The organism is Stutzerimonas sp. KH-1 (genome assembly GCF_054483855.1).
In genome coordinates, this window is the sequence record NZ_CM137011.1 from 4279941 (window position 1) to 4337292 (window position 57352).

The window sequence follows — 57352 nt, forward strand, 5'->3', positions numbered from 1 at the left end:
GTGAAGGTGGATTCGGCGCTCGACAAGGAAGCCGTGGTCCGCGGCAACTCGGTGTACTTCCCCGAGCGCGTGGTGCCGATGCTGCCCGAGGAGCTGTCCAACGGCCTCTGCTCGCTGAATCCCCATGTCGATCGTCTGGCCATGGTCTGCGAGATCACCCTGAGCAAGTCGGGGAAGATGACCGACTACCAGTTCTACGAAGCGGTGATCCACTCCCATGCACGGCTGACCTACAACAAGGTCAGCGCGATGCTGGAGCAGCCCAAGTCTGCCGAAGGCAAGCGGCTGAGCGCCGAGTACGCCGAAGTGCTACCGCACCTCAAGCAGCTCTATTCGCTTTATAAGGTGCTGCTCAAGGCGCGCCATACCCGCGGTGCGATCGATTTCGAGACTCAGGAAACCCGCATCGTCTTCGGTGCCGATCGCAAGATCGCCGAGATCAAGCCCACCGAGCGCAACGATGCGCACAAGCTGATCGAGGAGTGCATGCTCTGCGCCAACGTCGCCACCGCGGCGTTCCTGCAGAAGCATGAGATTCCGGCGCTGTATCGCGTGCACGACGCACCGCCGCTGGAGCGTCAGGAGAAGCTGCGCGCCTTCCTCGGTGAGCTGGGGCTTTCCCTGCACAAGGGCAAGGAGGGGCCGACGCCCAAGGATTACCAGGCGCTGCTGGAGAAGATCCAGGGGCGCCCGGATTTTCATGTGATCCAGACGGTAATGCTGCGCTCGCTGAGCCAGGCGGTCTACAGTGCCGAGAACCATGGTCACTTCGGTCTGAACTACGAAGCCTACGCACACTTCACTTCGCCGATCCGGCGCTATCCGGACCTGCTGGTGCATCGCGCCATTCGCAGCGTCATCCGGTCCCGGCGGGACACGCCGCACGTGCGGCGTGAAGGCGCCCCGAGCATGCCCAAGGCGCGCATCTACCCGTATGACGAGGCGGCGCTGGAGCAACTGGGCGAACAGTGTTCGATGACCGAGCGGCGCGCCGACGAGGCCACCCGCGACGTGGTCAACTGGCTCAAGTGCGAGTTCATGAAGGATCGCGTCGGCGAGACATTCCCTGGTGTGATCACCGCGGTGACCGGCTTCGGCCTGTTCGTCGAGCTGACCGACATCTACGTGGAAGGGCTGGTGCACGTCACGGCGATGCCGGGCGACTACTACCACTTCGACCCGCTGCATCATCGCCTCTCCGGCGAGCGCAGCGGGCGCAGTTTCCGCCTTGGCGACAGCGTCGAGGTGCGTGTCATGCGCGTCGACCTGGACGAACGCAAGATCGACTTCGAGCTGATCGCTGGCGGCACCAAGGCCGCCGGTCAGCGTGACGGCGCAGAGCGTGGTCGCGAACCGGGCAACGCCGACATTCGCAAGAGTCGCGAGCTGAAGAAGGCATTGATTGCCGAAGCCAAGGTTGGTGGCAGGAAGGGCAAGTCCGACAAGGCTGGCGGTAGCAAGTCCCGGTCCGGCACATCCAAGGCAAAATCCGCTGCGAAGTCGACGAGCAAGTCTTCAGCCTCCAGCAGTGGTCCCCGAAAGCGCAAGGCCAAGTCATGAGTCAGCTGGAAAAGATCTATGGCCTGCACGCCGTGGAGGCATTGCTGCGGCATCATCCCAAGCGCGTCAAGCAGGTCTGGCTGGCTGAAGGCCGGGGCGATCCGCGTGCGCAGGTGCTGATCGAGCTGGCCGCGCAGGCGCGCGTCAGTGTCGGCCAGTGCGAGCGTCGCGAGATGGATGCCTGGGTCGAGGGCGTGCACCAGGGGGTGGTGGCCGAGGTCAGCCCCAGCCAGGTGTGGGGTGAGGCGATGCTCGACGAGCTGCTCGATCGCGCCGAGGGTTCGCCCCTGCTGCTGGTGCTCGATGGGGTGACCGACCCGCACAACCTCGGCGCCTGCCTGCGTACGGCCGATGCGGCCGGTGCGCTGGCGGTGATCGTGCCGAAGGACAAGTCCGCTACTCTCAATGCCACGGTGCGCAAGGTCGCCTGCGGTGCTGCCGAGGTCATCCCGCTGGTGGCGGTGACCAATCTGGCGCGGACTCTGGAGAAGCTGCAGCAAAAGGGCCTTTGGATCGTGGGCACCGCCGGCGAAGCCGAGCAGTCACTCTACGAGCAGGATCTCACTGGTCCAATCGTCCTGGTCATGGGGGCGGAAGGTCGCGGCATGCGCCGGTTGACCCGCGAGCACTGCGACTATCTGGTGCGTCTGCCGATGGCGGGTAGCGTCAGCAGTCTGAATGTCTCGGTTGCCACCGGCGTCTGCCTGTTCGAGGCACTGCGTCAGCGCGGCCTTGGCCAACCGGCTCGTTAGCTCCAGGCGACGCATGTTCTGAAACCGATCGGTCTTTTTGTGGTCAATCGCTGTCCCAGGCCCGCCGGATAGCGGCTGTTCGATTTTTCGCTTGAGGGCCCCGGAGTGCTGCCGGGGTCTCGCTGAGTTCGTTACGCGGCGTCAGTCTCGTACCATGGAGGTTGTATGCAGCAGCGCCCGTCTTTCGAGAGTCTGTTCCGGCTGTCGCCGAACGCCTATGTTCTGCTCGATCGCGATCTGGTCATCCTCGATGCCAACGCGGCTTACCTGGCCCTGACCGGCCGCAGGCTGGAGGAGATCCAGGGGCAGCGCCTTCACGAAGCGTTCGCAGCAGACCCGCTCAGCCCCGAGACGACTCGTGTGCAGGAACTGCTCGACTCCTTTGCCCGCGTGCTCAGCCGCAAGGCCATCGATACGCTGCCGGTAATCCGTTATTCCATCTCCCGCCACACGCCGCTCGGGCCTGTCTACGAGGATCGCTACTGGAGCGCCACGCACACGCCGATCCTGGATGAGCAGGGTGAAGTCGTGGCCATCCTGCAGCACACCTCCGACATCACCGAGCTGCAGGCCATGAAGGATTCGCTGAAGCAGGCTGCCGGGCATCAGCCTGTGCAGCAGCTCGAGCAAGGCGTCATGTCCCGCGCCAGGCTGCTGCAATCCGAGGGCGAGCAGTTGCGGCGCCTCTTCGCTCAGGCGCCTGGATTCGTCTGTTTCCTGCGCGGGCCGAATCACGTCTACGAACTGGTTAACGATGCATACCGGAAGGTCATCGGGCAGCGCCAGCTGCTGGGCAAGACAGTCCGCGAAGGGCTGCCCGAGCTAGAAGGGCAGCCGCTGATCGGTCTGCTCGACGAGGTCTACCGCAGCGGCCGACCGTATATCGGCAAGCGCGTGTCACTGTTTCTGAGGCGGCAGCCGGAGCGGGAGCCCGAAGAGGTCATCCTCGATTTCGTCCTGCAGCCGATCGTCGAGAACGATGGGCAGGTGGTCGGCATCTTCGTTCAGGGCCAGGACGTTACCGAGCAGCAGCGCAACGAAACGGAATTGCAGCGCTATCGTGAACATCTCGAGGAGCTGGTACGCGAGCGGACCCAAGCGCTCGAGCAGAGCGAGGCGGAGCGGCAGGTCGCCGAACAGGCTCTGCAGCAGGCTCAGCGCCTTGAGGCGGTGGGCAAGCTGACAGGCGGTATCGCCCATGACTTCAATAACATGCTGCAGATCATCGGAGGCAACCTGCAGCTTTTGCGTCGCAGCCTCGGCAACGATGAAACGGCTGCAAGACGTCTGAACTCGGCGGTCAGTGGGGTCGAGAAGGGCGCGCGCCTTGCCTCGCAGCTGCTGGCATTCGCCAGCCGGCAGCCGCTGCTGCCCCGACAGGTGTATCTGCCCGATCTGCTGGAGCAGATGCATGAGTTGCTCGATGGCGCTCTCGGGTCTGCGGTGCAGGTTGAATTGGATGTCGTAGGTCGGCCCTGGCCGGTCTTTGTCGATGTCGGAAACCTGCAGAGCGTGGTGCTGAACCTGGCGGCCAACGCGCGTGACGCGATGGCCGGGCGCGGCCGGTTGGTGCTGCGTCTTGAGAATCGCTCGCTGAATGACGAAGCGTTGGAGCAGCCTGGGGATTATGTACTGCTCAGCGTCATCGACCAGGGCAGTGGTATGAGTGACGAGGTTCGAGCCCGGGCGTTCGAGCCCTTTTTTACCACCAAGCATGAGAGCAACGCGTCGGGTCTCGGCTTGAGCATGGTCTACGGATTCGTCAAGCAGAGTGGCGGTTTCGTGACGCTGGGCAGCGGTGACAACGGTGGTGCGGCGGTGCATGTTCATCTGCCGCGCAGTGCGGGCGAGAACGCAGAGTCCGACGCCGTCAGCGAGCGCGAGCCCGCGCAGCCGGAGTCGGACGGCTCGTTGACCGTCGACGATGCAGGACTGAGGATTCTGTTCGTCGAGGACGATCCCACGTTGCGCATGCTGACCGGGGAGGTCTTGACGGAGCTTGGCCATCGGGTCGAGGTCAGCGAGACGGCTGAGGAGGCGCTGGGATTCCTGGATCGGCAGCCGTTCGATGTGCTGCTTACCGATGTCGGTTTGGCAGGAATGAGTGGAATCGACCTCGCGCGCCAGGCTGGCGCCCGTCATCCTGAGCTTGCGCTGGTGATTGCCTCGGGGTATGCCGTCAGTCCTGCCGAGGTGGGGATCGATCGACTGCGCACGATGATCAAGCCCTACGATATCCATCAGGTTCGCGAGCTGCTCGACGCGATTCGTAGCGAAAGGGCTGCGGCAAGCCGCTAACCTGCTCCGGCTGGTCAAATAATCACCAGCTTGCCTTGCGCCACTGCCGGCCCTTCTCTAGAATGGCGCCCCTTGCCTGGATGGCAGGCGTTTGCGCGCCTTTCTACAGACAAGACAACAAGTCATTCACTCCTTGCCTGACCGCATCGTCGGCAGGCTGCAACCCGTAAGGAGCAGTTATGCGTCATTACGAAATCATCTTTCTGGTTCACCCGGACCAGAGCGAGCAGGTCGGCGGCATGGTGGAGCGTTACACCAAGCTGATCGAAGAAGACGGTGGCAAGATCCATCGCCTGGAAGACTGGGGCCGTCGTCAGCTGGCTTATGCCATCAACAACGTGCACAAGGCTCACTACGTGATGCTGAACGTCGAGTGCAGCGGCAAGGCTCTGGCCGAGCTGGAAGACAACTTCCGCTACAACGACGCTGTCATCCGCAACCTGATCATTCGTCGCGACGAGGCCGTGACCGAGCAGTCCGAAATGCTCAAGGCCGAGGAAAACCGTAGCGAGCGCCGCGAGCGTCGTGATCGCCCTGAAAACACTGACGGCTCCAACGAGAGCGACAGTGACAGCAGCGATAACAACGCTGACGAGTAATCCACGGATCTATTGAGGAGCCTATTTCATGGCACGTTTTTTCCGTCGTCGTAAGTTCTGCCGTTTCACCGCCGAGGGCGTGAAAGAGATCGATTACAAGGATCTCAACACCCTGAAGGCCTACATCTCCGAGACCGGCAAGATCGTTCCTAGCCGCATCACCGGAACCAAGGCACGTTATCAGCGTCAGCTGGCCACCGCTATCAAGCGCGCCCGCTACCTGGCCCTGCTGCCCTACACCGACAGCCACGGCCGTTGATCCGGCTGGTCGACAGAAGTAAAGGATAAATCGCATGCGCGCCCTGGCTGAGTTCATCATGCGCGGCCGCATGCAGGCCATCTTCGTGGTGGCCGGTGCTGCGGCACTGCCCATGTTGTTCTGGCTGAGCGCTGCCGCAGGCAGTCTCGTGCTGCTGCGACGCGGGCTGAACGATGCGTTGAGTGTGCTGGTTTGGGCCGTGATACCGGCCCTGGCCTGGTGGTACTTCGGCGATCCGCGGACCCTGCTGGTATTGCTGGGTACGCTGGGCTTGGCCCTGGTACTGCGCGGTCAGGCGTCATGGGTGCGGGTGATGTTAAGCAGCGTGGGCCTGGGACTGCTGTATGTCTGGGCGCTCGGTGCGGTATTCGGCGAGCCGATCGCGGCGTTGGCTGGTGAGCTGCAGAAGGTGTTGCCCGATGCGTTGTCGGGTGCCTACGAGCAGCTGTCGGTGGAAGAGCGTGGTCGGTTTGAGGCGCTGCTGATACCGGTGCTGACCGGCCTGCTGGCTGCGCTGCTGCAAATCGTCACCCTGCTGAGCCTGATGCTTGGGCGCTACTGGCAAGCCGCGCTTTACAACCCGGGCGGTTTCGGCAGCGAGTTTCGAGCGCTGCGGTTTCCGCCGCTACTGGCGACACTGCTGTTGCTGGGCATGCTGCTGGGGCCGAATCTCGGTGCGCAGTTGGCCGTACTGGCGCCCCTGTGCAGCGTGCCGCTGGTGTTTGCCGGTCTCGCACTGATGCACGGGTTGGTCGCTCAGGGGCGCTTGCCGCGGTTCTGGCTGGTGGGGCTGTACGTCACGCTGGTGCTGTTCATGCAGTTGGTTTATCCGCTACTGGCCGTTTTGGCCATTGTCGACAGTCTGTTTGATTTTCGTGGTCGCGCGGCCGGCAAGAACGGCGCGGGACCTGCGAACGGTGAAGGTTAAAAGTTAAGAGGTAAGACTCAAATGGAAGTCATCCTGCTGGAAAAGATCGCCAACCTGGGCAACCTGGGCGACAAGGTAAACGTCAAGGCCGGTTACGGCCGTAACTACCTGCTGCCGCAAGGCAAGGCTACCGCTGCGACCCCGGCCAACATCGCCGAGTTCGAAGCCCGCCGCGCCGAGCTGGAAAAAGCGGCTGCCGAGAAGAAGGCTTCTGCCGAAACTCGCGCTGCTCAGCTGGCCGAACTGGAAGTCACCATCACCGCTACCGCGGGCGATGAGGGCAAGCTGTTCGGTTCCATCGGTACTGCCGACATCGCCGACGCCCTGACCGCCTCCGGCGTCGAAGTGGCCAAGAGCGAAGTTCGTCTGCCGAACGGCACCATTCGCCAGACCGGCGAATACGACGTGGCTGTGCACCTGCACACCGACGTCGAAGCGACCGTCAAGCTGATCGTCGTAGCCGGCTAAGCCGTCGTCTGGCACCGCTGGTGCCTGACGAGTAACATCGGGCACGTTTCCGCGCGAGTGGAACGTGCCCTTTGTTTTTTCCGTAGTTTCGAATTTCGAGTGCCATGAACGACATCAGTGTCCCCCAACAATACGATCTGGAAACCGCCGCGCTCAAGGTGCCGCCACACTCCATCGAGGCTGAGCAGGCGGTGCTTGGCGGTCTGATGCTGGACAACAATGCCTGGGAGCGTGTGCTCGACCAGGTCTCCGACGGTGATTTCTATCGTCACGATCATCGCCTCATCTTCCGCGCCATCTTCGCCCTGGCCGAACGCAATTCGCCGTTCGACGTGGTCACCCTGTCCGAGCAGCTGGACAAGGAGGGGCACCTGTCCCAGGTCGGCGGTCTGGCCTATCTTGGCGAGCTGGCGAAGAACACGCCGTCGGTGGCGAACATCAAGGCCTACGCGCAGATCATTCGCGAGCGCGCCACGCTGCGCCAGCTAATCGGCATCAGCAACGAAATCGCTGACAGCGCCTATGCTCCGCAGGGCCGTACCGGCGAGGAAATCCTCGATGAAGCCGAGCGGCTGATCTTCCAGATCGCCGAAGCGCGGCCGAAGACCGGCGGCCCGGTCGGCATCAACGACATCCTGGTCAAGGCCATCGATCGCATCGACACGCTGTTCAACGCCGGCGAGGCGATCACCGGCCTGTCCACTGGCTTCACCGATCTGGATGAAGCCACCAGCGGCCTGCAGCCGGCCGACCTGATCATCGTTGCCGGCCGTCCGTCGATGGGCAAGACCACCTTCGCCATGAACCTGGTGGAGAATGCCGTGCTGCGTACCGACAAGGCGGTGCTGGTGTTCTCGCTGGAGATGCCCGCCGACTCCATCGTCATTCGTATGCTCGCTTCGCTCGGGCGCATCGACCAGACCAAGGTGCGGGCCGGTAAGCTCGATGATGACGACTGGCCGCGGCTGACCTCGGCGGTGAATCTGCTCAATGACCGCAAGCTGTTCATCGACGATACCGCCGGCATCAGCCCGTCGGAGATGCGTGCGCGCACACGGCGCCTGGCTCGCGAGCACGGTGAGATCGCCATGATCATGGTCGACTACCTGCAGCTGATGCAGATTCCTGGCTCCAGCGGTGACAGCCGGGTCAACGAGATTTCCGAGATCTCGCGCTCGCTGAAAGGCCTGGCGAAGGAGTTCAATTGCCCGGTGATCGCCCTGTCTCAGCTCAACCGCTCGCTGGAGCAGCGACCCAACAAGCGCCCGGTGAACTCCGACCTTCGTGAATCGGGGGCAATCGAGCAGGACGCGGACATCATCATGTTCGTCTACCGCGACGAGGTGTATCACCCGGAAACCGAGTACAAGGGCGTCGCCGAGATCATCATCGGCAAGCAACGGAACGGTCCGATCGGCACCACCCGGCTGGCGTTCCTCGGCAAGTACTCGCGCTTCGAGAACCTCGCGCCGGGCAGCTATCAGTTCGACGACGAGTAGTCGGCCGTCTCGCCAGGCGGCGGGGGAGGGCGTCGTCCATGCCCCTCACCGAGTTCCGGTCTGCACGGTCGTGCCGAGCGGAGTAAGATTCCAGCCTCACCCGCCGTTGTACAGGAACAGTCCCATGCGTCCGCTGGTTGCCACGGTCGACCTGACCGCGCTTCGTCACAACTACCTGCTCACCAAGCAATGCGCACCACAGCGCAAGGCCTTCGCCGTGGTCAAGGCCAACGCCTATGGGCATGGCGCACCGGAGGCGGTGGCGGCATTGCGCGAAATTGCCGATGGTTTCGCCGTGGCCTGCCTGGAAGAGGCAGAGGTGATCCGTGGCTGCGCACCCGACGCGCGCATCCTGCTGCTGGAGGGCTGCTTCGAGCCATCCGAGTACCAACGAGCGGCTGAGCTGGGGCTGGACATCGCTGTTCAGGACGAGCGCCAGGCCGACTGGCTGCTGGCTGCCGAGCTGGTGCGCCCGCTGAACGTCTGGCTCAAGCTGGATTCGGGCATGCACCGGCTGGGCTTCGGCGTGGACGGCCTGCGCGAGTGTCACGCGCGGCTCAAGGGCGCGGCCCAGGTCGGCGAACTCAATCTGATCAGTCACTTCGCCTGTGCCGACGAGCGTGGCCACGCCCTGACCGACACCCAGCTGGAGCGCTACGCAGAGCTGCTGGAGCTCTCGTTCGACAACTGCTCGCTGGCCAATTCCGCCGCCGTACTGACCCTGCCGCAGGCGCATATGGCCTGGATCCGGCCTGGCATCATGCTCTACGGTGCGACGCCGTTCGCCGAGCTGAGCGCCCGGGAGCTTGGACTGAAACCAGTGATGACGCTGACTGGCGCGCTGATCGCGGTGCGCGAGGTGCCGGTCGGCGACAGCGTCGGTTATGGCGCGAGCTGGGTGGCGCAGCGTCCTTCGCGTATCGGCACCGTCAGCTGTGGCTACGCCGATGGTTATCCGCGTACCGCGCCTTCCGGCACCTCGGTGGTGATCCATGGACGACGCGTGCCGCTGGCCGGGCGAGTGTCGATGGACATGCTCGCCGTGGACCTGACCGACTTGCCGCAGGCGCAGCTTGGCGACGCGGTGGAGCTGTGGGGGACGCAGATGCCCATTGACGAGCTCGCCCAGGCCTGCGGCACCATCGGCTACGAGCTGCTGACCAAGGTGACCGGGCGCGTGCCGCGCCGCTATATCGGCTGATCGGCCGGCGTGCGCCCGTCCTGCTGGACCCAGCTCGCCCGGCCCTGCTGCTTGGCGCGATAGAGCGCCTCGTCAGCGGCCTTGTAGAGTCGGGCGAATTCGTCGGCATGCTGCGGAAAGAACGCGGCACCGACGCTCACGGTCACCGCCAGGCTGGTACCCCGGTAGCGCACCGGTAGCGACAGCTCGTGCAGCAGCCGTTCGGCGACCTGGCCGGCGTCCTGCTCGACGTTCGGCCCGGTCAGCAGTATTGCGAACTCATCCCCACCCAGCCGGGCCGCCATGTCGCTGCTGCGCACCAGACCGCGCAGTCGCTGGCCCAGCGTGCGCAACAGCAGATCTCCGGCATCATGGCCGTGACCGTCGTTGATCGGCTTGAAGTGATCCAGATCGATCAGCAGCAGCGCGATCGACTCACCGCGCCGCGCGGCCTCGGCCATGGCCGCTTCGACCCGCTCGATGAGGTAGCGCCGGTTGGGCAGCTCGGTCAGCGGGTCGTGGAAGGCGGCCTGTTTGAGCTCGATTTCCCGTTCGCTGAGGTCGCGGTTGGCCTGCGCCAGCTCGGCGGTACGCGCCTCCACCGCCAGGCTGAGTTGTTCGGCGCTGGCCTGGACCTGCTTCAGTCGCGCGGACTTTTCCCGGTCGGCGTGTTCCAGTGCCGCCGCGCGCTCCTGCTTGAGTATCTGGATGCGCGAGGCCAGGGCGAAGGAGAACAGGATGGACTCGGCAGCCACCGCCAGCGGAAAGACGTAGCCGCTCCAGGCCGCCGGTTGGATCACGCCGGTGGCGCGCAGCAACAGCAGGTTGACGCTGCCCAGGATCACGCCGAAGCCGCAGAGGTAGAGCAGGGCGGGAAAGTAGCCCTGACGCCAGCGGCGGAACGAGGCCCACAGCGACGCCGGGATCGCGGTCAGGGCCAGCACGACGAAGACCCAGGCGCCGAACGCACGCAACCCGAAGATGTTGAGCAGTACGGCTGTGACATAGAGGCACAAGGCAAAGGTCAGCAGGCGGTGGGCCCAGGGCACGAAACGGCGGGTCTGCAGCAGGGTCTGGGTGAAGCGGCAGGCGCTGAAACCCCAGAGCGCCGGGATGCTGATGCGATCCAGCCAGAAGGGCACCGGTCCGTTCGGCCAGAGGTACTGAAAGCCATGTCCGGTCATGCCCAGAATCATCAGCAGCGCGCCGCTGGTGGTCATCACGTACCAGAAATAGGCGGTATCGCGCAGGCTGAGGAAGATGAACAGGTTGTACAGCAGCATGGCCAGGATCAGGCCATAGATCAGGCCGAGAAACAGGTTCTCGCCCACCGCCTGCTCCTGCAGGGCATCGAGCTGCCAAACCTTGAGCGGAAAGGAGTTGCCGGCCGGGTCGTAGCTGCGCAGGTAAAAGGTCAGCGGGCGCTGGTCGCTCAGCTCGGGAAGGCGGAGCAGCATGCGCCGGTAGGGATGGTCGCGCCCTTCATGGAAGCCGACCAGCTCGCCGGACTGGCGCTCGTGCCAGCCACCCTCACCGTCCGGCAAATAGAGGCGCAGGTCCTTCAGCGTTACCGAGCCGACCTCCAGCCACCAATGCGCCGGCGCGTCGCTGGTCCGCTGCAGCGTGACCTTGACCCACCAGGGGTGCGGGCTCTGGCCGACGCTGGCCTTGCCTTGCGCCGGCTGAAAGCGCGCCAGTACTTCGGCGCGCTGCAGATCGGTCACCTGCAGCTCGGCGCCGGGGTCCATCAGCAGTTCGACGTGGGCATTCAGATTACGGCCGCTGTCACGTGCGCCGATCACGGCTGTATCGGCATGGGCGGGCAAGAGCGTGCCAAGGCACAGCAGCAGGGCGAGGAGGACGGCGTGCACCAGGATCTCCCGGGCTCGATACGTGGGTCGGGTGGCGCGAGTATAGCGGGAGACGAAAGCGCAGCGCGCGCCTGTCGGCAAGGTCGATAAAGACCCTGCACGGTGGTCGGGCTTGGTTATTTTTTGTGCTATATTCCGCGCCCGTTTTCGTTGCCCCGGTTTTCCGCCATGCACGCCGCCAAGCCACTGTTCGACTATCCCAAGTACTGGGCCGAGTGTTTCGGTCCGGCGCCGTTCCTGCCGATGAGCAGGGAGGAGATGGATCAGCTCGGCTGGGACTCGTGCGACATCATCATCGTCACCGGTGATGCCTATGTTGATCATCCGTCCTTCGGCATGGCGATCATCGGCCGTTTGCTCGAGGCCCAGGGCTTTCGCGTCGGCATCATCAGCCAGCCGGACTGGCAGAGCAAAGACGACTTCATGAAGCTCGGCGAGCCGAATCTGTTCTTCGGCGTCGCTGCCGGCAACATGGACTCGATGATCAATCGCTACACCGCCGATCGCAAGGTCCGCTCCGACGATGCCTATACCGCGGGCGGCCTGGCCGGCAAGCGACCGGATCGTGCCAGCCTGGTCTATAGCCAGCGCTGCAAGGAAGCCTACAAGCATGTGCCGGTGGTGCTTGGCGGCATCGAGGCCTCGCTGCGCCGCATAGCCCATTATGACTACTGGTCGGACAAGGTGCGCCGCTCGATCCTGATGGACGCCACCGCGGACATGCTGCTCTACGGCAACGCCGAGCGTGCCATCGTCGAGGTGGCGCAGCGCCTGGCGCGTGGCGAGACGATCGAGGCCATCACCGATGTGCGCGGCACCGCCTTCATCCGCAAGGACACCCCCGAAGGCTGGTTCGAGATCGACTCCACTCGCATCGACCGCCCGGGCAAGATAGACAAGATCATCAACCCCTACGTCAACACGCAGGACCTATCCGCCTGCGCCATCGAAAAGGACAAGGGGCCGCAGGACGACCCGAACGAAGCCCGGCCGGTGGAGCTGCTGCCGCACCCGAAGCTGGAGCGTGACCGCACGGTGATCCGTCTGCCGTCCTTCGAAAAGGTGCGCAACGATCCGGCGCTGTACGCTCACGCCAACCGGGTGCTGCACCTGGAAACCAATCCAGGCAACGCCCGCGCGCTGGTGCAGCGTCACGACGACCGTGAGCTGTGGCTCAATCCGCCGCCGATTCCGCTGACCACCGAGGAAATGGACTACGTGTTCGCCGCGCCCTATGCGCGCGTGCCGCACCCGGCATACAACGGCGCGAAGATTCCCGCCTACGAAATGATCCGCTTCTCGGTGAACATCATGCGCGGCTGTTTCGGCGGCTGCACCTTCTGCTCGATCACCGAGCACGAGGGACGCATCATCCAGAGCCGCTCCCACGAGTCGATCCTCCACGAGATCGAGGAAATGAAGAACGTGCCGGGCTTCACCGGTGTGGTCTCCGATCTCGGCGGGCCGACTGCCAACATGTATCGCCTGGCCTGCAAGAGCCACGAAATCGAGAAGCACTGCCGCAAGCCGTCCTGCGTGTTCCCCGGCATCTGCGAGAACCTCAATACCGATCACAGCTCGCTGATCGAGCTGTACCGCAAGGCGCGTGCACTGCCGGGCGTGAAGAAGATACTGATCGCCTCCGGCCTGCGTTACGACCTCGCCGTCGAGTCGCCGGAGTATGTCAAGGAGCTGGTCACCCACCATGTCGGCGGTTACCTGAAGATTGCGCCGGAGCACACCGAGCGTGGTCCGCTGGACAAGATGATGAAGCCGGGCATCGGCACCTATGACCGCTTCAAGCGCATGTTCGAGAAGTACTCGAAAGAGGCGGGCAAGGAGCAGTACCTGATCCCGTACTTCATTGCCGCGCATCCGGGCACCACCGACGAGGACATGCTCAACCTGGCACTGTGGCTCAAGGCCAACGGCTTCCGCGCCGACCAGGTGCAGGCCTTCTATCCCTCGCCAATGGCCACCGCCACCGCGATGTACCACAGCGGCAAGAACCCGCTGCGCAAGGTGACCTACAAGAGCGAGGGTGTAACCATCGTCAAGAGCGAGGAGCAGCGTCGCCTGCACAAGGCCTTCCTGCGCTATCACGACCCCAAGGGCTGGCCGCTCTTGCGCGAGGCTCTGATTCGCATGGGTCGCGCCGACCTGATCGGCAGCGGCAAGCACCAGCTGATTCCGGCGCACCAGCCGGCGGTGGACGGCTACCAGAGCGCGCGACGCAAGAACTCCACGCCGGTCGGCAGCAAGAAGGCCGGGCAGGGTGGCAAGATCCTCACCCAGCACAACGGCTTGCCGCCGCGCAGCCACGACGGCAACGCCTGGGACAAGCGCGAGCAGGCCAAGGCCGCCGCCGAGGCCCGGCGCAAGGCGCAGAAGAGCGGCAAACCGGCTGGCAAGGGTGGCAAGCCGCAGCGCCCGGTTGCACCCCGTTAGCGGTAGCGGTTCTTCGGCATAGGAAAACGGAGCGCCAGGCTCCGTTTTCTTTTTTAGAACCTGAACGCCTGGGTCGCACGATCCAGTTCGCTGCCCAGCTGTAGCATCTGCGCACTCTGCTCACGGCCCCGGCTGATGTGGTTCAGGTTGGCGTCGCCCAGTTGGTGGATGCGTTCGCTGTGCCCGCGAATCTCGCCCACCGCCTCGCCCTGTTGCGCGGTCGCCTGGGCGATCTGTTCGGCCATGCGACTGATGGTGGCGATGGTCGAGACGATCTCGTCCAGCGCCTGATCGGCACTCTGGGCGAGACTCGCGGTGCTTTCGGCATGCTCGACCTGGCTGCGCATCGCCTCGACCGATTGCCGTGCGGCCTGCTGCAGGCGGCCGATCAGCTGTTGGATCTCCTCGGTGGCGCCGCTGGTGCGCTGCGCCAGCGAGCGAACCTCGTCGGCCACCACGGCGAATCCGCGGCCATGCCCGCCGGCGCGGGCGGCCTCGATAGCAGCGTTCAGCGCGAGCAGATTGGTCTGCTCGGCGATGGCGCGGATCACCGTCAGCACGTTGCCGATGGTGGTGGTCTCGTCGGCGAGGCGCTCGATGGCAGCGGCATTGTCCTGCACTTCGCTGACCAGACCATGCAGGCCGGTCAGGCTCTGGCCGATCACCTGCTGGCCGTGCTGCACCGCCCGGGCGGCGGCGCGACTCGCTTCAGCCGCTTCTCCAGCGCCATCGGCCACCTGTTGGATGGTCGCTTCCAGCTCGCCCAGCGAATCGCGAATCTGCGCCGTATCGCCGGTCTGGCGCTGGGCTCCGTCATGCAGATCGCTGCTCATCTCATCGAGGTTGCGGCTGCTGGCTGCAACCTGGGTCGCCTGCTGGCGCAGCGTTCCAACCAGCTCCAGCAGGTAGCTGCGCAGGCGGTTGAGCGAGGTCTCGATGTCGGTGATTTCAGTTATTTTCGTCTCGATGCGCACCGCGCTGGCGAAGTCGCCCTTCGCCCAGCTGGAGAGGGCCGGCACCAGTTGGCCAAGGGCGCGGGTCAGCTGGCGTTGCAGGCGGTCGATCGCCAGAGCGATAAGCAGTATCAGCGCGATGATGCCCATCTGTATCAGGCGCACCTCGCCCTGGATGCGGCTGTGCTCGGCGCGCACGGCGGGCTCCAATTCGGCCAGTGCCTGCTCGACGCTGGCGATCTTCTGCGTGCTGCTGTCGAGCAACGCACGGCGTTGGCGGATCAACTCGCGGGTGCGTTGCAGCTCGGCAGGGTAGCGCTTGATCAAGCTTGCGAGCTCGCGCTTGAGGGCGATGCCACGGTCTTCGCTGTGTTGGTCTGCGGCCTCGCCCAGCTCCAGCAGTGCGGCGAAACTGCTGGCGGCCGACTGCGTAGCGGCCTCGACGCCCAGCAAGGGCAGGGCCTCGAGCTTTGCGGCTTCCTGCTCCAGGTTGTGCAGCACCTGCTCCACCTCGCCAGCCAGATCATCGCGACCGCTGCTCACCAGCTTGCCCCGGGCGTGCCCCAGGCGCTGCAGCTGTTGGGCGGCTGCGAACAGCGGGCCCTGATACGCCTGTGCGCTCGGATGGCTGGCCTGGCTATGGTATTCATCCAGCTGCGAAAGGACGCCGCTCAGCTCCCGTTCCGCCTGCAATAGCAGGCCTTGCGGGTCACCTGCCAGCTTGCCGGCAGCAAGCAGGTCATCGGCACTGAAGCGGTTCAGTTCCTCTAGGCCGGGGCGAAGCTGATCTGCCAGTTCGCCGGGCAGTTGGCCGATGTCCTGCTCCAGCTCGACGAGGGCCTGCAGCGCCTGGGCATGGCGCAGGGCGTCGCCGCTGCCGAGGTAGGCGTGAATGTTCTCTGCGACCTGATGCTGGAACTGCTGGGACAGCCCCAGGTAGCGCGCCATCAGCAGGTAGGGACGCTCCAGCGCTCGCTCCGACCACCAGAGCGTGGCTCCGAGCGCTAGGCAGACCGCTACGAGCAACAGGGTATTGAGAGTGGTGAGCGACTTCAGGCGCATCCTCGCCTCGCATAATGGATCGAGAGGCCTGAAAGGTATGGCAATTTAATGTCAGCCTTGTGACAGCGTTACCCGGGCCACTCCCCCGGGTGTTGCCGGCGAGCCCTGTCTCAGTAGCGTTCGACGCGGTTGCGACCACCGTGCTTGGCTCGATAGAGCGCTTCGTCCGCCTGTTGAGTGAGCGTCTTGACCTCGGCATCCGCGGTCAGCTCGGTCACGCCGCAGCTGAAGGTGCAGCTCAGGTCCTCCGGTTGCGCGGGGAAGTGGATCTCGGCGAAGCGCTGGCGGATATCGTCGAGTACCTTGCAGGCTGCGCTGGCGGGTGTGTCGGGCAGCACAACGGCGAACTCCTCACCACCGTAACGGCCGATGTGATCGGTCTTGCGCAGGCGTTGCTTGAGAAACAGCGCGAGGCTCTTGATGACACGGTCGCCCATGGGGTGGCCGAAGGTGTCGTTGACGCGCTTGAAGTGATCGATGTCGAGCATCGCGAAACTGAGCGGACGGTCGTCGCGCCGGGCACGAAAACGCGCGTCCTCGAGCAATTGCAGACTGTGGGTGTGGTTGTACAGGCCGGTCAGGCTGTCGCGCACGATGCGCGCCTTCAGGCTTCGCGCGCGTGTGGCGCGGGTGCGCACGGTTGCGATCAAGTGGCTTGGCTTGATCGGCTTGGTGAGAAAGTCGTCGCCGCCTTCGCCCATGGCGTCGAGCTGCTTGTCCAGATCGTCCTCGGCGGACAGATAGATGATCGGGACGCTGACATAGCGCTCATGCTGGCGAATCACCTTGGCCAGTTCCGTACCCAGGCAGTCGGGCATGTACATGTCGAGAATGATCAGGTCGGGCTGGAACTCGGCGAGCGCGCCAATCGCCTGGATCGGCTCCAGCAGGGTGTGGGTGACGATGCCTGCGTTGTTCAGTACGCGCTCGGTATGCGTTGCCTGAGCTCGGGAATCGTCGACGATCAATACGCGGATCGGTTCGTAATGTGCCGTGCGGGTGAATATCTCGATCTTCTCCAGCAGACTGCTGGCATCCAGGGTGCCGGTGAAGAACTCCAGACCGCCGGCACGAACGGCGGCGAGCCGGGTCGGCGTATCCGTTTCGCAGTGGCTGAAGAACAGCAATGGCAGCTTCGCCTCGAGTCCCTGCTGGATTTGCTCGGCCAGCCGCAGGCCTTCGCCTGGGCCGTTGAAATCGACTTCCATGACGATGGCGGAAGGGTGGCGGCGATGCATGGCGGCGCGAAACGCCGCGACATTGCCGAACGCCTGCGCAGACATACTGAAGAAGTCCAGCTGACGCACCAGATGCTCAGCGCGCTCCTGATCCTGCAGTGCGATGTACACCGGTTTGCTCAACGGTGGGAGGAAGGACTGGTTGTGCGGGTCGTTATGGCGCAGGCCGGTCCGCGCCAGGCGGTAGATCAGCTGGCTGAGCGTAGAAATGGTGCTGCTGGACAGGCGGCCGCGGTTGTCCCTGATGTCGCCGAGGCAATCCTCGATGTTCAGCGCCAGCTCGGCATGCTCGGTCTGCTCGAAGCGGTCGGCAAATCGCCGAAGGCGGGAGGTCGCTTCGGTAAGGGCCGTATGGTAGCCATCGTTCCATTCGCTGCGCTGCAGTTGCTGCCAGACTTCGAGCACCTCGCGAGCCTGATGAATGACCCGTTGGGCAAAGTGCTGCTTGAGTTCTTCCTGATCCGACATGACGAAATTCCTGTGCACCCGGTGCGCTGCCTCGGTGCTTTGTAGTGGCGGCATGCTATCACCGCCCGTGCGCTTTGGAAGTGCGGCGCGCGGTAGTGGTTCTCAATTTGACACTGAGCACGGCGGGACGCTGCGTTATAGTAAGAAAACTCTCCGCAACGCCCCCGGCTACCTGCGGTCGAACTCCCGAATCCGCGAGAAGGACACATAACACATGTTGGACTGGAAGAATCGCTTCGCCCGTATCGGTCGCACGAACGGCTCGGCCGGGACCGCCCGTCAGGGTGGTAACCCGCTTCTACTGGTCCTCGCCGCTCTGGTGGGCCTCTACTTGCTGGTGACGTTGCTCGTGGGCTGGTACTGGAGCCGCGAGCCCGACCTGTTCCCTGTGCAGCAGCATGCGCGCCAGAGCGCCGAGGCGGCACAGCTGCAGCTGGTCAGCGGCTACACCACGGTCGAAACGCTCAAGCGGGTGGCCAGCACGTTGCTGGACAAGCCCGGCGGTTATCTGAGCAACGATATTGCGCCGCCTGGACTGTGGCTGGACAACATGCCGAGCTGGGAGTACGGCGTGCTGGTGCAGGTTCGCGACCTGGCGCGTGCGTTGCGCAAGGACTTCGCTCGCTCGCAATCGCAGTCGACCGAGGATCCGGACCTGGCCAAGGCCGAGCCGCTGTTCAATTTCGACAACCGCAGCTGGACGCTGCCGGCGTCGGAATCCGAGTATCGCAACGGCATTCGCGCGCTCGATCGCTATCTGGCACGGCTGAGCGATCCGGCGCCAAAGGCCTTGTTCTATACCCGCGCCGATAATCTGAACAACTGGCTGGGCGACGCGGCGACGCGACTGGGCTCGCTGTCCCAACGTCTCTCGGCTTCCGTCGGCCGCGTGCGGCTGGACACCGATATCGCACCGGAACAGGAGCGGGCCGGCATCGTGCCGCAGGTCAAGGAACAGGTGGTGGAGACCCCCTGGATGCAGATCGATAACGTCTTCTTCGAGGCGCGCGGCCAGGCCTGGGCGCTTTCGCATCTGCTGCGGGCGATCGAGGTGGATTTCGCCGACGTACTGGCCAAGAAGAACGCCACGATCAGCGTACGGCAGATCATTCGCGAGCTGGAGGCGGCGCAGGAGCCGCTGTGGAGTCCGATGGTGCTAAATGGCAGCGGCTACGGCGTGCTGGCCAATCACTCGCTGGTGATGGCCAACTACATCTCCCGCGCCAACGCGGCGATCATCGACCTGCGCAACCTGCTGTCGCAGGGGTAAGGTGAGCTACAAGCGGTAAGCGGCAAGCTTCAGGTGAGCGTCGTGTCTGACTGATTCGACGCTGACTTGGGCTTGGGTTCAATCCAGGCCGAGCTTTTTCAGCCGGTAGCGCATCGAGCGGAAGGTCAGGCCAAGCCGCTGGGCCGCCGCGGTGCGGTTCCAGCGGGTTTCCTCAAGGGCCTGCATGATCAGCTTGCGCTCGATCTCTTCCAGGTGGTCTTCAAGATTATCAATCTGCGCCAGACTGGCTTCGCCATTCTCCGACAGGCCCGGGCTGTCGGCTAGACGCAGGTCGCCGGCCTTGATCTCGTCGTCTTCGCAGAGCGTGTAGGCCCGCTCGAGCATGTTCTCCAGTTCGCGCACGTTGCCCGGGAAACGATAGTTTTCCAGCTTCGCCAAGGCATCAGGATGCAGCCGGGCACTGCTGTCGCCGCATTCCTGTGCCAGCCGGCGCAGCATGGCATCGGCGAGCAGGCCGATGTCTTCACGGCGCTCGCGTAGTGGCGGCACACGCAGTTCGATGACGTTCAGACGGTAATACAGGTCCTGGCGGAAGCGGCCTGCGGCCACTTCGCTGGCCAGATCCTTGTGGGTGGCGCAGAGGATGCGGACGTCGACCATCACTTCCTGCGCACCGCCGACCGCGCGTACGGCCTTTTCCTGGATGGCGCGCAGCAACTTGACCTGCATCGGCAGCGGCAGGTCCGCCACCTCGTCGAGAAACAGCGTGCCGCCATTGGCCGCCTGGAACAGTCCGGGTTTGTCCTCGATGGCGCCACTGAAGCTGCCCTTCTTGTGGCCGAAGAATTCGCTTTCCATCAGTTCCGAAGGGATCGCGCCGCAGTTGACCGGCACGAAGGGCTTGTCGCTGCGTGGGCCCTGTTCGTGAATCAGGCGAGCCACCAGTTCCTTGCCGCTGCCCGATTCGCCGCTGATATAGACCGGTGCCTGGCTGCGGGCGAGCTTGCCGATCTGCTTGCGCAGGACCTTCATCGGCGGCGAACTGCCGAGCAGGCGATTGTCCACTGACGATTCGGCCGCCGGTGCGCGCAGCCGCAAGGCGGTGCTGACGAGTTCGCGAAGGCGGTTGAGATCCACAGGTTTGGTCAGAAAATCGAAAGCGCCAGCCTTCAGGGCGCCGATGGCGGTGTCGAGACTGCCATAGGCGGTGATCATCGCCACCGGCAGTTGTGGATGCTGCTGCTGGATGTACTGCACCAGATCCAAGCCGCTGCCGTCGGGCAGGCGCATGTCGGTCAGGCACAGATCATAGTGCTCGCGTGCCAGGCACTCGCGCGCTTCCTTGAGGTTGCGGGCGCTGCGGGTATCGAGCTTCATGCGCCCGAGGGTGATCTCCAGCAACTCGCGGATATCGGGCTCGTCATCGATGATCAGTGCTTTCTGGCGCGCGGTCATGGTCTTGCTCTTGATTCGTGAAGCGGGTGTCCCCGGCTAAGGGGCAGGGCAGCATGTTAACCCCGCCGAGGGTCGCCGTGGCTGTCGCTTTGGTCGATGTGTGATGCGCTGCCGGCAAGCGGCGGGCTCAACTCAGCTTACGCGGGTGGGCGAAGACGATGCGGAAGCAGCTACCGCCTTCGGGCCGTTCGCGATAATCCAGTCGAGCCTGATTGCTTTCGCAAAGTTCTCGCGAGATGTAAAGCCCCAGGCCGGTGCCCTTGCTCTCGGTGGTGAAGAACGGCTCGAACACGTTGTGCAGTTGGTCGGCAGCAATGCCGGGGCCGTCATCGAGCACCTCGACGATCGGCAGATCGCTCTGCTCGTCGCGGAAAAGTCGCAGCCAGACCTGCGCCTGCGAATGCTGCTGCCCACTGTAGCGCAGGCCGTTCTGCACCAGGTTGGTCAGCACCTGGGTCAGCTGATTGGGGTCCATGCGGGTCTGCAGCGAACTGCCGATCGTTTCCACATGCACCGTCTGTTGTGGGGTCAGGCCTTGGCGGAACTCGCTCGCGAAGCGATGCAGCCAATACTTGAGGTCCAGCAACTGTGGCTCGGCCTGCCGGCGCCGCGAAAGCTGCAGGACGTTCTCGATGACCAGGTTCATGCGTCGAGAGTGGTCCTGAATGATCTGCGCCAGGCGGCGGTCCGGGCCGTCCAGCTCCTCGGACTCCTGAAGCAGCTGTGCGGCATGGCTGATGGCGCCCAGCGGGTTGCGTATCTCGTGGGCAATGCTGGCGGTGAGTCGTCCGAGAGATGCGAGCTTGAGCTGCTGCGCTTTCTGCGCGATCTGCGAGATGTCCTCGAGAAAGACCAGGGTGTCGAGCTTGTTGCCATGTTGCAGGGCGGCGAAGCTCGGCTGGAGCGTCGGGCCCCCCGGCGTTGCCTTGAGATTCTGCGGCCGCAGGGTGGGATTGCCGCGCCATTGTTGCAGGGCTTTGAGCAACTCCGGGCAGCGCGGGGCAAGACGCTCGCCGGTCAGCGACTCGTCCTGGCCCAGTAGCTGCAGCGCGCCCTGGTTGGCCAGCAGCACGCGTTCCTGGGGGCCCAGCACCATGATGCCGGTGCGCATGCGCTGCAGGATAAGCGCGTTGAGTGCTTCGAGGTTGGCGACGTCCTCGGCGCGCTGGCGTGCGAGATTTTCGCTCGCCTGCAGGCGCCGCGTGAGGCCTTGCACGAGAAACGCGGCAGCGAAACAGAGGGTGCCGAGCGCGGCGGCCTGGACATACTGGCTGCTGGCTTCAGGCCGGCTGATGCTGAGATAAAAGGTCAGGTAGATCAGGCCAATCGCTGCCACGGCGGCAACAAAGAACCCGATACGCCCGCGCAGCAGGATGTTGGCGATCGCGACGGCAATGATCAGCAGGTTGCCGATTCCACTCGGCGTGCCTCCACCGAAATAGAACAGGCCGGACAGCAGGATCACGTCCATCAGTGCCAGGCCGAGCACAGGCAGGTCACGCGCAGGGTTCTGCACCAGCACGGCGACCACGATGTTCAGGATCAGATAGAGCCAGGCACCGTACTGGAACAGCTGCGGATTGCTCATCTGCAACAGGTCATTGTGCAGATCACTGCTTATCAGCAGTACCAGTGCCAGGCCGATGGTCAGGCGATAGAGGTGATACAGGCGGAGGATGCGTCGCCCCTGATCGCCGAGAAAAGCGAGGTTTTCAGTGCCCACCAGGCGTGCTGTCCTGCTCCAGGTGGGCCTGGCTGCAGTACCAGCGTCCCTGGGACTGCAGCGCCTGATCCTGCGGTACGTGCACGCCGCACTGGGCGCAGCGGACCATTGGCAGGCTGCCCTGTTGCTGTGTGGTGGGTGCTTTCTTCTGGGTCAGGCGCCGCCAGAGCCAGAAGGCGGCGGCGATCAGTGCGATCCAGAACAGCAGTCGAAACAGCCCCATATCGTTTCCTTCCCCTTTAAGCGTGACGACCGGCGATCGTTTGAGCCAGGGCCGATCCAGGCCCTTTGCGCCGCCGGTGACGTGCGCGGGGCTCGTCGGGGCGGCGCCAGGTCAGTCCAGTCAGTCGAACAGGCCGAAAGTCAGGCGGCTCCACCAGGAGCGCTTCGGCTCCTGCTGCTCCACTTCCTTGAGCACGGGACGCAGCTCATCGGGCAGGTCACGTGCGGCGTTCTCGTACTGGCGCAACACGTCGCGGTTGGCGCGGGAAGTGTCGGGGCGCGGCGCTTCGCCTTCGATCAGGCCGAGTGTGGCCTTGCTCAGCCAGCTGCGAGTGTCTTCTTCGCGCTCGACGGGAGTGAACTTGCCGTCTTCCAGAGTGGCGTGATCGGGGTAATTAAGTTGCAGGGTTTTCAGGCTGGACTCGGCGAGGTCATCCAGGCCCAGGCGCTGGTACGCCTCGGTCATCACTGCCAGGCCGTCGGCTACCGCGGGCGTCCCCTGGAAGTTCTCCACTACGTAGCGGCCGCGGTTGGCCGCCGCTACATAAGCCTGACGCTTGAGGTAGTAATGCGCGACATGGATTTCATTGGCCGCCAGCAGGTTGCGCAGATAGACCATGCGCGCCTTAGCGTCGGGGGAGTAGCGACTGTTGGGGTAGCGGCTGGTGAGCTGGGCGAACTCGTTGAACGAATCACGCGCGGCGCCGGGGTCGCGTTTGGTCATGTCCAACGGCAGGAAGCGGGCTAGCAGGCCACGATCCTGATCGAACGAGGCCAGGCCCTTGAGGTAGTAGGCGTAATCCACATTCGGATGCTGCGGGTGCAGGCGGATGAAGCGCTCTGCTGCCGAGCGCGCGGCTTCCGGCTCGACGTTGCGGTAGTAGGCGTAGATAAGCTCGAGCTGTGCCTGCTCGGCGAAGCGGCCGAAGGGATAGCGCGACTCCAACGCCTTGAGCTTGCTGATTGCGCTGGTATAGCTCTTGTTGTCCAGGTCGGCCTGTGCTTGCTGGTACAGCTCGACCTCGCCCAGGTTTTCGTCGACGGTTTCGTTGGATGAACAGGCGGCGGTAAGGGCGAAAATGGCGATCAGCAGCAGGTGTTTCACTTGCATGGCGGCTTGCGTCCCTGTGACGGCTGGCTGTCTCGCGCGGAGCCGTCCTGTTATGATGGGCGCCCCGGTGCGCCGGGACAAAGACGCCGTATTTAAACACAAGCGTGTAGCCGAAACCAAAGGCCGCGCCGCCATCGGCGGTCCCCAGGCATCCATCAGCAGCGGATGCCGCTCGCCTCTCTCTGACGAATCTATCTCGCCGTATGTCCACGATCTCCAAACAGGCCATTCAACTCCGTGCCGAGGTGCCGTTTGACCTAGGCGGGCAACGTCTCGATCAGGTCGCGGCGCAGCTCTTTTCCGAACATTCGCGTTCACGCCTTGCGGCCTGGATCAAGGACGGCCTGCTGACGGTGGATGGCGCCGTGCTGCGCCCCCGCGACACCGTGCATGCCGGTGCGGTGCTCGAGCTGAGCGCCGAACAGCAGGCGCAGGGCGAATGGGTGGCGCAGGACATTCCGCTCGACATCGTCTATGAAGACGACCAAATTCTGGTGATCGACAAGCCGGCCGGGCTGGTGGTGCACCCCGCAGCCGGGCATGCCGACGGCACGCTGCTCAATGCGCTGCTGCATCACGTGCCAGATCTGATCAACGTGCCGCGCGCCGGCATCGTGCATCGTCTGGACAAGGACACCACCGGCCTGATGGTGGTGGCCAAGACGCTGCAGGCGCAGACCCGACTGGTCGAGCAGCTGCAGGCGCGCAGTGTCAGCCGCATCTACGAGGCCATCGTCATCGGCGTGATCATCACCGGCGGCACGGTCGATGCGCCGATAGGTCGTCACGGCCAGCAGCGCCAGCGCATGGCGGTGGTGGAGGGGGGCAAGCCGGCGATCAGTCACTATCGCGTACTCGAGCGCTTCCGTTCGCACACTCATGTGCGGGTCAAGCTGGAAACCGGACGCACCCACCAGATTCGTGTGCACATGACCCACCTCGGCTACCCGCTGGTTGGCGATCCGCTGTACGCCGGGCGTTTCCGTATTCCGCCGGCGGCCAATCCGACGCTGGTGCAGACGCTGCGCGAGTTCCCGCGGCAGGCGCTGCATGCCCGTTTCCTCGAACTGGATCATCCGGTGACCGGGCAGCGCATGAAGTGGGAGTCGCCATTGCCGGACGACTTCGTCTGGCTGCTGACGCTGCTGCAGCAGGATCGCGAGGCCTTCGTCGGGTGACCAGCTGGAACGCGGATTGGCTGCTGCCTGACTGGCCGGCACCGGCCCGCGTTCGCGCCTGCGTGACGACGCGCCAGGGTGGCGTCAGCGCGGCGCCGTTCGACAGTTTCAATCTCGGCGATCATGTCGGCGATGACCCGGCGGCGGTGGCCTGGAATCGCCAGCACCTGCGCGATGCGCTGGGCTGTCAGCCGGTCTGGCTGGAGCAGGTGCATTCCAGCGTGGCGGTCAGGGCTGCGCCTGGTGCTTGCGCCACCGCCGATGCCAGCTGGAGCGAGGCGCCTGGCGAGGCGTGCGCGGTGCTCACCGCAGACTGTCTGCCGGTGCTGTTCTGCGACCGCGCCGCCAGTCGTGTCGCGGCGGCGCACGCGGGCTGGCGCGGGCTGGCTGGTGGCGTGCTGGAAGCAACGCTCGAGGCGCTGGCGCTTCGCCCTGAAGAGGTACTGGTCTGGCTGGGGCCGGCGATCGGGCCCGCTGCCTTCGAAGTGGGCGTCGAGGTGCGCGAGGCATTCATCGCGCAGCATCCCGCGGCTGCAGTGGCATTCCTGCCGAGCCGCAACGAGGGGCGCTTCATGGCCGATCTGTATCAGCTCGCGCGCATTCGCCTGGCCGCGGTCGGAGTCGAAGCCGTCTATGGCGGTGGCTTGTGCACCTTCAGCGATCCGCGTTTCTATTCCTATCGTCGCGCGTCACGCACGGGGCGCTTCGCCAGCCTGATCTGGCTGGAGCCTTAAGCCTGCGCTTGGTGGTTCGACAGGGGGCGTGACTCCGCGGTCCCGGCATGACCTGCATCAATGTCATCCGCCTTGAATCTCCAACAATCATCCTCATCTATGCTCCATCTCGCGGGCTATTTGTAAGGCGCGATTCATGGTGCCGGCCCGCTTTACCTGAGGATGAACATCCATGCGTATCGATCGTCTGACCAGCAAGCTTCAGCTTGCGCTCTCCGATGCCCAATCCATTGCCGTTGGCCTGGATCACCCTTCCATCGAGCCGTTGCACCTGATGCAGGCCCTGCTGGAGCAGCAGGGCGGTTCGATCAAGCCCCTGCTGATGCAGGTCGGCTTCGACATCAACGCGCTGCGCCAAGCCCTGACCAAGGAGCTGGACCAGTTGCCCAAGCTGCAGAACCCCACTGGTGACATGAACCTGTCGCAGGATCTGGCGCGTCTGCTCAACCAGGCCGATCGCCTCGCCCAGCAGAAGGGCGACCAGTACATCTCCAGCGAACTGGTGCTGCTTGCCGCGCTGGACAACAACACCCGTTTGGGCAAGCTGCTGCTGGCCCAGGGCGTGAGCAAGAAGGCCCTGGAGAACGCCATCAGCAACCTGCGCGGTGGCGCGGCGGTCAATGACCCCAATGCCGAGGAGTCGCGTCAGGCGCTGGACAAGTACACCGTCGACATGACCAAGCGCGCCGAGGAGGGCAAGCTCGATCCGGTGATCGGCCGTGACGACGAAATCCGCCGCACCATTCAGGTCCTGCAACGGCGCACCAAGAACAACCCGGTGCTGATCGGCGAGCCCGGTGTCGGCAAGACCGCCATCGTCGAAGGTCTGGCCCAGCGCATCGTCAATGGCGAGGTGCCGGATGGCCTGAAGGACAAGCGTCTGCTGGCGCTGGACATGGGCTCGCTGATCGCCGGTGCCAAGTTCCGCGGCGAGTTCGAGGAGCGTCTCAAGGCCGTGCTCAACGAGCTGTCCAAGCAGGAAGGCCGGGTCATCCTGTTCATCGACGAGCTGCACACGATGGTCGGTGCCGGCAAGGCCGAGGGCGCCATGGATGCCGGCAACATGCTCAAGCCCGCTCTTGCCCGGGGTGAGTTGCACTGTGTCGGCGCCACCACGCTGGACGAGTACCGCCAGTACATCGAGAAGGATGCCGCGCTGGAACGGCGCTTCCAGAAGGTGCTGGTGGACGAGCCGAGCGAGGAGGACACCATTGCCATCCTGCGCGGCCTCAAGGAGCGCTACGAGGTGCACCACGGCGTGACCATCACCGACGGCGCGATCATCGCCGCGGCCAAGCTCAGCCATCGCTACATCACGGATCGTCAGCTGCCGGACAAGGCGATCGACCTGATCGACGAGGCCGCCAGCCGCATCCGCATGGAGATCGACTCCAAGCCGGAAGAGCTGGATCGTCTCGACCGCCGGCTGATCCAGCTGAAGATCGAGCGCGAGGCGCTGAAGAAGGAGGACGACGAGGCCACCAAGAAGCGCCTGGCCAAGCTTGAGGACGATATCGCCAAGCTGGAGAAGGAATACTCGGATCTGGAGGAAATCTGGAAGTCGGAAAAGGCCGAGGTCCAGGGCTCCGCGCAGATCCAGCAGAAGATCGAGCAGGCCAAGGCCGACCTCGAGGCGGCGCGGCGCAAGGGCGACCTGGCGCGCATGGCCGAGTTGCAGTACGGCATCATCCCAGACCTCGAGCGCAGCCTGGAGATGGTCGACCAGCACGGCAAGAAGGAAAACCAGCTGCTGCGCAACAAGGTGACCGACGAGGAGATCGCCGAGGTGGTTTCCAAGTGGACCGGCATCCCTGTGTCGAAGATGCTCGAAGGCGAGCGGGACAAACTGCTGCGCATGGAAGACATGCTGCACACACGTGTCATCGGCCAGCATGAGGCGGTAGTGGCAGTGGCCAATGCCGTGCGTCGCTCGCGCGCCGGGCTGGCCGACCCGAACCGGCCGAGCGGTTCCTTCCTCTTCCTCGGCCCGACCGGTGTGGGTAAGACCGAGCTGTGCAAGGCGCTGGCCGAATTCCTCTTCGACACCGAAGAGGCGATGATCCGCATCGACATGTCCGAGTTCATGGAGAAACATTCGGTCGCACGTCTGATCGGCGCACCGCCGGGCTACGTCGGCTACGAGGAGGGCGGCTACCTGACCGAGGCAGTGCGTCGTAAACCCTACTCTGTCGTGCTGATGGACGAGGTGGAGAAGGCTCATCCGGACGTGTTCAACGTGCTGCTGCAGGTGCTCGAGGATGGTCGTCTGACCGACAGCCATGGGCGGACCGTAGACTTCAAGAACACCGTGATCGTCATGACCTCGAACCTGGGCTCGGCGCAGATCCAGGAGCTGGTTGGCGACCCCGATGCGCAGCGCGCTGCGGTGATGGATGCGGTGGCGCACCACTTCCGTCCGGAGTTCATCAACCGTATCGACGAGGTGGTGGTGTTCGATCCGCTCGGTCGCGAGCAGATCGCCGGCATCGCGGAGATCCAGCTGGGCCGGCTGCGCAAGCGCCTGGCCGAGCGCGAACTGAGCCTGGAGCTGAGCCAGGAGGCGATGGACAAGCTGATCGCCGTCGGCTACGACCCGGTTTACGGTGCGCGGCCGCTCAAGCGCGCGATCCAGCGCTGGATCGAGAACCCGCTGGCGCAGCAGATCCTCGCGGGTCAGTTCGCCCCGGGCAGCAGCGTCAAGGCTCGGGTGGAGGGCGAGCAGATCGTCTTCGATTGAGGGCAAGGGCAATCCGCATGGCATCGCGAATGCCATGCGGTTGTCCGATCAGCCGATCGCAGCCGCTAGCCGGACGCAAACTGTTGTCATGAATCGCATTTTTAGGGTTGACAGCAGGGTATGGAACCGTAAAATGGCGCGCCTCTGAGGCGGGAACGTAACGCCAAGGAGCTGGAATGTTAGTTGTTCCGCGATAGCTCAGTCGGTAGAGCAAATGACTGTTAATCATTGGGTCCCTGGTTCGAGTCCAGGTCGCGGAGCCAAATTCCAATCGGGGTATAGCGCAGTCCGGTAGCGCGCCTGCTTTGGGAGCAGGATGTCGGGAGTTCGAATCCCCCTACCCCGACCATTTTTGGGTCGTTAGCTCAGTTGGTAGAGCAGTTGGCTTTTAACCAATTGGTCGTAGGTTCGAATCCTACACGACCCACCATACGAGCTTGCCTGGCAAGCATGAAAAGCTGGATGTCCGCAGGGGCATCCAGCTTTTTTATTGCCTGCAGTTTAGTTTAGTGCTCGCCAGATGGCGCACCGCGCGGGTGCGCCATCGGTGCGTCAATGGAGTTTCAGGCGAGGTTCTGTACTGCGGCTGAGCTTGTCGCCGAGCATCATCAGCAGCGTACGAGGCATGCCGTACAGCGCGATCTGGTGCATGCGGTACAGCGATATGTAGAACATCCTTGCCAGCCAGCCCTCGAGCATGACATTGCCCGTCAGATTGCCCATCAGATTGCCCACGGCCGAGAAGGTCGAGAGCGATATCAGCGAACCGTAATCCTTGTAGCGGTAGGTCGGTAGTGGCTTGCCTTCCAGTCGATTGCGGATTGATCGCGCCAGCATAGAGGCCTGCTGGTGAGCCGCCTGGGCGCGAGGCGGCACATTGCGGTCGCTGTCCGGCTGCGGGCAGGCGGCGCAGTCGCCAAAGGCGAAGATGTTCTCGTCGCGGGTGCTCTGCAGAGTCGGGTCGACCACCAGCTGATTGATGCGGTTGGTTTCCAGGCCATCAAGCTCGTGCAGGAAGGCCGGTGCCTTGATGCCGGCTGCCCACACCTTGAGGCTGGCGGGAACGAACTCGCCCTGCTTGGTGTGCAGGCCGTCGGCGGTGACTTCGCTGACCGCTGCGCCGGTAAGCACCGTGACGCCCAGGTCCAGCAGCGTCTGGTGCACGGGCTGGCTGATCCGCTCGGGCAGCGCCGGCAGAACTTTCGGTCCGGCCTCGATCAGGGTGATCTTCACGTCTTCCGGCTTGATTCCATCGAGACCGTAGGCGGCCAGTTCCTTGGCCGCATGCAGCAACTCGGCGGCGAGTTCGACGCCGGTGGCGCCAGCGCCGACGATTGCCATATTGATGCCGCGCGGCCCGCTTTCGCCAGCGTGCGCCTTCATGTAGTGGCTGAGCAACTGACGGTGGAAGCGCTCGGCCTGCTCGCGGGTATCGAGGAAGATGCAGTGCTCCGCGGCCCCCGGGGTGCCGAAATCATTGGTCGTGCTGCCGACCGCGATCACCAGGGTGTCGTAGTTCAGTGCGCGCGAGGGCACCAACTCCACGCCGAATTCGTCACGCGTGGCTTCCAGGCGAATGCACTTGTTTGCGCGATCCAGACCGGCCATGCGACCCATCTGGAATTCGAAGTGATTCCACTTGGCTTGCGCCACGTAGTTGAGCTCGTCGGCCGATGAGTTCAGCGAGCCGGCCGCCACCTCATGCAGCAGCGGTTTCCAGATGTGGGTGAGGTTGGCGTCGACCAGGGTGACCCGCGCTTTGCCGCGCTTGCCCAGGGTCCTGCCCAGGCGGGTAGCAAGCTCTAGCCCGCCGGCACCGCCGCCGACGATTACGATTCGATGTGACATGGGAATGACTCATAGCTGCAAGGAAATCGGGGCGGTGCGCCGGTGTGTGCTCAAAGCACCAGGCGACTCAGGAGGCGGCTCAACAGTCCAAGGCCTATTACGATGGCCAGCACGACGAGCAACAGGAGCCAGGGGCGAAACGGCCGGCGTTCGACCTGATGCTGCGGTGCGCGGAGGTAGTCATCGACGCGCTGCTGGTCTTCGGGGTTAAGGCGGCTGGGCATGGGCACCTCGAATAGAATGCAGGCATTCTAGCTGTGCAGGGTCAAAAGCCAAGCGCGAAGTGCGGCGCTTTGCCGCGCGGAGGGGGCGCAGGCATGCCGGGCGGCATGCCCGTTGGGACGATCAGGTGTTCTTCAGCTTGCGCAGGTTGCCGATAACTGATTCGAGGGCGCGGTCGAAGAGCAGGGTGTCGTTGAGCAGGCGAATGGCGCCGCGCTGAAACTCGCTCGCCAGCCCCATGCGGGTCTTCTCCAGGACCTTCATGCCAGTACGGTTGACGAAGATGTACTTGCCGGTGGGCTTGATCACCGCGGCCAGCTTGCAGCGCAGCTTGTGCTCTTCGTCCTCCTGGAACTCGACCCAGCTGCCGACCCGAAGATTGTCGACCTTGATCAGCGCTTCATCGTTGTCCGGAAGGCTGACCTCGGGCTCCTGCTCGCGGCTTTCGCCAGGTGCTAGCAGGACGATCTCATCGACCACCTCGACCATGGCTGGTGCGCGGTCTTCGACCGCGGCCGCGGCAGGCTCCTCTGGAGCATCACTCGCCGCCCCGGCGTTGTCCGGGGAAGGCTGCGGCTGCTGGATGCGCTGTAGGGTCTGGACATGCAGCGCTTCGAGCTGGGTGAAGAAGTCTCCGGTGGAGAAAGGGTCGAATGCTGCGCTAACCAGGCCCTCGCGCAAGGCCTTGAGAAGGCTGGGGACCACTTCCAGCAGGCGTGCCCGCGACTCGTCGTCCTCGTGCGGCGTAACGCTCCAGACCAGATCATCCATGGTGTCCAGCGCTGCCTGCCATTCCTCGGACTGGGTGCCATGCTTCAGGCAGGTGAGCAGCAGCACCTTGCTCCAGGCCTCTTGCAGCAGGCGTACCACGACTTCCGGGAGCGTCTTGCCGAGTAGGCGCTGGTTCAGCGCGTACTCCACTTCCTGGCGCGCAATCTCCGCCTTGGCGCGGCCTTCCTCAGCGTCACGGGTGCGTTGCTCGAGTAGCTCGCTGCGGCGGCGCTCGTCGCCCACGAATGCCAGGAAGTCGGCCAGCAACTCGGAGAAAATCACCGGATCGTCGACAAAATCGTTGAGCAGGCGAGCCACGATCTGCTCGATCTTCTGATACAGGCTGTCGCGCTGGGCTTCGTCCTGGTCTCCCCAGCCCATCGCTGCCGAAGCGATCTCGTTGAGCAGGCGGCGTGCCGGGTGGCTGCCGCGGCTGAAGAATGTCTTGTCCAGTACCGCGACCTTCAGCAGCGGGATCTGCAGGCGGCCAATCAGGGCCTTGAGCGAATCCGGCAGGGTTCGATCGTCGAGGATGAACTCGAAGAGCATGGAGACGAGGTTGATGACATCGTCATCGATCTCGCCGACCACGCGCGATTTGCCGGTCTTGGCGCTTACCCGGCTCAGCAGGCTGCCGAGCTGCTCCTGCAGATCGAAATCATCGACCGTCTGTGGAGCGCGGGTCTGCATATGCGACAGCAGGCGAAGCAGATCACTGCTGGAGATCGGGATGGCATCGCTGGGAACGTTGCGAGCCGGCAGCATGCTGCTGCCACGCAGCTCGGAAAGTAGATTGTGCAGGGCGCTGAACGCGGCCTCCTGCAGGCCCTCGTCGACCTGAACTGCCTGTCCGGACGGGGCGGATGGTGCATGGCTGCCGGCCGGGACGCCTGGCCGCGGCTGGCGCCGCGGCAGAGCCGATTGGAGTTCGGGCAGGATGCCGGCTGCCACCAGTGTCTGGTTGGCTTCGGCGTAGAGCTGGTCGAGATCGCCGAGTACGTATTTTTCGAAGAGCTTGAAGATGATCAGCTTGACCTTGATTTCGACGCCCAGGCTACTGCTCGCCTCGATGAAGTAGTCGCAAAGCGCGTGCGGGCCGAGCGGGTTGCTCTTGTCGTCGAGCTTCTTGCTGATCAGCGCATTCATGCGGGTGGTCAGATGGCCTAGCGGCTGCGCTGCTCGGCTCATGACCTTCGCTACCATTGTGTCGACAGCGACCGACTCCTCCAGCTCGTCATTCTGTACCAGCGACAGGCTGTCGAAGGAGACGGTTTCCGGCGCCGGTGGCTTGCCGATCTCGTACTGGTTCAGCTTGGAGAAAGCCTCGAACAGCTGCTGCAGGAAGCCGCGTTCGATGTTGCGGCGCTTCATGCGCAGGTCGCGCATGGCCTCGAAGAAAGCGTTCTGCTCGGAGTTGCTGGTCGCGCGATCGGCGATTTCGAAGAGCGAGTCGTCGGCATTGTCGAACAGCGATTGCAGAGCCTGGCGCAGCTGTTGGGCAGCCTTGTCGCGCACGCTGATGAGCGCCACCGGCAGGCGGCCGGCTGGCGAGGAAGGCTTGTGCTCAGGGGCGGCCTTGTTCAGGTGCACCACTTTCGCATCGGTTCGCATCGAGACTCTCCTGCGGTCGCCTGTTTGAGGCGGTCACACGCCAGATGTTGAGCAGCGTCTTATAAAGGTAACCAGGTTGGCAGGGCAAGGCGAAGGTACCGGTGAGCCCGCGTTAGGGCAGACTTTCGTATCGAGCCGGATTCCAGCCGCAGCATAGCCGAGCGCTTTGGTTTTACAACGACGTCCCGTCAGCTGGATGTCGCCATTTACGTGACGTCAATTTTCAGGGGCATTATAAGCATCTAAGGCCGATGCCAAGGCCGGTATTTTGTTGGACATGATCTGGCTCACAGATACTCGCGGCTTTTCCGCCAGGAGGTAAGGAAAGCTCGATGAGGGGCGGTCATCGAGGGTGCGCTTGTCGCTGTGCAGCGGTCCGAGTCTTTATAATCCGGCAATTCAGAGGAGCCCGTCATGCCCAATCTCACGCTTGCCGATCTGTCGGCGGAAATCGACGCCAACGCACGCCGCGCGCTCGCCGAAGATGTCGGCAGTGGTGACATTACTGCCCAGCTGATCCCTGCCGAGCGCCTGGCTCACGCCTCGGTGATAACCCGCGAGGCTGCGGTGATCAGCGGAACCGCCTGGGTCGATGCGGTGTTCCGTCAGGTGGACCCGCGTGTCGCGGTCCACTGGCAGGTCGCCGACGGGGACAGGGTGGGTGCGGACAAAGTCCTTTTCCACCTCGAAGGGCCGGCACGGGCGCTGCTGACCGGCGAGCGTAGCGCGCTGAACTTCCTGCAGATGCTCTCTGGGGTGGCCAGCCGTTGCCGGCACTACGCCGACATGGTCGAGGGCACCGGCGTTCGCCTGCTGGATACGCGCAAGACCATTCCGGGGCTGCGTCTGGCGCAGAAGTACGCGGTTACCTGCGGCGGCTGCCACAACCACCGGATCGGCCTGTACGACGCCTTTCTGATCAAGGAGAACCACATTGCTGCCTGTGGCGGGATCGCCGAAGCGGTGGCCGCTGCGCATCGCATCGCGCCGGGCAAGCCGGTGGAGATCGAAGTGGAAAGCCTCGAAGAGCTCGAGCAGGCGCTGGATGCGGGCGCGGATATCGTGATGCTCGACGAGCTGACGCTCGATGACATGCGCACGGCTGTGGCGATCACGGCGGGCCGGGCCAAGCTCGAGGCATCGGGTGGCATCAGTGACGACACGTTGCGCAGTGTTGCGGAGACGGGGGTCGACTACATCTCGATCGGCGCGCTGACCAAGCATATACAGGCGGTGGACCTGTCGATGCGCTTGCGTCAGTAAGAGGGGGAGAGCCTGGCGCAGCGGCTGCGCCAGGCGATGGATCAGTGACGGCTCTTAAGGCCGAAGTTTTCGTGCAGAGTGCCAGGGGTATCGTCGCCTTTGGGGGCATAGTCCTTCGGCGGTTCGGTGAAGGCCGGTGAGGACAGCCGCTCGCGCGAACCATGGTTCTCCTCGTGCAGTGCGGCCATCAGACGCTGGCGGGTCGGCTCGTCGAGGGCCAGGCGGTTGGCGCCGTCCGACAGGTGCTCCTGGATGTCCTGGTAGTTCTGGGTGAGCTTGCGCAGCAGGCTGGCGGTGGTATTGAAGTGGGTGACCACTTCGCTCTGATAGGTGTCGAAGCGCTCTTGCAGGTCGTCGACCTGACGCTGTGTGCGGTTGGGTGCGCTGCTGCGCGCCACCAGATAACCGATGGCGATGCCGGCGATCAGGCCGACGATCGGGAGCAACCAGGTCGCGAGGGTCTGTTCCACGAGTCCTTCCTCTATATAAACGGCTGTGCTTACGTTAACGTCTCGTCCCTGCTCTGTATACCGCAACACGAGGCGGCGGTTATCGGCAGCTAGTTAGACAAGACGAGTCGACTCGTCCCAAGGTCACGGAGTTCCTGTTTTGTTGAAACGCGAAAATCCCCTGTCTATCGACGGCCCCTGCGGAGCGCTGGAAGCGCTGTACTTCGATCAGCCGCAGGCGCGCGGCCTGGCGCTGATCTGTCATCCGAACCCGGTCAAGGGTGGCACCATGCTGAACAAGGTGGTCTCGACCCTGCAGCGCACCGCACGGGATGCCGGCTACAGTACGCTGCGCTTCAATTACCGTGGCGTCGGCGGCAGTGCCGGCGCGCACGACATGGTCGAGGGTGAGGTGGATGACGCCGAGGCCGCGCTGCGCTGGCTGCGTCAGCAGAACCCCGAGCTGCCGCTGACGTTGCTGGGATTCTCGTTCGGCGGATTCGTTGCCGGCAGTCTTGCTGGTCGCTTGAATGCCGAGGGCGTGGCGGTGCAACGGCTGATAATGGTTGCACCGGCGGTGTCGCGTCTTGCGGAGCTGTCGTTGGCTGACGACTGCCAGCTGACGATCATCCAGCCGGAACAGGACGAGGTGATCGACGCCGAGTCCGTGTACGCCTTTTCTGCGCAGTTGCAGCACCCCCACGAGCTGCTGAAAGTGGCAGAATGCGGCCACTTTTTTCACGGCAAGCTGGTGGAGCTGAAAGAGCTGGTCGCGCCACGCCTTTAACCGCTGCTTTCGTTCTTCAGTGCGCAACGATCGAGAAACGACCCGAATGACTACCCGCATCCTGACCGGTATCACCACCACCGGCACGCCGCACCTGGGCAACTACGCCGGCGCGATCCGCCCGGCGATCCTCGCCAGCCGCGACGCGGCAGCCGACTCCTTTTATTTCCTCGCCGACTACCATGCGCTGATCAAGTGCGATGACCCGCTGCGTATTCAGCGCTCGCGCCTGGAAATCGCCGCGACCTGGCTGGCCTGCGGCCTCGATGCCGAGCGCGTGACCTTCTACCGCCAGTCGGATGTGCCGGAGATTCCCGAGCTGACCTGGCTGCTGACCTGCGTTACCGCCAAGGGCCTGCTCAACCGCGCCCATGCCTACAAGGCCTCGGTGGACAAGAACGTGGAGAACGGCGAGGACCCGGACGCCGGTGTCACCATGGGCCTCTACAGCTATCCGGTGCTGATGGCGGCGGACATTCTGATGTTCAACGCGCACAAGGTGCCGGTGGGGCGCGACCAGATCCAGCACGTGGAAATGGCCCGTGACATCGCCCAGCGCTTCAACCATCTGTTCGGCAACGGCCGCGAGTTCTTCACCCTGCCCGAAGCGGTGATCGAGGAAAGCGTCGCCACGCTGCCCGGCCTCGATGGGCGCAAGATGTCCAAGAGCTACGACAACACCATTCCGCTGTTCGGCAGCGCCAAGGAGCTGAAGGCAGCGATCGCCCGTATCGTCACCGACTCGCGCCTGCCGGGCGAACCGAAGGATCCGGACAACTCCCACCTGTTCACGCTTTACCAGGCCTTTGCCACTGCGCAGCAGCAGGCGGACTTCCGCCAGGAGCTGCTCGATGGCCTGGCCTGGGGCGATGCCAAGCAGCGCCTGTTCGAGCTGCTCGACAACGAACTGGGCGATGCACGCGAGCTGTATCACCAGCTCATCACCAAGCCTGCCGAGCTGGAAGACATCCTGCAGGCGGGAGCCGCCAAAGCGCGCAAGATTGCTACCCCGTTCCTTGGCGAGCTGCGCGAGGCGGTGGGGCTGCGCAACTTCGCCAGCGAAGTGAAAAGCGCGGCGCCGGCGAGGAAGAAGTCCAGCAAGACCGCTCGCTTCGCCAGCTTCCGCGAGGCCGATGGCGCCTTCCGTTTCCGCTTCTTCGCCGCTGATGGCGAGGAGCTGCTGCTGTCCCGCCCGCTGAGCAATCCGAAGGCCATCGGCAGCCTGACCCAGCGCCTGATCGCCGGCGGGCCCGACGCCCTGGAACTTCGCGAGGACGAAGGCGATCAATTCACCCTGTGGCTGGACGACGAATGCATCGCCGACAGCCCGCACTACGAGAGCGCCGAAGCGCTCGACGCCGCCATGTTGCGGGTGCGCGAGGCGCTGGCCACGCTTGTCGAGTAACGCTGCTGGCAGGCCGGGCGCAGCCGATGGGTGCGCTCGGCGACGCGGTGATTTCCAAGTACGGCTGTCCCAGGAGGGCTGACGCTTGAACGACCTGAGTAAATTGCCAACCACCGAGGGCGCCGCTAAAGTGTCGGCCCCGTTTCACTACCCAGACTCCGCCATGACTCCTCTTGAGCGCTATCAGGCCGACCTGAAACGTCCTGACTTCTTCCACGATGCCGCCCAGGAAAACGCGGTGCGTCACCTGCAGCGTCTGTACGACGACCTGGTCGCCGACGATCGCAACAAGAGCGGCCTGCTCGGCAAGCTGTTCGGCAAGAAGCAGCAGGGCCCCATCAAGGGCATCTACTTCTGGGGCGGCGTCGGCCGCGGCAAGACCTACCTGGTGGATACCTTCTTCGACGCGCTGCCCTTCGAGCAGAAGATGCGCACGCACTTCCACCGCTTCATGAAGCGCGTGCACGAGGAAATGAAAACCCTCAAGGGTGAGAAGAACCCGCTGACCATCATCGGCAAGCGCTTCGCCGACGAGGCCCGGGTGATCTGCTTCGACGAGTTCTTCGTCTCCGATATCACCGACGCGATGATCCTCGCCACGCTGCTCGACGAGCTGTTCAAGAACGGCGTGAGCCTGGTGGCTACGTCCAACATCGTGCCGGACGGCCTGTACAAGGACGGTCTGCAGCGTGCGCGCTTCCTGCCGGCAATCGACCTGCTGAAGAAGCACACCGAGATCGTCAACGTCGACAGCGGCATCGACTATCGTCTGCGTGCTCTGGAGCAGGCCGAACTGTTCCACTTCCCCCTCGATGCCGAGGCCGAGCAGAGCCTGGAACGCAGCTTCAAGAGCCTGCTGCCGGAGAACTGCCGGGTCGTGAACAACGACGCACTGATGATCGAAAACCGTGAAATCCGCGCGGTGAAGACCGGCAACGACGTGGCTTGGTTCGAGTTCCGCGAGCTCTGCGACGGGCCGCGCAGCCAGAACGACTACATCGAGCTGGGCAAGATTTTCGGTGCCATCCTGCTGGCCAACGTCGAGCAGATGAACGTCGCCAAGGATGATATGGCGCGTCGCTTCATCAACCTGGTGGACGAGTTCTACGACCGCAACGTCAAGCTCATCATCTCCGCCGAAGTGGAACTGAAGGATCTCTACACCGGTGGCCGCCTGGAGTTCGAATTCCAGCGCACCCTGAGCCGGCTGCTGGAGATGCAGTCCCACGAGTATCTGGCGCGTCCGCACAAGCCCTGACCGTGAACCGGTCGCGAAGACTTGTTCTTCGCGGCCGGGGTCACCCGCATGATTACTGCGCTGTTGTCGGAGCGGTCTCCCTGCCAGGCCGCCCGCTGCAGTCGGCTGCCCGCTTCGGCACGCCATGGCTGTTTCCGTGTTTGCCCTAGGATGCCGGCCGGTACTTCTGCCGATAGTGGTTCGGCGATAGCTCCGTGTGCTGGCGGAACAGCCGGGCGAAGAAGCTGGCATCGTCGTAGCCCACTTCATAGCTGATCGTCTTGATGCTTTTGCCGGTTGTGGCCAGCAGGCTCTTGGCCGTCTCGATGCGCAGGCGTTGCAGATAATGCAGCGGCTTGTCGCCGGTGGCGGCCTGAAAGCGACGCATGAAGTTGCGAATGCTCATGCAGTGCTGGCGGGCCACGTCCTCGAAGCGGAATTTCTCCGCGTAGTTGGTCTCCAGCCATTCCTGGATCTGCAGGATGCGGGTATCCAGATGCAGTTTCTGCCCGCCAAAGCCCAGCCGGCCGGGGCTGTAGCTACGCTGCAACTCGAACAGCACATCACGCGCCATGCCCTGCGCCACCTGCGCACCGCAGAAGCGTTCCACCAGATACATGTAGAGGTCGCAGGCCGATGTCGTGCCACCGGCACAGTACAGGTTGTCGCTGTCGGTCAGATGCTTGTCGGCGCTGAACTGTACGTCCGGAAACCGCTCGACGAACTCGTTTGCGAAGCGCCAATGGGTGGTCGCTTCCCGGCCATCCAGTAGTCCCGCCTGAGCCATCCAGAACGCCCCTGTGGCTTCTCCGCAGATAACTGCGCCGGCGGCGTGCCGCTCGCGTAACCAGGGCGCAACCTCAGGGTACTGTGCGCAGAGCGCGTCGAAGTCGCCCCAGAACGCCGGCAGAATGACCATGTCGGCAGCGTCCAGCGCGGCATCCACCGCGAAGGAGGTTCCGCTGAACGTGCTCACCGCCTGGCCGCCGGGGCTGACCAGGCGAGTTTCGAACGCCGGCGTCAGCTCCATCCCGAGCTGTCGGCCGTAGCGCAGGCTGGCCATGTGAAAGAAATCCTTGGCCTGCATGAGCGTCGAGGCGAAAACCCCTTCGGTGGCCAGTATGCTGATGTGCTGTATCGAGGCGAGGTTGGGCATGAGCGTTCTAATTATTGTTGCGGCTGAACAAGGCGAAACTGCCGTCTTGCGGCTGGAGCGTCCTATTTTTGTGCCGTGTTGTCCAGCCCTCGAAGAGTCGAGACGGCTGAACCCCGGGTCCGACAGCACGTCGAAACGCAGAAGCCGATGGAGCCATGCATGAACGAATCCAGCCACTTTCCAGCGAATCCTTTTGGCGATTGGGATGGCAGCCCGGCCGCGGCGCGAGCGCTGCAGCAGACGCTGGTCGCGCAGCTGCGTCTGCAGGACGACTTTCCGCCGCTGCACCTGATCGCCGGGGTGGACGTTGGCTTCGAAGAGGGCGGCAGCATCACCCGGGCGGCGGCGGTGCTGCTGCATGCCGAGACACTGGAGCTGGTGGGCAGCAGCCTGGCGCGAATCCCGACCAACATGCCCTATGTGCCCGGCCTGCTGTCGTTTCGCGAGCTGCCGGCCGTGCTGCAGGCGCTGGCGGAATTGCCGGCAATTCCCGACCTGATTTTTTCCGACGGCCACGGCATCGCCCACCCGCGGCGCCTGGGCATCGCTGCGCATCTGGGCGTGGTGACCGGCCTGCCCACCATCGGTGTAGCGAAGAAGCTGCTCACCGGTGAACACGACGAACTCGATCTGCAGCGCGGTGCCCGGGTGGCGCTGCGCGACAAGAAGACCGGCGAGGTGATCGGCTGTGTGCTGCGCAGCAAGGACAAGGTGCGGCCGTTGATCGTCTCGCCGGGCAACCGGGTCAGCATCGCCACGGCACCGGAGCTGGTCATGCGCTACGTGACACGCTACCGCCTGCCGGAACCGACACGGCTGGCCGACCGCCTTGCCTCCCGTCGCGAAGAGAAAGCCGCGGCACGGCGCCTGGGCGGTACGGCCGGGTAGCGAATGGTTTGTAACGGCGAATGCCGGTGACAACGGCAGCGCTTGCAGCGCCTGTCTCGCAAGCGCTAGCCTGCGGGCCTGCCGTCAGCATGGACCTTCACGATGCATCTGGATACCGCCACCGGCTGGTGCCATGGCGTCCACCATTGCCCGTCACCCAACTTCAACCAGCGGCCAGCCGGCGAGATTTCGCTGCTGGTGATCCACAACATCAGCCTGCCGCCAGGCCAGTTCGGTACCGGCAGGGTCCAACAGTTCTTCCAGAACTGCCTACAGCGCGACGAACACCCCTTCTTCGAGGAAATCGCCGAACTGCAGGTCTCGGCACATTTTCTCATCGAGCGTGATGGCTCGATTACCCAGTTCGTCTCCTGTCTGGACCGGGCCTGGCATGCCGGGGTGTCCTGTTTCGACGGTCGCGAGAGCTGCAACGATTTTTCCATCGGCATCGAGCTTGAGGGTACCGATGACCAGCCGTTCAGCGAGCCGCAATACCAGGCGCTGATCGCGCTATGCCGGGTGCTGCAGAGCGGCTATCCGGGCATCACGCCGGAGCGGGTGTGCGGCCACAGCGACATCGCGCCGGGGCGCAAGACCGATCCCGGACCGGCCTTCGACTGGCAGCGCTTGCGTGCCGCCTCAGTTACCTGCTGACGAAAGGAAACGGCGATGAGCTTTCTGGTGATTCTGCTCGTGCTGCTGGTGGAGAAATTCTCCGATTGGCGACCACGGCTGCAGTACGACCGCCCCTGGCTGGCGCGCCTGCGCCAGGCCGAGGCCAGTCCGCGCTTGCGCGGCGCTCCCTGGCTGGCGCTGGCGTTGCTGGTACTGATTCCCGTACTGCTGCTTGGCCTGCTGTTGGTTGCACTGGAACCATTGGCCTACGGCTGGTTGAGCCTGCCACTGCACTTGCTGGTGCTGCTCTACAGCCTCGGCCGCGGCCATGCCAAGGCTGAACTCGGCGCGTTCCGCGATGCCTGGCGTCGTGGTGATGAGGAGGCCGCCGCGCTGGCGGCCGAGCGTGACGCCGGCCTGCAGGCGCAGGACCCGCCGAGCCTGTTATCGGCGGTACAAACCTGGCTGCTGTGGCGCAGCTACGAGGGTTTCTTTGCGGTGATCTTCTGGTACCTGCTGCTCGGGCCGATGGCGGCACTGGCCTATCGGCTGCTGGCGCTGTGCGCCGAGCACGCCGAACTCGAAGGGCTGCGCGAGCGGGCCGAGCAGCTGCGGCATGCCTTCGACTGGTTGCCGGTACGCGTATTGCTCGGCAGTTTCGCCCTGGTCGGCAACTTCGTTGCGGTCAACCGGGCGCTGCTGCATGAACTGTTGAGCTGGGATGTGCCGGCCCGGCGCCTGCTGGCCGATGCCGGTCCGCTGGCCGCCGATCTGCCGCCTGCGACCGAGGGTGAGGCGGGCATCGCGCGGCTCGACGGGATCGCGGCGTTGCTGGTGCGCACACGCGTGTTCTGGTACGCGGTGATCGCGGTCTGGACGATCCTCGTCTGAGCCTTATCCGCCAGCGGCGGCGCTGATGGGCCTCCATAACGCCGCTGTATGAGGTTTGCCTGTCGAATCGCTGGAACCCTTGAGCCAGACGCCTCGCCGGGTGCCTATCCAATACAGAACTGCTGGCCATGATTTGGCCATTACCTTAAGTTACAAAAGCCCCTACCGATATCCCGTATAACCCGGGCAGATGCCACTCTCTGACGAGCCCTGCTGCGCGTTGCAATTTGCGTGCAAGCCAATACCAATAAAATTGGGAGACGTCGTGTGAATAGCCTGTTGTATCCCGCCATCGCGTTCATGAACCGCCTGAGCTTCGGCATGAAGTTCAGTCTGGTCAGCGTCCTGTTCTTCGTTCCCATGCTGCTGAGCAACTACTATCTGGTGCGCGATTCGTACCGAGCGTATGTCGGTACCCGCAACGAGTTGCAGAGTCTCGAGCTGCTCGGCTCGACACTGCAGGTGCGGCGCAGCATGGAGGATTGGAAAGACCTCGTGCACATCGAGTCGATCATCGGCCAGACCGGCAATGTCGAGGCGTTGCAGACGCGTCTGAACCGTGTCGAAAGCGAGCTGACGGCGCAGCTGCAGGCGCTGGCCCCCGTTGGCGATGCGCCCGAGCAGGTGGCCGAATTCAATGCCCGGCGCGACGAACTGGTGGCTGGTCTGCGGGCTGCCCAGGCCGAGCAATCGCTGCAGTCCAAGGCGGCCATGGCCGAGACGCTGCTGGGTCAGTCGCAGGTGATGATCAAGCTCGTCGCCGGTCAGTCCGGCCTCAGCCAGGATCTCGAGCGTGAGGTGCGTCAGCTGGCCGAGCTGCTGACCACGGTAACCCCGGCCATCAGCGCATCGCTCGGCGAAGGACGTGCGGTGGGCTCCTACACCTTCGGCCAGGGCTACCTGAACTCCGATGCCAGCAATACGCTGGACAACCTCGTGCTGGAACTGGAAAAGCAGCAGGCGCAGTACGCCGCACAGTTGCAGGACGCCCTCGGCGCGAGCCAGGCCGCGCGAACCCGGCTCGACGCTTTCGCTACGGCCAGCCGCGAGTCCCTGCAGGCGAGCAGCGACATCCTGCAGGACGAGGTGATCATGGCCGACGCGCTGGACCAGCCATGGGAACAGTTCTACGAGCGCATCAGCGCCGAGATGGCCAAGACCTACGAGCTGAACGACGCCATCCTGACATTTCTCGATGTGGAACTCGCCGAACGGTTGGAACAGAAGCGCCTGCTGATGACGCTGCTGCTCTCGGCCCTGGCGGTGGTGTTGTGTCTGGTGGCCTACCTGTATGCCGGCTTCTACGCTTCGACGCGCGCCTCGTTGCACAGTCTCGGCAGGATCATGGACAAGGTCGCCGCCGGCGACATGACCGCGCGCTATCAGGTACAGAGCCGCGATGAGCTCGGCGAGCTGGGCCAGGTGTTCAACACTACCGTGGCGCAGATCCGTGAACTGATCGAGCGCGTCGGCCATACCGTTGCCGAGGTGGAGCGCCAGGCCGGGCGGGTGGAGAGCGTATCCGGCGAGAGCAACCAGACGGTATCCGAACAGCGTGGCCAGATCGAACAGGTGGCCACCGCGATGAACGAGATGTCAGCCACCGCCCAGGCGGTCGCCACCAGCGCCGAGGCCGCAGTGGGCAGCGCGCAGAGCGTCAACGAGGAAACCGTAAGCGGCCGTTCCCTGGTGGTCGCGCAGGTCGGCGGCATCCAGCGGCTTGCCAGCGAGATCGAGCAATCGGTGGGGGTGATCAATCAGCTGGCCGGCGACAGCAAGGCGATCAGCCAGGTCCTTGACGTGATCAAGGCGATCGCCGAACAGACCAACCTGCTGGCCCTTAATGCCGCGATCGAAGCGGCGCGGGCCGGCGAGCAGGGCCGCGGGTTCGCCGTGGTTGCCGACGAGGTGCGTGGCCTGGCGCAACGCACGCAGAAGTCCACCGCAGAAATCGAGCAGATGATCTCGCGCCTGCAGAACGGCGTCGGCGCGGCGGTGAAGACCATGCACGCCAGTCATGCCCTGGCCGAGGAAACGGTCGGGCAGTCGGCACAGGTGGAGCAGGCGCTGGAGAACATTCTCGGCGCGGTGGGGCTGATCGTCGATCAGAACCAGCAGATCGCCGCGGCTGCCGAGCAGCAGACGGCGGTGGCGCATGACATCGATCGCAACATCGTCGCCATCAACGAAGCCGGGCAGCGAACCGCCGAAGGTGCCGGGCATACCGAGCAGGCGAGCCGCGAACTGAGCCAGCTGGTTGGCCAGCTGCAGCAGCTGATCGCTGCCTTCCGCGTCTGACGGGCCGGCTCAGCGCCAGCCGAACAGTTCGCAGCTGTTGCGATAGCTGGCCGTGGCCAGCGTTTCGGGAGCGATGCCCTTGAGGTCGGCCAGGCGTTGGCAGATTTCCGGCAGCAATTCCGGGCTGTTGCGCTCGCCGGCATGCCCGGCCGGCGGGATGTCCGGTGCATCGGTTTCCAGCACGATGGCCTCCAGCGGCAGCTGTCGCAGCACCCGATGCATTCGCTGTGCCTGTGGCCAGGTGCCGGCGCCGCCGAGGCCGAGTCTGAAGCCCAGCCGCAGATACTCCTGCGCCTCTTCCCAGCTGCCGCTGAACGCGTGCACGACGCCGGCACGTTCGAGCCTGTAGCGCTTGAGCGTGGCGATCATCGGCGCATGGGCACGACGCACATGCAGCAATACCGGTAATGAGAACTCCGCGGCCAGCGCCAGCTGCGCTTCGAGCAGCTGCTGCTGGCGCTCGACGTCCGGATTGTCGATGTAGTAATCCAGGCCGATCTCACCGATGGCGCAGAGCTTCGGCTCGCCGCGCAAGCGCTCCAGCCAGTCGCGCAGCTGCTCGACATGGGCGTCCTGATGTTCGTCGAGGAACACCGGATGCAGGCCCAGCGCCGCGTATACCGATGGCTCGTCACCGGCCAGCTGCCAAACCCGCTGCCAGTTGGCGGCATGCACGCCGAGTACCACGATGCGCTCGACGCCGACGGCCTGGCTGCGGGCGATCACCGCGGCGCGGTCCTCATCGAACGGATCGAAATCGAGATGGGTGTGGGTGTCGATCAGCTGCACGAGCAGACTCCGTACGGTCGGCGGTGAACGGGCGGCAATGCTACAGCCTCGTCAGCGGTTTTCCTCTTCGATCTGAACATCGCTGACGCCCAGTTCGCTCAGCCGGCTGGCTTCGCTGGGGTGCACCGGATTCTCCCAGGGCGCATCAACCGCGGCGCGCGGCTCGCGGACATGGTGCAGGAGAATCTCCAGTTCGGCCTGTTCCAGGCTGGGCAGTTCGAACGAGCTCATCAGCAGCGAAGCGGGCTCGCCGTTGATGCGGTAGTGGATGCGGTAACGCTTCAGTTCGGTCATGGCAGGCTTCCGGCGGTCGGTACTGCAGTATCCGACCGCCGAAATCCGCTCAGGCTCCCGATTCGCCTTGCCCTTCGCGCTCGAGCAATGCCGCCTTGCGCGCCAGCCCCCAGCGGTAGCCGGTCAGCGCGTTCTGGCTACCAACCACGCGGTGACAGGGCACCAGCAGACCGACCGGGTTGCTGGCGCAGGCACGCGCCACCGCTCGGGCGTGGCTGCCGAGGCTTGCCGCCAGCTCGCCGTAGCGGCGTGTCTGGCCTGCTGGAATCTGCTGCAACGCCTGCCAGACGCGCTGCTGGAAGGCCGTGCCGCGCAGGTCGAGGGGCAGTTGGGCGGCGCGCTGCGGTTCCTCCAGCTGGCCGACGATCGCTTGCAACCAACTGCCCAGTCCGGCCTGATCGCGCTGCAGCGTGGCGGCGGCGAAGCGTGAGCGCAGCTCCTGTTCCAGCGCGGCCTCGTCATCGCCGAACAACAGCGCGCAGAGACCCTTGTCGCTGGCGGCGATGAGCAGCAGGCCGAGCGGGCAGGGGGCCAGAGCGTAACGCAGGGTTTCGCCAGCGCCCTTTCGACGCCGCTGCGCCGGGCTCAGCGCCTGCGCCTCGGCATAGGGCGCACGGGTGCCGGAGTAGCCGACGGCAAGGGCGGCATCGAGTACCGAATCGGCTTTCGGCAGCTGGGCGTCGAGGCGTTCACGCCGGCGCGCGGCGGCCCAGGCATGCGGCGTCAGGCCGGTGCGCGCCTTGAACGCGCGTGACAGGTGCGCCGGTGACAGACCGATGCGTGCGGCCAGCTGCGGCAGCGTCAGCGGCGTTACGGCGTCATCGAGCAGGCGGCAGGCAGCGACGACCAGCGCGTCCAGTTGCTGGCTCGGACTCGGCCCCAGCGGCGAACAGCGTCGACACGGGCGAAAGCCGGCGACTCGCGCTGCTTCGCCATCGGCGTAGAACGCCACCCGCTCACGCGCCGGGCGCCGTGCCGGGCAGCTGGGTCGGCAGAAAATGCCGGTCGAGCGCACGGCGAAAACGAAACGCCCATCGAAGGCGGCATCGCGCTCGCACAGCGCCTGCCAGTAGCGGTCTTCATCGAGCATGGCGGTGCTCCAGGAGATGATGGCCCGATTGTCGGCTTTGCGCGTGCTGTGCGCCAAGCCAAAGCGTGCTTTCAAACTCGATGGGAGGCATGGAAGCCGCTATGCGATTGCCGTAACCTGCAGCCCCGCCCCACACTGAAGGACCTGCAAGCCGCTGATGAAAACGCCTAAACGACTCGAACCGCTGATCGAGGATGGCCTGATCGACGAGGTGCTGCGGCCGCTGATGAGCGGCAAGGAAGCAGCGGTGTATGTGGTGCGCTGCGGCGATGAGCTGCGCTGCGCCAAGGTCTACAAGGAAGCCAACAAGCGCAGCTTCAGGCAGGCCGTGAAATACCAGGAGGGGCGCAAGGTGCGCAGCAGTCGCGATGCGCGCGCCATGGCCAAGGGCTCCAAGCACGGGCGCAAGGAGAAGGAAGAGAACTGGCAGAACGCTGAGGTCGCGGCCCTGTTCCGCCTGGCCGACGCCGGCGTGCGGGTGCCCAAGCCCTACGATTTCCTCGACGGCGTGCTGCTGATGGAGATGATCGCCGGCGAGGATGGCGATGCCGCGCCACGGCTTAATGACGTCGACCTGCATCCGGACGACGCCCGCGAATTCCATGCGTTCATGATCCATGAAGTAGTGAAGATGCTCTGCGCGGGGCTGGTGCACGGTGACCTGTCCGAGTTCAACGTACTGCTCGATGAGCACGGCCCGGTGATTATCGACCTGCCGCAGGCAGTGGATGCCGCCGGCAACAACCATGCGTTCGAAATGCTCGAGCGCGATGTCGGCAACATGTCGGCCTATTTCGGTCGGTTCGCCCCGGAGCTCAAGTTCACCCGTTACGCCAAGGAGATGTGGGCGCTGTACGAGCAGGGCAAGCTGACCACCGAAACCGAGCTGACCGGGGAATTTGCCGAGCCGGAAGATGCCGCGGATATCGATGCGGTAATGCGCGAGATCAAGGCCACGCTGGCCGAGCAGGAGCGCCGGGAGGCCTTGCGCAGCGCTGACGATGCACCGAAGGATGAACCGCCGGAGCCGCCGTGGATGAAGGGCTGATCGGCCGTCTCTGGCGAAGTCCGAAGACTGCTGCTTCTGTGCAGTTATTGGCTAGCGGAGACCCCAAGACTCCGCTTAGCCAAGGTATTCAGTGCGTCGATTGCCCTGTAGACCTTGCCCCAGCCTCCGCGTTATCCGCGGACGCCGCCTTCCACCCACCCCCCAATGCCACATACAACGCCACCTGCGCCGTCGCCAGCGCGGTCCGGCCTTCCAGTGCGCGCTGGCGGGCCTGTAGCGCACCGCGCTGGGCGTCCAGCACCTCGCTCAGGTTTGCCTCACCCAGCTCGTAGCTGCGCTGCGCCAGCCGATGCGCCCGTTCACGGTGCTCGCGGGTGCGGCTGAGGGATGCGTGCCTGCGCTGCTGACCGGCCATCCTCGTCAGGCCCCGTTCGACTTCCTCCAGCGCGGCGGCCAGCGCCTGCTCGAAGGCGACGTAGGCCGTCTCGCCCTCGGCATCGGCGAGTTCGATGGCGGCGCCGCGGCGAGGATAGTCCAGCAACGGCAGGCCGAACGTCGCGCCGACCCTGGCGAAGTTGGAGGCGCCGGATACCGCGTCGCCCAGGGCGAAGCCGGAGCGGCCAACCGCGGCCTGCACCGCCAGCTTGGGGAACAGATCACGACGGGCGGCCAGCGATTGCAGCTCGGCGGCGTCCAGCCGTGCGGCTTCGGCGATCAGGTCCGGACGGCGGCGCAGCAGGTCAATGGGCTGGCCGGGGGCGATGCGCTGCTCGGCCAGTGGTACCGGCGCACTGGCGGCGAGCCGCGCGGCGGTGCTGCCCGGCGGCTCGGCGAGCAGGGTGTCCAGCGCCAGCTGCGCTTCGGCCAGATGAATGTCCAGCTCGTCCAGATCGGCTTCCAGCGACGCGCGTTCGGCGGATGTGGCCTCGACGTCCAGCCGGGTCACCTCGCCGGCGTGAAACAGCAGCCCGGCGATGCGCTCCAGTTCGCGGGCCACCTCAATGCCTTCCACCAGCAGGGCGCGCTGTCCCTGCAGCGCGCGCAGTTGCAGATAGCCCTGCGCGGTGTTGGCGGCCACGGCCAGGCGTGCGGCCACCGTCTGCGCCTCGGCCGAGCGCAGTTGCTGGGCGGCGCTGTCGCGCCTGGCGCGGGTGGCGCCGAACAGGTCCAGCTCCCAGGTCGCCTGCAGCGCCAGCTCCCAGGTGTCGAAGCTGATCACGTCGTCGTCGGGGATGAAATCGGCCAGTGGGCTGTCGGGTTCGGCTTCCTGATCGTTCTCGTTCCACTGGCGGCTGGCCGAGCCGGGCAGGTCGAAGCTCGGCAGTAGGCCGGCGCGCGACTGGCGCAGCTGGGCGCGGGCGCTGTCGACCCGCGCCATGGCCAGGCGCACATCGTGGTTCTGCTGCATGGCGCGGCCGACCAGCGCGCTGAGCTGCGGGTCGTCGAACTGGCGCCACCAGGCAGCCAATGTCTCGGCATCCGCCGCGTGGCTGCCGGCGGCACTGAACCAGGCTTCCGGCAGCGGCGGCTCGGGGTGCTGCGGTGCGCTGGTGCAGGCGCCCAGGGCCAGAACGAGCAGCAGCGGGACGGCCAGAGGCTTGGCGCTCATGCGGTTTCCTCCTGGCGCACTTTCATCAATAGCAGGTACAGACAGGGCACGGCGAGCAGCGTCAGCAGCGTGGCGAAGCCCAGGCCGCCCATGATGGTCACTGCCATGTTGGCGAAGAACGGGTCGAACAGCAGCGGCACCATGCCCAGCACGGTGGTGCCGGCGGCCATCATCACCGGGCGCAGGCGCGACGCCGAGGCTTCGATGATGGCGGTCAGGCGCGGCACCTCGTCGTCGATCTGCCGGTCGATCTCGTCCACCAGCACCACGGCATTCTTGATCAGCATGCCGGTGAGGCTGAGCAGGCCGAGCAGTGCCATGAAACCGAATGCCTGACCGGTGAGCAGTAGGCCGAAGCTCACGCCGCAGATGGCCATCGGCACCACCGCCCAGATCATCAGCGGTTGGCGCACCCTGGCGAACAGCAGCACGGTGACCAGCACCATTGCCAGGTAGGGCACCGCCAGCGTGCTCGCCAGCGCCTGCTGGGCCTCGGAGGACTGTTCGTAGTCGCCGCCCCATTTCAGGCTGTAGTTGACCGGCAGTTCGATGCCCTCGATCAGCGGGCGGATGCGCTCGTGCGCCGCGTTGGTGTTCTCGCCGTCGCGTGGTTCGGCGCGGATGGAGATGGTGCGCTCGCGGTCGTAGCGCACGATGATGCTGTCCTCGCTGATCGGCTCGACGCCATCGGCGACCTGCGCCAGTGGCACGTAGCCGGTGCCGGCGGGGCTCCAGATCAGCCGTTGCAGCAGCTCGCCGCTATCGATGCGATCCTCCGGCGCAGCGCGCAGCAATACCGGGATCAGCTCGTCGCGCTCGCGCAGCAGGCTGACCCGCTGGCCCTCGCTGCCGGCGGCCAGGGCACGCGCCACGGCCTGGCGGGTCAGGCCGGCATCGGCGAGGCGATCCAGTGCCAGTTGCGGGCGCAGCACCAGCACCTGCTGGCGCCAGTCATCGCGCACGTTGAACACCTTGCCCTCATCCTGCAGGCGCTTGCGACCCTCGGCGGATATGGCCCGCAGCACCTCGATGTCCGGGCCGCTGATGCGCGCTTCCAGCTTGGCCTCGGCATTGGGGCCGAACATGAACTGCGCGGCCGAGACATCGGCCGAGGGATAGCGTTGCGGTAGCTGCTGGTTGATCTGCCGCACCAGCCCGTCGATCAGCTCGGCATCTTCGGTGCGCACGAGAAAGTGCATCAGCGCCGAATTCGGCTGCTCCGGCATATAGGTCAGCATGAAGCGCGAAGCGCCGGCGCCGATGAAACTGGACACTTCGCTGACGCCCTCCAGCTCCGCCAGATACGCCTCCACGTCAGAGGCGGTCTCTGCGGTCTCGCGAATGTGCGTGCCCTGCGGCAGGAACAGGTTGACGTAGAACAGCGGCGTGCTCGAAGGCGGGAAGAAACTCTGTGGCAGGCGAGTGAAGATCACCGCGCTGACCACCGTCAGCACGACCAGCACGCCGATGGTCAGCCAGGGCCGGTGCAGCACGCCAACGGCCAGTCGCCGATAACGGTTGTACCAGGGGCCGTCGTACGCCGCGTCGGGGTCTTCGCCGGTCTTGGCATTGCGCAGCAGGTAATGACCGAACAGCGGCACCAGCAGCAGCGCCAGCAGCCAGCTGAGCAGCAGCGACACGGCGATGACGAAAAACAGCGAGAAGAGGAACTCACCGGTAGTGTCCTGGGACAGACCGATGCCGGCGAAGGCGAGGATGCCGATGATGGTCGCGCCGAGCAGCGGCCACTGCGTCTGTTGCAGCGTTTCCTGCGAGGCCTCGAGGATGTTCTTGCCCTGGCGCTGGCGTACCAGCATGCCGTCACAGACCACCACCGCGTTGTCCACCAGCATGCCCATGGCGATGATCAGCGCGCCGAGGGAAATCCGCTCCAGCTCAATGCCCGCCAGCCACATCACCAGCAGCGTGCCGAGCACGGTGAGAAACAGCACCGCGCCGATGATGACGCCGGCGCGCAGTCCCATGGCGATGCACAGCACGCCGACCACGATGGCCACCGAGAGGAACACGTTGAGCGCGAAGCTGTTGACCGACTCATCGACGATCCGGTGCTGCTCGTACAGCGGATGCAGTTCGGCGCCCAGTGGCATGCGGTGTTCGATGGCCTGCAACGCCGCCTCGACGCTGTGGCCGACCTCGACGATGTTCGCGCCCGAGACACCGCTGACACCCAGAGTCAGCGCCGCCTGGCCGTTGTGGCGGATGATCTGCCGCGGCCGCTCGGCGTAGTCGCGCGACAGCTTGGCGATGGCGCCCAGCTCGACCCGCTGCGGGCCCTGGCCGACCGGCAATGCGCGCAGCTCGTCGAGCGAATCGAAGGCGCCGCTCGGGCGCAGGCGCACGAAAAACTCGCCGGCATGCACGCCGCCGGCATCCACTGCGGCATCGGTGTCGGCCAGCGCCGCGGCGATCTCGTCGGGGGCGATGCCCATCGCGGCCAGCTGCGCCTGGTCGACTTCCACGAGGATGCGCTCCTCCTGCACGCCGGCGATCTCGACCTTGCCGACGCCGTCGGCGGCCACCAGCGCGCGGCGCAGATCCTTGGCCGTCTCGTGCAGCTCCTTGAGCGTCAGGCCGTCGCCGGTCAGCGCATAGAAAATGCCGTAGACGTCGCCGAAATCGTCGTTGACCTGCGGCGGTTCGATCCCCGGTGGCAGGTCGCCCTGGGCATCGTTGATCTTGTTGCGCAGCTCGTCCCAGATCTGCGGCAGCGCATCGCCGTCGTAGCGGTCCTGCATCTCCACGCGAATCTCGGCGATGCCCGGCATCGAGCGCGAGCGGATCTCCTTGATCTGCGACATCTGCTGGATCGCGCTCTCCAGCGGTTCGGTCACCTGTTGCTCGACCTCCAGCGCCGTGGCGCCGGGGTACTGCACGTTGACGATGGCCTGCTTGATGGTGAATTCCGGGTCTTCCAGGCGGCCGATCTCGAAAAAGGCGAGGGTGCCGCCGAGCAGGCAGATCAGTACCAGAATCCAGATGTTGACCGGCCGGGTGATGGCGTAGCGGGCGAAATCCATCGGCTCAGTTCCGCTCCTGCGCTTCGATCGGCTGCTCGTCGTGCAGCTTGCTGCCGCCGGCGACGATGATCGGCATCCGCGCCTGCAAACCGTCACCGCGAATCAGCGCCTGATCGCCATCGACCTGCTCGAGCTGCACCGGCTGCCGCCGCGCGCGGCCATCGTCCGCCTGCCAGATGAAGTGCTGGCCGTCGCTGCCGGTCTGCAGCGCCGACAGCGGCAGGCGGAAGGCGCCGTGGGTCGTCTGCGGCTGCGGCGGACGTTCGATGCTGACGCGCATGGCCATGCCTGGCAGTAGGTTGTACCCCTCCGGCGGCTCGCCCTGCAGCACCAGGCGGTAGGTCCGCGCGCCTTCACGCGGCTGGGTGCTGTGCTCCTTGTAGCGCAGCGGCAGGCGCACATCGGCGATCACCAGCTCGCCTTCGGCCTGCAGACCGGGGCCGAGCGGAATGCTCAAGGCGGCGGTTTCCGGCAGGTCGACGCTAACTTCGATATGACCGTTGTCCTGCATCTCGAAGACCGGCGTGCCCACCGCGACCACCATGTCCGGCTCGGCCAGACGGCGCGCCACCACGCCGTCGAACGGTGCATTCAGCGTGCTCTGATCGAGATCGCGCTGGGCGCTGTCGCGTGCCACCCGTGCCGCCACCGTGTTGGCTTGCAGCGCTTCGATGGCGGCGGGAGCGAGGATGCCTTCGGCGAGCAGGGTGCGCTTGCGTGCCAGATCCGCCTCCAGTTGACGCAGGCGCGCATCGGCCTCGCGCAGCTGCAGGCGGTAGTCGGTGCGATCCAGCTGTGCCAGCGGTTCCCCGCGGTGCACCCGCGTACCTTCGTCGACGAGGATGCGCTCGATACGCCCGGCCACCTCGAACGACAGCTGCGTGGACGTCACGCTCTGCACCACGCCGGAGAAGCGCAGTGCCTCGGCTTGCGGCTCGGCTGCCTGCAGCGGCTCGACCAGCGCCACCCGCGGCGGCTGGGGTGCCGGCTCGGCTTCCGAGGAGCAGCCGCCGAGCAGTGGCAGCGCGCAGGCGATGATCGTCAACCAGGCCAGGGTCACTGGAAATGCTCGTGTTGACGTCATCGGGGCTCCTGGCTGCTCGCGTTGCGGGCGCGCTGACGCCCGTTGGGACTGACAGTAGAGCCCTGCGTCGGCGCAGGAGTTCGGCGGCAAATTGTTGCCAACGGGGTGACCGGATGGTCGATTTTCGCCAATGCTCTGCCACACTTGACGCATGAGCGGCTGCGTCTTTGCAGCGCTTGACCGTCGTGAACTCAGCGGGGATGCTTGCCCGCTGTTGAAGGCGCATTACTCATGGGGAATACGCAATGCAAGGCCAGGCACCGGTAATCGACTATCTGAAGGAGCTGTTGCGCGGCGAACTGGCGGCGCGCGATCAGTATTTCCTGCATTCGCGGATGTACGCCGACTGGGGCTTCAGCAAGCTCTACGAGCGCATCAACCATGAGATGGAGGAGGAGACGCAGCATGCCGATGCCCTGCTCAAGCGCATCCTCTTTCTCGAAGGCACCCCGGACATGACACCGGAACCGATCAACCCGGGGCACAGCGTGCCGGATATGCTGCGCAACGACCTGGCGCTGGAATACAAGGTGCGCGCCGCGCTCGCCCAGGGCATCGCGCTGGCCGAGCAGCACGGTGACTACCCGACCCGTGACATGCTGGCGCTGCAGCTGCACGACACCGAGGAAGACCACGCCTACTGGCTCGAGCAGCAGCTTGGCCTGATCGACCGCATCGGTCTGCAGAACTACCTGCAATCCCAGGCCAGCTGAGCCTTCCACCCCGCGAGGCAGGGCCTGCCTCGCGGGGCGCTTCGACGTTCCGTCAGAGCCGGAAGCGGCTCACCATCGACTGCAACTGACCGCCGAGACGGGCCAGCTCGGTGCTCGACGCCGCGGTTTCCTCGCTGGCAGCGGCAGTCTGTTCCGACACGTCACGCACGTTCACCACACTGCGGCTGATCTCCTCGGCCACTGCGCTCTGCTCCTCGGCAGCCGCGGCGATCTGCTGGTTCATCGCCTGGATGTTCGACACAGTACGGGTGATGCTGCCCAGCGACGCACCGGCACGGCGCGCCAGCTCGACCCCGCTGTCGGTCAGGTCGCGGCTGGTATGCATGATCGCGGCGACCTGCTGGGTGCCGTTCTGTAGCGCGGCGACCAGCCCTTCGATTTCCTCGGTGGATTTCTGCGTACGCTGCGCCAGCCCGCGCACCTCGTCGGCGACCACGGCGAAGCCGCGACCGGCCTCGCCGGCGCGGGCAGCTTCGATTGCGGCGTTGAGCGCCAGCAGGTTGGTCTGTTCGGCCACCGCACGGATCACGTTCATCACGCTGCCGATCTTGTCGCTCTCCTCCTGCAGTGCGGTCATGGCTTCGGTGGAGCGCACCACGGCGCTGGCCACGCGTTCGATCTGCGCGACCACCTCGGTGACCACGCGATCGCCTTCGCGGGCTTCGCCATCCGCTTCGGTGGCGGCCAGCGCGGCCTGCTCGGCATTGCGCGCCACTTCCTGAACGGTGGCCGACATCTCGTGCATGGCGGTAGCGACCTGGTCGGTTTCTTCCTTCTGGCTGTTCACGCCGGCGCTGGTCTGCTGGGTGACCGCCGAAAGCTCCTCGGCGGCGGCGCTGATCTGGCTGACGCCATCGCGGATGCCGCCGATCAGTTCGCGCAGGGTCGCGCCCATCTGCTGGATGCCGCGCTGCAGCACGCCCAGCTCGTCGCGGCGCTGGATCTGTGCGGTGGCGCTGAGGTCGCCGGAGGCGATGCGCTCGACGTCGGCCAGGGTCGCACGCAGCGGCAGGATGATCTGCCGGGTGATCAGCCAGGCGGCCAGGATGCCCAGCACCAGCGCCAGCAACGCGCTGACGATCAGGCGTGTACGCGCGGCGGCGCTTTCCACGTCGAGCTGGTCGAGCTGAAGCTGATAGAGCGAGTCGCTGATGCGGACGATTTCCTTCTGCTGATCGGTCATCTCCTGGCGCGCCTTGGCGATTGCCTGGGTGGCTTTCTCCAGTGCCTCGATGGCGCTGCGGTACTCGCCGAGCACCGTGCGCATCTGCTGCAGCGCCGCGCCGCTGTCGGCGTCCAGTGCGCCGGCATGACGGCCGAGGGTGGCCTGCGCGGCGTCGAGCTGGGCGTAGATCGCCTTCGCCGCCTCCGCACCCGGGCTGCTCATGTAGACGCGCAGCAGGTACTGCGCACGCTGCACGTCGTCCTCGATCTGGGTGATCGCCTGGAATTGGGCGAAACGGCCCTCGTCATAGTCCGAGAGCTGCAGCACCTGACGGTTCACGCCAGCCATCAGCTCGCTCAGACGGCCGGCGGCCTGGTCGATGATCTGCCGCGAGGCGTTGGCCTGGGCATAGGCCTTGCGCATGTCGTTCAGCGAATGCTGATACTGCGCGTTGTAGCCGGCTTGCTCCTTGAGCTGGGCGACGTTGACCGGGTTCTTGAAGGTTTCCAGCAGCTTGGTCTGCTGGGCGAGGTAGATGCCCAGGTTCTTGTCCAGGCGCTCGGTGGACTCGTTGTCGCCATTGGTCAGCATGAATTGCAGGCGGGCGATACGCAGGTCGGTTAGCGTCTTGTTCAGCAACGAGATTTCGGTCATCCAGCCGCTGCGCTGGATCACGCTGCCGAGGCTGCCCCAACCGTTCCAGGCGAGGATGAGGGTCAAGACCAGCACGGCACCGAAGCCCAGTGCGAGCTTCCTGCTGACGCCGATGTTTGCAAACCAGTTGTTCATGGCATTCCAATCTGATGAATAGTTCGATCCGGACGGGTGCCTTGCCGGCGGCCCGCGGTGTCTTCGGGCCCTCTTTCGGCCGTGAGCATACGAACTTGAATGTAAATCGAGGAATGGCGCAGCGAACGCTGGCGCGGGGCGGCGGGCCGGGGCGGCCCGCGTTGGCATCAGCCTTTGCCAGGCGCAGTGACTGGGGAGGAGCGGGATGACGGGGCGCCGCAGCAGCCGCTCTCGATGCCCTGCAGAATCGGGCAGTCCGGCCGATCATCGCCCTGGCAGTGGTCGACCAGCTCCTGCAGCGTGTCGCGCAGGCCGACCAGCTCGGCGATCTTGCGGTTCAGCTCGTCGATATGCGCGCCGGCCAGGGCTTTCACGTCGGCGCTGGCGCGCTGGCGGTCCTGCCACAGCGCCAGCAGCTTGCCGACCTCCTCGAGGGAGAAGCCCAGATCACGAGCGCGGCGGATGAAGGCCAGCTGGTGCAGGTCGCGCTCGTTGTAGTGGCGGTAGCCATTGGCACCACGCCCGGCGGGCGTGAGCAGGCCGATGGATTCGTAGTAGCGGATCATCTTCGCCGTGAGGCCGCTGTGCTTGGCTGCCTGACCGATGTTCATGGCGTGCTCCCGATCATTCTTCCGGTTTCCAGGAGCGCAGCAGCAGGGCGTTGCTCACCACGCTGACGCTCGACAGGGCCATCGCCGCACCAGCCACCACCGGACTGAGAAAGCCGAAGGCGGCGAGCGGAATGCCCACCAGGTTGTAGATAAAGGCCCAGAACAGGTTCTGCTGGATCTTGCGGTAGGTGCGCCGACTGATCTCCAGTGCGGCCGGCACCAGGCGCGGATCGCCGCGCATCAGAGTGATGCCGGCGGCGTGCATGGCCACGTCGGTGCCGCCGCCCATGGCGATGCCGACATCCGCCGCGGCCAGGGCAGGGGCATCGTTGATGCCGTCGCCGACCATCGCCACCACGGCGCCGCCCTTCTTCAGCTCCGCCACGGTGGCGGCCTTGTCCGCCGGCAGCACCTCGGCATGCACGTCATCGATGTGCAGCGCTTCGGCCACCACTCGCGCGCTGCCACGGTTGTCGCCGGTGATCAGGTGGCTGCGGATATGCCGCGCCGCGAGCCCGGCAATCGCCGCGGCGGCGCCGTCCTTGAGGCTGTCACCGAAAGCGAACAGACCGAGGATGCGCGGCTCGGGCGCTTGTTCCACCAGCCAGGAGAGGGTGCGGCCCTCGGCTTCCCAGCGCTGGGCGGTGTCCAGCAGCTCGCCAGGCTGCAGGCCGTACTCTTCGAGCATGCGCCGGTTGCCCAGCGCCAGCTGCTGGCCATCCAGCGTGCCGGCGATGCCGCGGCCGCTCAGGGCCTGGCTCTTCTGCACATCCGGCACCGTGATGCCATCGGCTTCGCAGCGCTCCAGCACCGCACGCGCCAGCGGGTGTTCGCTGCCGCGCTGCAGGGCGCCGGCCAGGCGCAGTATCCGCGCTTCGTCGCCGTCCACGGCATGCAGGTGGATGATCTGCGGCTTGCCCGAGGTGAGCGTGCCGGTCTTGTCGAAGGCCACGGCATTCACCGCATGGGCGACTTCCAGCGCCTCGGCGTCCTTGATCAGGATGCCGTGGCGCGCCGCCACGCCAGTGCCGGCCATGATCGCCGCCGGCGTCGCCAGGCCGAGGGCGCAGGGGCAGGCGATGACCAGCACGGCCACGGCGTTGATCAGCGCGACCTCGACCGGCGCGCCAGTGAGCAGCCAGCCGATCAGGGTGAACACGGCGATCACCAGCACCGCCGGGACGAACACCTGGCTGACCTTGTCCACCAGCTTCTGGATCGGCGCCTTGGCCGCCTGAGCGTCTTCCACCAGGCGGATGATCCGCGCCAGCACGGTCTCGCCACCGAGCGCGGTGGTGCGTACCAGCAGGCGGCCTTCGCCATTGATCGCGCCGCCGGTGATGCGGTCGCCCGGCGCCTTGTTCACCGGCAGGCTCTCGCCGCTGATCAGTGCTTCGTCGGCCTGGCTCTCGCCCTCGACCACTTCGCCGTCTACCGGGAAACGCTCGCCAGGCTTGACCAGCACCAGGTCGCCCAGGCGCAGCGCGGCGATGGCGACGTCCTCCTCGCGGCCGTCGATCACCCGGGTCGCGCGGTCCGGACGCAAGGCTTCCAGCGCACGAATGGCGGCGCTGGTCTGGCGCTTGGCGCGGCTTTCCAGATATTTGCCCAGCAGCACCAGGGCGATGACCACCGCGGAGGCCTCGAAATACAGGTGTGGCATCTGCCCGGCCGGCGTCGCCCACCATTGATAGAGGCTCAGGCCGTAACCGGCGCTGGTGC

The 57352-nt window shown here is 64.9% G+C and carries 45 protein-coding genes and 3 tRNA genes (2 of these 48 only partly in view); 27 read left to right on the top strand and 21 right to left on the bottom strand.

The features are described from left to right. The 9 genes from rnr to alr form a co-directional block, all read left to right on the top strand. Positions 1–1560, top strand: partial view of a ribonuclease R gene (gene rnr, locus ACX1DW_RS20415; RefSeq protein ID WP_458992273.1) — the 3' portion only. It extends 942 nt beyond the left edge of the window; 1560 of the gene's 2502 nt are visible here — the last part of the coding sequence; the start codon falls outside the window, past its left edge; it ends in the stop codon at positions 1558–1560. Then, on the top strand, positions 1557–2312 hold the full coding sequence (rlmB, locus tag ACX1DW_RS20420; RefSeq protein ID WP_458992274.1) for a 23S rRNA (guanosine(2251)-2'-O)-methyltransferase RlmB: 756 nt from the start codon (positions 1557–1559) through the stop codon (positions 2310–2312). The genes rnr and rlmB overlap by 4 nt, the downstream gene beginning before the upstream one ends. Positions 2313–2477: 165 nt before the next feature. Continuing rightward, the gene (locus ACX1DW_RS20425; RefSeq protein ID WP_458992275.1) at positions 2478–4610 is read left to right on the top strand and encodes a PAS domain-containing protein; all 2133 of its coding nucleotides are present in this window, start codon (positions 2478–2480) and stop codon (positions 4608–4610) included. 179 nt (positions 4611–4789) lie between these two features. Next, positions 4790–5209, top strand: coding sequence for a 30S ribosomal protein S6 (gene rpsF / locus ACX1DW_RS20430; protein WP_063541875.1), 420 nt, complete (start codon positions 4790–4792; stop codon positions 5207–5209). A gap of 28 nt (positions 5210–5237) precedes the next feature. After that, entirely contained in the window at positions 5238–5468 is a 231-nt protein-coding gene (rpsR, locus tag ACX1DW_RS20435) for a 30S ribosomal protein S18 (RefSeq protein WP_003283112.1), read from the top strand. A gap of 34 nt (positions 5469–5502) precedes the next feature. Then, positions 5503–6396: a hypothetical protein gene (locus ACX1DW_RS20440; RefSeq protein WP_063541877.1), complete on the top strand. Its 894-nt coding sequence runs from the start codon at positions 5503–5505 to the stop codon at positions 6394–6396. Positions 6397–6417: 21 nt separating this feature from the next. Beyond that, entirely contained in the window at positions 6418–6864 is a 447-nt protein-coding gene (gene rplI, locus ACX1DW_RS20445) for a 50S ribosomal protein L9 (protein WP_011914672.1), read from the top strand. A gap of 104 nt (positions 6865–6968) precedes the next feature. After that, on the top strand, positions 6969–8363 hold the full coding sequence (gene dnaB, locus ACX1DW_RS20450; protein ID WP_102838692.1) for a replicative DNA helicase: 1395 nt from the start codon (positions 6969–6971) through the stop codon (positions 8361–8363). A gap of 124 nt (positions 8364–8487) precedes the next feature. After that, a complete protein-coding gene (gene alr, locus ACX1DW_RS20455; protein WP_458992276.1) occupies positions 8488–9564 on the top strand; it encodes an alanine racemase in 1077 nt (358 codons plus the stop codon). On the opposite strand, the gene ACX1DW_RS20460 is transcribed toward alr, so the two are convergent. Next, positions 9552–11414 (bottom strand): diguanylate cyclase domain-containing protein, encoded by a 1863-nt coding sequence (locus tag ACX1DW_RS20460; RefSeq protein WP_458992277.1) that lies wholly within the window; start codon positions 11412–11414, stop codon positions 9552–9554. The two genes, alr and ACX1DW_RS20460, sit on opposite strands and share 13 nt — an antisense overlap. Before the next feature lie 168 nt (positions 11415–11582). Here ACX1DW_RS20460 and ACX1DW_RS20465 point away from each other — a divergent pair, with 168 nt between their 5' ends. Continuing rightward, positions 11583–13862 (top strand): YgiQ family radical SAM protein, encoded by a 2280-nt coding sequence (locus ACX1DW_RS20465; RefSeq protein WP_458992278.1) that lies wholly within the window; start codon positions 11583–11585, stop codon positions 13860–13862. Between the two features lie 53 nt (positions 13863–13915). On the opposite strand, the gene ACX1DW_RS20470 is transcribed toward ACX1DW_RS20465, so the two are convergent. Both ACX1DW_RS20470 and ACX1DW_RS20475 read right to left on the bottom strand, forming a co-directional pair. Further along, positions 13916–15877: a methyl-accepting chemotaxis protein gene (locus ACX1DW_RS20470; protein ID WP_458992279.1), complete on the bottom strand. Its 1962-nt coding sequence runs from the start codon at positions 15875–15877 to the stop codon at positions 13916–13918. Positions 15878–15987: 110 nt separating this feature from the next. Continuing rightward, positions 15988–17583 carry a response regulator gene (locus tag ACX1DW_RS20475; protein WP_133455601.1) on the bottom strand — a complete coding sequence of 532 codons (1596 nt, stop codon included), beginning with the start codon at positions 17581–17583 and terminating at the stop codon, positions 15988–15990. A gap of 214 nt (positions 17584–17797) precedes the next feature. Here ACX1DW_RS20475 and ACX1DW_RS20480 point away from each other — a divergent pair, with 214 nt between their 5' ends. Then, positions 17798–18853, top strand: a complete 1056-nt coding sequence (locus ACX1DW_RS20480) for a DUF2333 family protein (RefSeq protein ID WP_063541891.1) — start codon at positions 17798–17800, stop codon at positions 18851–18853. A gap of 78 nt (positions 18854–18931) precedes the next feature. Here ACX1DW_RS20480 and ACX1DW_RS20485 read toward each other — a convergent pair whose 3' ends face one another. From ACX1DW_RS20485 to ACX1DW_RS20500, 4 genes are all read right to left on the bottom strand, one after another. Continuing rightward, positions 18932–20269, bottom strand: a complete 1338-nt coding sequence (locus ACX1DW_RS20485; protein ID WP_458992280.1) for a sigma-54-dependent transcriptional regulator — start codon at positions 20267–20269, stop codon at positions 18932–18934. A 127-nt stretch (positions 20270–20396) separates the two neighbouring features. Beyond that, positions 20397–21992 (bottom strand): sensor histidine kinase, encoded by a 1596-nt coding sequence (locus ACX1DW_RS20490; protein ID WP_063541895.1) that lies wholly within the window; start codon positions 21990–21992, stop codon positions 20397–20399. After that, the gene (locus tag ACX1DW_RS20495) at positions 21982–22215 is read right to left on the bottom strand and encodes a PP0621 family protein (protein WP_110775887.1); all 234 of its coding nucleotides are present in this window, start codon (positions 22213–22215) and stop codon (positions 21982–21984) included. Before ACX1DW_RS20495 ends, ACX1DW_RS20490 begins: the two co-directional genes overlap by 11 nt. 120 nt (positions 22216–22335) lie before the next feature. Continuing rightward, positions 22336–23325 (bottom strand): outer membrane protein assembly factor BamD, encoded by a 990-nt coding sequence (locus tag ACX1DW_RS20500; RefSeq protein ID WP_125867018.1) that lies wholly within the window; start codon positions 23323–23325, stop codon positions 22336–22338. Between the two features lie 203 nt (positions 23326–23528). Here ACX1DW_RS20500 and rluD point away from each other — a divergent pair, with 203 nt between their 5' ends. From rluD to ACX1DW_RS20530, 6 genes are all read left to right on the top strand, one after another. Beyond that, positions 23529–24503 (top strand): 23S rRNA pseudouridine(1911/1915/1917) synthase RluD, encoded by a 975-nt coding sequence (rluD, locus tag ACX1DW_RS20505; RefSeq protein WP_063541901.1) that lies wholly within the window; start codon positions 23529–23531, stop codon positions 24501–24503. Next, complete coding sequence (gene pgeF / locus ACX1DW_RS20510; protein ID WP_208216770.1) at positions 24500–25237, top strand: peptidoglycan editing factor PgeF; 738 nt, start codon at positions 24500–24502, stop codon at positions 25235–25237. Before rluD ends, pgeF begins: the two co-directional genes overlap by 4 nt. A 172-nt stretch (positions 25238–25409) precedes the next feature. Next, positions 25410–27974 (top strand): ATP-dependent chaperone ClpB, encoded by a 2565-nt coding sequence (clpB, locus tag ACX1DW_RS20515; RefSeq protein WP_020305930.1) that lies wholly within the window; start codon positions 25410–25412, stop codon positions 27972–27974. Positions 27975–28161: 187 nt separating this feature from the next. After that, positions 28162–28237 (top strand) — tRNA-Asn (locus tag ACX1DW_RS20520). 9 nt (positions 28238–28246) lie between these two features. Then, a tRNA-Pro gene (locus ACX1DW_RS20525) sits at positions 28247–28323 on the top strand. A gap of 5 nt (positions 28324–28328) precedes the next feature. Next, positions 28329–28404 (top strand) — tRNA-Lys (locus tag ACX1DW_RS20530). A gap of 122 nt (positions 28405–28526) precedes the next feature. On the opposite strand, the gene ACX1DW_RS20535 is transcribed toward ACX1DW_RS20530, so the two are convergent. The 3 genes from ACX1DW_RS20535 to ACX1DW_RS20545 form a co-directional block, all read right to left on the bottom strand. Continuing rightward, entirely contained in the window at positions 28527–29822 is a 1296-nt protein-coding gene (locus ACX1DW_RS20535; protein ID WP_133455606.1) for an NAD(P)/FAD-dependent oxidoreductase, read from the bottom strand. Between the two features lie 50 nt (positions 29823–29872). Then, on the bottom strand, positions 29873–30046 hold the full coding sequence (locus tag ACX1DW_RS20540) for a DUF3094 family protein (protein WP_073865939.1): 174 nt from the start codon (positions 30044–30046) through the stop codon (positions 29873–29875). Between the two features lie 121 nt (positions 30047–30167). Beyond that, a complete protein-coding gene (locus ACX1DW_RS20545; RefSeq protein WP_458992281.1) occupies positions 30168–32426 on the bottom strand; it encodes a DUF1631 domain-containing protein in 2259 nt (752 codons plus the stop codon). A 414-nt stretch (positions 32427–32840) separates the two neighbouring features. On the opposite strand from ACX1DW_RS20545, the gene nadC reads away from it, so the two are divergent. Next, a complete protein-coding gene (gene nadC, locus ACX1DW_RS20550; protein WP_110775891.1) occupies positions 32841–33689 on the top strand; it encodes a carboxylating nicotinate-nucleotide diphosphorylase in 849 nt (282 codons plus the stop codon). A gap of 41 nt (positions 33690–33730) precedes the next feature. Here nadC and ACX1DW_RS20555 read toward each other — a convergent pair whose 3' ends face one another. Next, on the bottom strand, positions 33731–34159 hold the full coding sequence (locus tag ACX1DW_RS20555) for a Z-ring associated ZapG family protein (RefSeq protein WP_063541913.1): 429 nt from the start codon (positions 34157–34159) through the stop codon (positions 33731–33733). 139 nt (positions 34160–34298) lie between these two features. Between ACX1DW_RS20555 and ACX1DW_RS20560 the strand changes: the two genes are divergently transcribed. From ACX1DW_RS20560 to zapE, 3 genes are all read left to right on the top strand, one after another. Beyond that, positions 34299–34925, top strand: a complete 627-nt coding sequence (locus ACX1DW_RS20560; RefSeq protein WP_063541915.1) for an alpha/beta hydrolase — start codon at positions 34299–34301, stop codon at positions 34923–34925. Positions 34926–34971: 46 nt separating this feature from the next. After that, complete coding sequence (locus ACX1DW_RS20565; RefSeq protein WP_133455608.1) at positions 34972–36330, top strand: tryptophan--tRNA ligase; 1359 nt, start codon at positions 34972–34974, stop codon at positions 36328–36330. A gap of 163 nt (positions 36331–36493) precedes the next feature. Next, a complete protein-coding gene (gene zapE / locus ACX1DW_RS20570) occupies positions 36494–37588 on the top strand; it encodes a cell division protein ZapE (RefSeq protein ID WP_063541919.1) in 1095 nt (364 codons plus the stop codon). Positions 37589–37733: 145 nt separating this feature from the next. Here the strand turns inward: zapE and ACX1DW_RS20575 are convergent, their stop codons facing one another. Then, positions 37734–38723 carry a GlxA family transcriptional regulator gene (locus tag ACX1DW_RS20575; protein ID WP_458992282.1) on the bottom strand — a complete coding sequence of 330 codons (990 nt, stop codon included), beginning with the start codon at positions 38721–38723 and terminating at the stop codon, positions 37734–37736. 159 nt (positions 38724–38882) lie between these two features. On the opposite strand from ACX1DW_RS20575, the gene nfi reads away from it, so the two are divergent. The 4 genes from nfi (at position 38883) to ACX1DW_RS20595 (ending at position 43415) form a co-directional block, all read left to right on the top strand. Continuing rightward, positions 38883–39611, top strand: coding sequence for a deoxyribonuclease V (gene nfi / locus ACX1DW_RS20580; RefSeq protein WP_458992283.1), 729 nt, complete (start codon positions 38883–38885; stop codon positions 39609–39611). Between the two features lie 102 nt (positions 39612–39713). Further along, positions 39714–40265, top strand: coding sequence for a 1,6-anhydro-N-acetylmuramyl-L-alanine amidase AmpD (gene ampD / locus ACX1DW_RS20585; protein WP_458992284.1), 552 nt, complete (start codon positions 39714–39716; stop codon positions 40263–40265). A 15-nt stretch (positions 40266–40280) separates the two neighbouring features. After that, entirely contained in the window at positions 40281–41117 is an 837-nt protein-coding gene (gene ampE, locus ACX1DW_RS20590) for a regulatory signaling modulator protein AmpE (protein ID WP_208216763.1), read from the top strand. A 267-nt stretch (positions 41118–41384) separates the two neighbouring features. Beyond that, positions 41385–43415: a methyl-accepting chemotaxis protein gene (locus ACX1DW_RS20595; protein ID WP_458992285.1), complete on the top strand. Its 2031-nt coding sequence runs from the start codon at positions 41385–41387 to the stop codon at positions 43413–43415. Positions 43416–43424: 9 nt separating this feature from the next. Here ACX1DW_RS20595 and ACX1DW_RS20600 read toward each other — a convergent pair whose 3' ends face one another. Genes ACX1DW_RS20600 through ada form a run of 3 tightly spaced genes read right to left on the bottom strand, consistent with a single transcriptional unit; the run spans position 43425 to position 45588 of the window. Beyond that, positions 43425–44204, bottom strand: coding sequence for a TatD family hydrolase (locus ACX1DW_RS20600; RefSeq protein ID WP_458992286.1), 780 nt, complete (start codon positions 44202–44204; stop codon positions 43425–43427). Positions 44205–44255: 51 nt separating this feature from the next. After that, entirely contained in the window at positions 44256–44498 is a 243-nt protein-coding gene (locus tag ACX1DW_RS20605) for a hypothetical protein (protein WP_102838673.1), read from the bottom strand. Between the two features lie 49 nt (positions 44499–44547). After that, a complete protein-coding gene (ada, locus tag ACX1DW_RS20610; RefSeq protein ID WP_458992287.1) occupies positions 44548–45588 on the bottom strand; it encodes a bifunctional DNA-binding transcriptional regulator/O6-methylguanine-DNA methyltransferase Ada in 1041 nt (346 codons plus the stop codon). A 157-nt stretch (positions 45589–45745) separates the two neighbouring features. On the opposite strand from ada, the gene ACX1DW_RS20615 reads away from it, so the two are divergent. Then, the gene (locus ACX1DW_RS20615) at positions 45746–46636 is read left to right on the top strand and encodes a PA4780 family RIO1-like protein kinase (protein WP_458992288.1); all 891 of its coding nucleotides are present in this window, start codon (positions 45746–45748) and stop codon (positions 46634–46636) included. An 88-nt stretch (positions 46637–46724) separates the two neighbouring features. Here the strand turns inward: ACX1DW_RS20615 and ACX1DW_RS20620 are convergent, their stop codons facing one another. The 3 genes from ACX1DW_RS20620 to ACX1DW_RS20630 are packed head-to-tail and all read right to left on the bottom strand — an operon-like array spanning position 46725 to position 52331. Then, entirely contained in the window at positions 46725–48206 is a 1482-nt protein-coding gene (locus ACX1DW_RS20620; protein ID WP_458992289.1) for an efflux transporter outer membrane subunit, read from the bottom strand. Next, positions 48203–51247 carry an efflux RND transporter permease subunit gene (locus tag ACX1DW_RS20625; RefSeq protein WP_458992290.1) on the bottom strand — a complete coding sequence of 1015 codons (3045 nt, stop codon included), beginning with the start codon at positions 51245–51247 and terminating at the stop codon, positions 48203–48205. Before ACX1DW_RS20625 ends, ACX1DW_RS20620 begins: the two co-directional genes overlap by 4 nt. A 4-nt stretch (positions 51248–51251) precedes the next feature. Continuing rightward, positions 51252–52331, bottom strand: coding sequence for an efflux RND transporter periplasmic adaptor subunit (locus ACX1DW_RS20630; protein WP_458992291.1), 1080 nt, complete (start codon positions 52329–52331; stop codon positions 51252–51254). 245 nt (positions 52332–52576) lie between these two features. On the opposite strand from ACX1DW_RS20630, the gene bfr reads away from it, so the two are divergent. Next, a complete protein-coding gene (bfr, locus tag ACX1DW_RS20635) occupies positions 52577–53044 on the top strand; it encodes a bacterioferritin (protein ID WP_063541945.1) in 468 nt (155 codons plus the stop codon). 52 nt (positions 53045–53096) lie between these two features. Here the strand turns inward: bfr and ACX1DW_RS20640 are convergent, their stop codons facing one another. From ACX1DW_RS20640 to ACX1DW_RS20650, 3 genes are all read right to left on the bottom strand, one after another. After that, positions 53097–55019, bottom strand: a complete 1923-nt coding sequence (locus tag ACX1DW_RS20640; protein ID WP_458992292.1) for a methyl-accepting chemotaxis protein — start codon at positions 55017–55019, stop codon at positions 53097–53099. A gap of 167 nt (positions 55020–55186) precedes the next feature. Then, positions 55187–55630, bottom strand: a complete 444-nt coding sequence (gene cueR / locus ACX1DW_RS20645) for a Cu(I)-responsive transcriptional regulator (protein ID WP_267931218.1) — start codon at positions 55628–55630, stop codon at positions 55187–55189. A gap of 13 nt (positions 55631–55643) precedes the next feature. Continuing rightward, on the bottom strand, positions 55644–57352 hold the 3' portion of the coding sequence (locus ACX1DW_RS20650) for a heavy metal translocating P-type ATPase (RefSeq protein WP_458992293.1). It continues 670 nt past the right edge of the window; the window shows 1709 of its 2379 coding nt (coding positions 671–2379); the start codon falls outside the window, past its right edge; the stop codon is at positions 55644–55646.

What these genes read in the sequence shown, in the direction of transcription:
- rlmB (WP_458992274.1), top strand. Translation starts at nt 1,557, where the DNA reads ATGAGTCAGCTGGAAAAGATCTATGGCCTGCACGCCGTGGAGGCATTG.
- ACX1DW_RS20425 (WP_458992275.1), top strand. Translation starts at nt 2,478, where the DNA reads ATGCAGCAGCGCCCGTCTTTCGAGAGTCTGTTCCGGCTGTCGCCGAAC.
- rpsF (WP_063541875.1), top strand. Translation starts at nt 4,790, where the DNA reads ATGCGTCATTACGAAATCATCTTTCTGGTTCACCCGGACCAGAGCGAG.
- rpsR (WP_003283112.1), top strand. Translation starts at nt 5,238, where the DNA reads ATGGCACGTTTTTTCCGTCGTCGTAAGTTCTGCCGTTTCACCGCCGAG.
- ACX1DW_RS20440 (WP_063541877.1), top strand. Translation starts at nt 5,503, where the DNA reads ATGCGCGCCCTGGCTGAGTTCATCATGCGCGGCCGCATGCAGGCCATC.
- rplI (WP_011914672.1), top strand. Translation starts at nt 6,418, where the DNA reads ATGGAAGTCATCCTGCTGGAAAAGATCGCCAACCTGGGCAACCTGGGC.
- dnaB (WP_102838692.1), top strand. Translation starts at nt 6,969, where the DNA reads ATGAACGACATCAGTGTCCCCCAACAATACGATCTGGAAACCGCCGCG.
- alr (WP_458992276.1), top strand. Translation starts at nt 8,488, where the DNA reads ATGCGTCCGCTGGTTGCCACGGTCGACCTGACCGCGCTTCGTCACAAC.
- ACX1DW_RS20465 (WP_458992278.1), top strand. Translation starts at nt 11,583, where the DNA reads ATGCACGCCGCCAAGCCACTGTTCGACTATCCCAAGTACTGGGCCGAG.
- ACX1DW_RS20470 (WP_458992279.1), bottom strand. Translation starts at nt 15,877, where the DNA reads ATGCGCCTGAAGTCGCTCACCACTCTCAATACCCTGTTGCTCGTAGCG.
- ACX1DW_RS20475 (WP_133455601.1), bottom strand. Translation starts at nt 17,583, where the DNA reads ATGTCGGATCAGGAAGAACTCAAGCAGCACTTTGCCCAACGGGTCATT.
- ACX1DW_RS20480 (WP_063541891.1), top strand. Translation starts at nt 17,798, where the DNA reads ATGTTGGACTGGAAGAATCGCTTCGCCCGTATCGGTCGCACGAACGGC.
- ACX1DW_RS20485 (WP_458992280.1), bottom strand. Translation starts at nt 20,269, where the DNA reads ATGACCGCGCGCCAGAAAGCACTGATCATCGATGACGAGCCCGATATC.
- ACX1DW_RS20495 (WP_110775887.1), bottom strand. Translation starts at nt 22,215, where the DNA reads ATGGGGCTGTTTCGACTGCTGTTCTGGATCGCACTGATCGCCGCCGCC.
- ACX1DW_RS20500 (WP_125867018.1), bottom strand. Translation starts at nt 23,325, where the DNA reads ATGCAAGTGAAACACCTGCTGCTGATCGCCATTTTCGCCCTTACCGCC.
- rluD (WP_063541901.1), top strand. Translation starts at nt 23,529, where the DNA reads ATGTCCACGATCTCCAAACAGGCCATTCAACTCCGTGCCGAGGTGCCG.
- clpB (WP_020305930.1), top strand. Translation starts at nt 25,410, where the DNA reads ATGCGTATCGATCGTCTGACCAGCAAGCTTCAGCTTGCGCTCTCCGAT.
- ACX1DW_RS20535 (WP_133455606.1), bottom strand. Translation starts at nt 29,822, where the DNA reads ATGTCACATCGAATCGTAATCGTCGGCGGCGGTGCCGGCGGGCTAGAG.
- ACX1DW_RS20540 (WP_073865939.1), bottom strand. Translation starts at nt 30,046, where the DNA reads ATGCCCAGCCGCCTTAACCCCGAAGACCAGCAGCGCGTCGATGACTAC.
- ACX1DW_RS20545 (WP_458992281.1), bottom strand. Translation starts at nt 32,426, where the DNA reads ATGCGAACCGATGCGAAAGTGGTGCACCTGAACAAGGCCGCCCCTGAG.
- nadC (WP_110775891.1), top strand. Translation starts at nt 32,841, where the DNA reads ATGCCCAATCTCACGCTTGCCGATCTGTCGGCGGAAATCGACGCCAAC.
- ACX1DW_RS20565 (WP_133455608.1), top strand. Translation starts at nt 34,972, where the DNA reads ATGACTACCCGCATCCTGACCGGTATCACCACCACCGGCACGCCGCAC.
- zapE (WP_063541919.1), top strand. Translation starts at nt 36,494, where the DNA reads ATGACTCCTCTTGAGCGCTATCAGGCCGACCTGAAACGTCCTGACTTC.
- ACX1DW_RS20575 (WP_458992282.1), bottom strand. Translation starts at nt 38,723, where the DNA reads ATGCCCAACCTCGCCTCGATACAGCACATCAGCATACTGGCCACCGAA.
- nfi (WP_458992283.1), top strand. Translation starts at nt 38,883, where the DNA reads ATGAACGAATCCAGCCACTTTCCAGCGAATCCTTTTGGCGATTGGGAT.
- ampD (WP_458992284.1), top strand. Translation starts at nt 39,714, where the DNA reads ATGCATCTGGATACCGCCACCGGCTGGTGCCATGGCGTCCACCATTGC.
- ampE (WP_208216763.1), top strand. Translation starts at nt 40,281, where the DNA reads ATGAGCTTTCTGGTGATTCTGCTCGTGCTGCTGGTGGAGAAATTCTCC.
- ACX1DW_RS20605 (WP_102838673.1), bottom strand. Translation starts at nt 44,498, where the DNA reads ATGACCGAACTGAAGCGTTACCGCATCCACTACCGCATCAACGGCGAG.
- ada (WP_458992287.1), bottom strand. Translation starts at nt 45,588, where the DNA reads ATGCTCGATGAAGACCGCTACTGGCAGGCGCTGTGCGAGCGCGATGCC.
- ACX1DW_RS20615 (WP_458992288.1), top strand. Translation starts at nt 45,746, where the DNA reads ATGAAAACGCCTAAACGACTCGAACCGCTGATCGAGGATGGCCTGATC.
- ACX1DW_RS20620 (WP_458992289.1), bottom strand. Translation starts at nt 48,206, where the DNA reads ATGAGCGCCAAGCCTCTGGCCGTCCCGCTGCTGCTCGTTCTGGCCCTG.
- ACX1DW_RS20625 (WP_458992290.1), bottom strand. Translation starts at nt 51,247, where the DNA reads ATGGATTTCGCCCGCTACGCCATCACCCGGCCGGTCAACATCTGGATT.
- ACX1DW_RS20630 (WP_458992291.1), bottom strand. Translation starts at nt 52,331, where the DNA reads ATGACGTCAACACGAGCATTTCCAGTGACCCTGGCCTGGTTGACGATC.
- bfr (WP_063541945.1), top strand. Translation starts at nt 52,577, where the DNA reads ATGCAAGGCCAGGCACCGGTAATCGACTATCTGAAGGAGCTGTTGCGC.
- ACX1DW_RS20640 (WP_458992292.1), bottom strand. Translation starts at nt 55,019, where the DNA reads ATGAACAACTGGTTTGCAAACATCGGCGTCAGCAGGAAGCTCGCACTG.
- cueR (WP_267931218.1), bottom strand. Translation starts at nt 55,630, where the DNA reads ATGAACATCGGTCAGGCAGCCAAGCACAGCGGCCTCACGGCGAAGATG.